At 42.0% G+C, this 57,671-nt stretch carries 53 protein-coding genes and 4 pseudogenes (1 of these 57 running past the window's edge); 19 read left to right on the plus strand and 38 right to left on the minus strand.

Annotated elements, in window-relative coordinates:
* Positions 1–265: 265 nt before the first annotated feature.
* The 4 genes and pseudogenes from VB775_RS26365 to VB775_RS05040 all read right to left on the minus strand — a co-directional run bounded on the left by VB775_RS26365 (position 266) and on the right by VB775_RS05040 (position 4,201).
* Positions 266–685, minus strand: a pseudogene (locus tag VB775_RS26365) (hypothetical protein).
* Complete coding sequence (locus VB775_RS05030; RefSeq protein ID WP_281005571.1) at positions 678–935, minus strand: hypothetical protein; 258 nt, start codon at positions 933–935, stop codon at positions 678–680. The pseudogene VB775_RS26365 and the gene VB775_RS05030 overlap by 8 nt, the downstream one beginning before the upstream one ends.
* 277 nt (positions 936–1,212) lie before the next feature.
* Positions 1,213–2,820 carry a histidine kinase dimerization/phosphoacceptor domain -containing protein gene (locus tag VB775_RS05035; RefSeq protein ID WP_281005572.1) on the minus strand — a complete coding sequence of 536 codons (1,608 nt, stop codon included), beginning with the start codon at positions 2,818–2,820 and terminating at the stop codon, positions 1,213–1,215.
* Complete coding sequence (locus VB775_RS05040; RefSeq protein WP_281005573.1) at positions 2,813–4,201, minus strand: TldD/PmbA family protein; 1,389 nt, start codon at positions 4,199–4,201, stop codon at positions 2,813–2,815. Before VB775_RS05040 ends, VB775_RS05035 begins: the two co-directional genes overlap by 8 nt.
* A 315-nt stretch (positions 4,202–4,516) precedes the next feature.
* Between VB775_RS05040 and VB775_RS05045 the strand changes: the two genes are divergently transcribed.
* A complete protein-coding gene (locus VB775_RS05045) occupies positions 4,517–5,068 on the plus strand; it encodes an Npun_F5560 family protein (RefSeq protein WP_190581311.1) in 552 nt (183 codons plus the stop codon).
* Positions 5,069–5,226: 158 nt separating this feature from the next.
* Here the strand turns inward: VB775_RS05045 and VB775_RS05050 are convergent, their stop codons facing one another.
* The 6 genes from VB775_RS05050 to VB775_RS05075 all read right to left on the minus strand — a co-directional run bounded on the left by VB775_RS05050 (position 5,227) and on the right by VB775_RS05075 (position 10,821).
* Positions 5,227–6,492 (minus strand): O-antigen ligase family protein, encoded by a 1,266-nt coding sequence (locus VB775_RS05050; protein WP_281005574.1) that lies wholly within the window; start codon positions 6,490–6,492, stop codon positions 5,227–5,229.
* 454 nt (positions 6,493–6,946) lie between these two features.
* Entirely contained in the window at positions 6,947–8,581 is a 1,635-nt protein-coding gene (gene groL, locus VB775_RS05055) for a chaperonin GroEL (RefSeq protein ID WP_281005575.1), read from the minus strand.
* Positions 8,582–8,751: 170 nt separating this feature from the next.
* Complete coding sequence (groES, locus tag VB775_RS05060) at positions 8,752–9,063, minus strand: co-chaperone GroES (protein ID WP_009629538.1); 312 nt, start codon at positions 9,061–9,063, stop codon at positions 8,752–8,754.
* A 161-nt stretch (positions 9,064–9,224) separates the two neighbouring features.
* Entirely contained in the window at positions 9,225–9,335 is a 111-nt protein-coding gene (locus VB775_RS05065; RefSeq protein WP_094535417.1) for a PetM family cytochrome b6-f complex subunit 7, read from the minus strand.
* A gap of 359 nt (positions 9,336–9,694) precedes the next feature.
* Positions 9,695–10,300 carry a hypothetical protein gene (locus VB775_RS05070; protein ID WP_281005577.1) on the minus strand — a complete coding sequence of 202 codons (606 nt, stop codon included), beginning with the start codon at positions 10,298–10,300 and terminating at the stop codon, positions 9,695–9,697.
* Between the two features lie 221 nt (positions 10,301–10,521).
* The gene (locus VB775_RS05075) at positions 10,522–10,821 is read right to left on the minus strand and encodes a hypothetical protein (protein WP_281005578.1); all 300 of its coding nucleotides are present in this window, start codon (positions 10,819–10,821) and stop codon (positions 10,522–10,524) included.
* 28 nt (positions 10,822–10,849) lie between these two features.
* Here VB775_RS05075 and VB775_RS05080 point away from each other — a divergent pair, with 28 nt between their 5' ends.
* The 3 genes from VB775_RS05080 (at position 10,850) to VB775_RS05090 (ending at position 12,988) form a co-directional block, all read left to right on the plus strand.
* Positions 10,850–11,170 (plus strand): hypothetical protein, encoded by a 321-nt coding sequence (locus tag VB775_RS05080; protein WP_281005579.1) that lies wholly within the window; start codon positions 10,850–10,852, stop codon positions 11,168–11,170.
* A 718-nt stretch (positions 11,171–11,888) separates the two neighbouring features.
* Positions 11,889–12,719: a 1,4-dihydroxy-2-naphthoyl-CoA synthase gene (menB, locus tag VB775_RS05085; protein WP_281005580.1), complete on the plus strand. Its 831-nt coding sequence runs from the start codon at positions 11,889–11,891 to the stop codon at positions 12,717–12,719.
* 137 nt (positions 12,720–12,856) lie between these two features.
* Positions 12,857–12,988, plus strand: coding sequence for a hypothetical protein (locus VB775_RS05090; RefSeq protein WP_254923758.1), 132 nt, complete (start codon positions 12,857–12,859; stop codon positions 12,986–12,988).
* Here VB775_RS05090 and ribBA read toward each other — a convergent pair.
* Positions 12,939–14,639 (minus strand): bifunctional 3,4-dihydroxy-2-butanone-4-phosphate synthase/GTP cyclohydrolase II, encoded by a 1,701-nt coding sequence (gene ribBA / locus VB775_RS05095; RefSeq protein ID WP_281005581.1) that lies wholly within the window; start codon positions 14,637–14,639, stop codon positions 12,939–12,941. The genes VB775_RS05090 and ribBA overlap by 50 nt on opposite strands.
* Before the next feature lie 847 nt (positions 14,640–15,486).
* Between ribBA and VB775_RS05100 the strand changes: the two genes are divergently transcribed.
* Complete coding sequence (locus tag VB775_RS05100) at positions 15,487–16,716, plus strand: S-layer homology domain-containing protein (protein WP_281005582.1); 1,230 nt, start codon at positions 15,487–15,489, stop codon at positions 16,714–16,716.
* Positions 16,717–17,051: 335 nt separating this feature from the next.
* Here VB775_RS05100 and VB775_RS05105 read toward each other — a convergent pair whose 3' ends face one another.
* The gene (locus tag VB775_RS05105) at positions 17,052–18,131 is read right to left on the minus strand and encodes an Mrp/NBP35 family ATP-binding protein (protein WP_281005583.1); all 1,080 of its coding nucleotides are present in this window, start codon (positions 18,129–18,131) and stop codon (positions 17,052–17,054) included.
* Positions 18,132–18,454: 323 nt separating this feature from the next.
* Between VB775_RS05105 and VB775_RS05110 the strand changes: the two genes are divergently transcribed.
* Entirely contained in the window at positions 18,455–18,778 is a 324-nt protein-coding gene (locus tag VB775_RS05110; protein ID WP_281005584.1) for an STAS domain-containing protein, read from the plus strand.
* A gap of 360 nt (positions 18,779–19,138) precedes the next feature.
* Here the strand turns inward: VB775_RS05110 and VB775_RS05115 are convergent, their stop codons facing one another.
* From VB775_RS05115 to VB775_RS05135, 6 genes and pseudogenes are all read right to left on the minus strand, one after another.
* Complete coding sequence (locus VB775_RS05115) at positions 19,139–20,293, minus strand: PP2C family protein-serine/threonine phosphatase (protein WP_281005585.1); 1,155 nt, start codon at positions 20,291–20,293, stop codon at positions 19,139–19,141.
* A gap of 33 nt (positions 20,294–20,326) precedes the next feature.
* Positions 20,327–20,875 (minus strand): photosystem II reaction center PsbP, encoded by a 549-nt coding sequence (gene psbP / locus VB775_RS05120; RefSeq protein ID WP_281005586.1) that lies wholly within the window; start codon positions 20,873–20,875, stop codon positions 20,327–20,329.
* A gap of 294 nt (positions 20,876–21,169) precedes the next feature.
* Entirely contained in the window at positions 21,170–22,654 is a 1,485-nt protein-coding gene (gene gatB / locus VB775_RS05125; protein ID WP_281005587.1) for an Asp-tRNA(Asn)/Glu-tRNA(Gln) amidotransferase subunit GatB, read from the minus strand.
* A 440-nt stretch (positions 22,655–23,094) separates the two neighbouring features.
* Positions 23,095–23,991 carry a class II fructose-bisphosphate aldolase gene (locus VB775_RS05130; protein ID WP_281005588.1) on the minus strand — a complete coding sequence of 299 codons (897 nt, stop codon included), beginning with the start codon at positions 23,989–23,991 and terminating at the stop codon, positions 23,095–23,097.
* A gap of 217 nt (positions 23,992–24,208) precedes the next feature.
* Positions 24,209–24,321, minus strand: a pseudogene (locus tag VB775_RS26370) (DNA cytosine methyltransferase); the annotation flags it as partial.
* A 94-nt stretch (positions 24,322–24,415) separates the two neighbouring features.
* Positions 24,416–25,036 carry a type I restriction enzyme HsdR N-terminal domain-containing protein gene (locus tag VB775_RS05135; RefSeq protein ID WP_281005589.1) on the minus strand — a complete coding sequence of 207 codons (621 nt, stop codon included), beginning with the start codon at positions 25,034–25,036 and terminating at the stop codon, positions 24,416–24,418.
* Positions 25,037–25,072: 36 nt separating this feature from the next.
* Between VB775_RS05135 and VB775_RS05140 the strand changes: the two genes are divergently transcribed.
* Positions 25,073–25,243, plus strand: coding sequence for a hypothetical protein (locus tag VB775_RS05140; protein ID WP_281005590.1), 171 nt, complete (start codon positions 25,073–25,075; stop codon positions 25,241–25,243).
* On the opposite strand, the pseudogene VB775_RS26375 reads toward VB775_RS05140, so the two are convergent.
* The 9 genes and pseudogenes from VB775_RS26375 to gltB form a co-directional block, all read right to left on the minus strand.
* A pseudogene (locus VB775_RS26375) lies at positions 25,197–25,384 on the minus strand (Txe/YoeB family addiction module toxin). The gene VB775_RS05140 and the pseudogene VB775_RS26375 overlap by 47 nt on opposite strands.
* 90 nt (positions 25,385–25,474) lie before the next feature.
* A complete protein-coding gene (locus VB775_RS05145; RefSeq protein ID WP_281005591.1) occupies positions 25,475–25,639 on the minus strand; it encodes a hypothetical protein in 165 nt (54 codons plus the stop codon).
* Entirely contained in the window at positions 25,614–26,150 is a 537-nt protein-coding gene (locus tag VB775_RS05150; protein ID WP_407072989.1) for an HNH endonuclease, read from the minus strand. The genes VB775_RS05145 and VB775_RS05150 overlap by 26 nt, the downstream gene beginning before the upstream one ends.
* Before the next feature lie 76 nt (positions 26,151–26,226).
* A complete protein-coding gene (locus VB775_RS05155; RefSeq protein WP_281005593.1) occupies positions 26,227–27,234 on the minus strand; it encodes a DNA cytosine methyltransferase in 1,008 nt (335 codons plus the stop codon).
* 307 nt (positions 27,235–27,541) lie between these two features.
* Entirely contained in the window at positions 27,542–27,955 is a 414-nt protein-coding gene (locus VB775_RS05160) for a type II toxin-antitoxin system VapC family toxin (protein ID WP_281009406.1), read from the minus strand.
* Positions 27,952–28,224 (minus strand): hypothetical protein, encoded by a 273-nt coding sequence (locus VB775_RS05165; RefSeq protein WP_281005594.1) that lies wholly within the window; start codon positions 28,222–28,224, stop codon positions 27,952–27,954. Before VB775_RS05165 ends, VB775_RS05160 begins: the two co-directional genes overlap by 4 nt.
* A gap of 103 nt (positions 28,225–28,327) precedes the next feature.
* Complete coding sequence (brnA, locus tag VB775_RS05170; RefSeq protein ID WP_281005595.1) at positions 28,328–28,471, minus strand: type II toxin-antitoxin system BrnA family antitoxin; 144 nt, start codon at positions 28,469–28,471, stop codon at positions 28,328–28,330.
* Positions 28,472–28,569: 98 nt separating this feature from the next.
* Positions 28,570–29,139, minus strand: coding sequence for a DUF3782 domain-containing protein (locus tag VB775_RS05175; protein ID WP_281005596.1), 570 nt, complete (start codon positions 29,137–29,139; stop codon positions 28,570–28,572).
* An 85-nt stretch (positions 29,140–29,224) separates the two neighbouring features.
* The gene (gene gltB, locus VB775_RS05180) at positions 29,225–33,811 is read right to left on the minus strand and encodes a glutamate synthase large subunit (protein WP_281009407.1); all 4,587 of its coding nucleotides are present in this window, start codon (positions 33,809–33,811) and stop codon (positions 29,225–29,227) included.
* A 738-nt stretch (positions 33,812–34,549) separates the two neighbouring features.
* On the opposite strand from gltB, the gene VB775_RS05185 reads away from it, so the two are divergent.
* Positions 34,550–34,921: a DUF2809 domain-containing protein gene (locus VB775_RS05185; protein WP_281005597.1), complete on the plus strand. Its 372-nt coding sequence runs from the start codon at positions 34,550–34,552 to the stop codon at positions 34,919–34,921.
* Between the two features lie 269 nt (positions 34,922–35,190).
* Here VB775_RS05185 and VB775_RS05190 read toward each other — a convergent pair whose 3' ends face one another.
* From VB775_RS05190 to VB775_RS05200, 4 genes and pseudogenes are all read right to left on the minus strand, one after another.
* Positions 35,191–35,967, minus strand: coding sequence for a photosystem II S4 domain protein (locus VB775_RS05190; protein WP_281005598.1), 777 nt, complete (start codon positions 35,965–35,967; stop codon positions 35,191–35,193).
* On the minus strand, positions 35,967–36,965 hold the full coding sequence (locus VB775_RS05195) for a PRC-barrel domain-containing protein (protein WP_281005599.1): 999 nt from the start codon (positions 36,963–36,965) through the stop codon (positions 35,967–35,969). Before VB775_RS05195 ends, VB775_RS05190 begins: the two co-directional genes overlap by 1 nt.
* 375 nt (positions 36,966–37,340) lie before the next feature.
* Positions 37,341–37,541: pseudogene (locus tag VB775_RS26380) on the minus strand (hypothetical protein); the annotation flags it as partial.
* A complete protein-coding gene (locus VB775_RS05200; protein WP_281005600.1) occupies positions 37,540–37,851 on the minus strand; it encodes a DUF433 domain-containing protein in 312 nt (103 codons plus the stop codon). The pseudogene VB775_RS26380 and the gene VB775_RS05200, both read right to left, overlap by 2 nt.
* A gap of 277 nt (positions 37,852–38,128) precedes the next feature.
* On the opposite strand from VB775_RS05200, the gene VB775_RS05205 reads away from it, so the two are divergent.
* Entirely contained in the window at positions 38,129–39,310 is a 1,182-nt protein-coding gene (locus VB775_RS05205) for an AAA family ATPase (protein ID WP_281005601.1), read from the plus strand.
* Positions 39,310–40,011 carry a DUF4276 family protein gene (locus VB775_RS05210; RefSeq protein WP_281005602.1) on the plus strand — a complete coding sequence of 234 codons (702 nt, stop codon included), beginning with the start codon at positions 39,310–39,312 and terminating at the stop codon, positions 40,009–40,011. The genes VB775_RS05205 and VB775_RS05210 overlap by 1 nt, the downstream gene beginning before the upstream one ends.
* A 123-nt stretch (positions 40,012–40,134) precedes the next feature.
* Here VB775_RS05210 and VB775_RS05215 read toward each other — a convergent pair whose 3' ends face one another.
* The 6 genes from VB775_RS05215 to VB775_RS05240 all read right to left on the minus strand — a co-directional run bounded on the left by VB775_RS05215 (position 40,135) and on the right by VB775_RS05240 (position 46,332).
* Positions 40,135–41,775, minus strand: a complete 1,641-nt coding sequence (locus VB775_RS05215) for a B12-binding domain-containing radical SAM protein (RefSeq protein WP_407072990.1) — start codon at positions 41,773–41,775, stop codon at positions 40,135–40,137.
* Positions 41,776–41,871: 96 nt separating this feature from the next.
* Complete coding sequence (locus VB775_RS05220; protein WP_281005603.1) at positions 41,872–42,339, minus strand: DUF3598 family protein; 468 nt, start codon at positions 42,337–42,339, stop codon at positions 41,872–41,874.
* A gap of 78 nt (positions 42,340–42,417) precedes the next feature.
* Positions 42,418–43,488: an FAD-dependent monooxygenase gene (locus VB775_RS05225; RefSeq protein WP_281005604.1), complete on the minus strand. Its 1,071-nt coding sequence runs from the start codon at positions 43,486–43,488 to the stop codon at positions 42,418–42,420.
* A 213-nt stretch (positions 43,489–43,701) separates the two neighbouring features.
* Positions 43,702–44,325, minus strand: coding sequence for a Vat family streptogramin A O-acetyltransferase (locus VB775_RS05230; protein ID WP_281005605.1), 624 nt, complete (start codon positions 44,323–44,325; stop codon positions 43,702–43,704).
* A gap of 40 nt (positions 44,326–44,365) precedes the next feature.
* Positions 44,366–45,082 carry a lipoyl(octanoyl) transferase LipB gene (lipB, locus tag VB775_RS05235; RefSeq protein ID WP_281005606.1) on the minus strand — a complete coding sequence of 239 codons (717 nt, stop codon included), beginning with the start codon at positions 45,080–45,082 and terminating at the stop codon, positions 44,366–44,368.
* 233 nt (positions 45,083–45,315) lie between these two features.
* Complete coding sequence (locus VB775_RS05240; RefSeq protein WP_281005607.1) at positions 45,316–46,332, minus strand: FecR domain-containing protein; 1,017 nt, start codon at positions 46,330–46,332, stop codon at positions 45,316–45,318.
* Between the two features lie 98 nt (positions 46,333–46,430).
* Between VB775_RS05240 and VB775_RS05245 the strand changes: the two genes are divergently transcribed.
* Positions 46,431–47,207: an energy-coupling factor ABC transporter ATP-binding protein gene (locus VB775_RS05245; protein WP_281005608.1), complete on the plus strand. Its 777-nt coding sequence runs from the start codon at positions 46,431–46,433 to the stop codon at positions 47,205–47,207.
* Positions 47,208–47,355: 148 nt separating this feature from the next.
* Here the strand turns inward: VB775_RS05245 and VB775_RS05250 are convergent, their stop codons facing one another.
* The gene (locus VB775_RS05250; protein ID WP_281005609.1) at positions 47,356–48,363 is read right to left on the minus strand and encodes a response regulator; all 1,008 of its coding nucleotides are present in this window, start codon (positions 48,361–48,363) and stop codon (positions 47,356–47,358) included.
* Between the two features lie 787 nt (positions 48,364–49,150).
* On the opposite strand from VB775_RS05250, the gene VB775_RS05255 reads away from it, so the two are divergent.
* The 8 genes from VB775_RS05255 to VB775_RS05290 form a co-directional block, all read left to right on the plus strand.
* The gene (locus tag VB775_RS05255; protein WP_281005610.1) at positions 49,151–49,897 is read left to right on the plus strand and encodes a carbon dioxide-concentrating mechanism protein; all 747 of its coding nucleotides are present in this window, start codon (positions 49,151–49,153) and stop codon (positions 49,895–49,897) included.
* Positions 49,898–50,789: 892 nt separating this feature from the next.
* Complete coding sequence (locus VB775_RS05260; protein WP_094532067.1) at positions 50,790–51,098, plus strand: carbon dioxide-concentrating mechanism protein CcmK; 309 nt, start codon at positions 50,790–50,792, stop codon at positions 51,096–51,098.
* 104 nt (positions 51,099–51,202) lie between these two features.
* Positions 51,203–51,544 (plus strand): carbon dioxide-concentrating mechanism protein CcmK, encoded by a 342-nt coding sequence (locus VB775_RS05265; RefSeq protein WP_190578735.1) that lies wholly within the window; start codon positions 51,203–51,205, stop codon positions 51,542–51,544.
* A 114-nt stretch (positions 51,545–51,658) separates the two neighbouring features.
* Positions 51,659–51,967, plus strand: a complete 309-nt coding sequence (locus tag VB775_RS05270) for a EutN/CcmL family microcompartment protein (protein WP_094532071.1) — start codon at positions 51,659–51,661, stop codon at positions 51,965–51,967.
* Between the two features lie 168 nt (positions 51,968–52,135).
* Entirely contained in the window at positions 52,136–54,172 is a 2,037-nt protein-coding gene (locus VB775_RS05275) for a ribulose bisphosphate carboxylase small subunit (RefSeq protein WP_281005611.1), read from the plus strand.
* A 215-nt stretch (positions 54,173–54,387) separates the two neighbouring features.
* On the plus strand, positions 54,388–55,242 hold the full coding sequence (locus VB775_RS05280; protein WP_281005613.1) for a hypothetical protein: 855 nt from the start codon (positions 54,388–54,390) through the stop codon (positions 55,240–55,242).
* Positions 55,243–56,043: 801 nt separating this feature from the next.
* Complete coding sequence (locus VB775_RS05285; RefSeq protein WP_281005614.1) at positions 56,044–56,220, plus strand: hypothetical protein; 177 nt, start codon at positions 56,044–56,046, stop codon at positions 56,218–56,220.
* 150 nt (positions 56,221–56,370) lie between these two features.
* On the plus strand, positions 56,371–57,671 hold the 5' portion of the coding sequence (locus VB775_RS05290; protein WP_281005615.1) for a ribonuclease catalytic domain-containing protein. The gene runs 781 nt beyond the window's last position; the window shows 1,301 of its 2,082 coding nt (coding positions 1–1,301); it begins with the start codon at positions 56,371–56,373; its stop codon lies beyond the right edge, outside the window.

Genomic DNA, 57,671 nt, shown 5'->3' on the forward strand with positions numbered 1-57,671 from the left:
ATATTTACAAGCATTTATGTGTGAGAATATTAGCTACTTACATTGGTTTAGGAGGATAGTGATTTTAAGCTGAAATCACTATTTTGATAGGTGTAGTGTATCCATTTTTGGTGTTTCTTCACTTTTGATTCAACACTTCTGGTCTTAAACTATTTAACTACGACTAAATTTATTTGTCAATAGTCATTTGATAAATAAATTTACCGAATTATTATTTTATTATGATTCACTAATTTACAGCTTTTTAATGTGCTGGGCGATCTCATTACTTTGATACTGGATTAACCTCAAAGAATAACTCATGGCGATAGAAACAAACATTGAACTCAGTAAAAAAGTTCACATGTCCAAGAATTACAGGTGAATCGTTTGATTGAGTCCAAGCAAAAGCGAATAAGGTGCTTGAGAAATTTCCAACAGTACCAGACAAAACTAAACCTTTTGCTTCACTGCGAGAAAGATTGTCACTTAATGGAATTATTACTGTTTGCTCTTCCCAAATTGCTCCTAACTATAAGCCAATATCATAAGGTAATACGTTTACACTTGCCCCAGTGTCCAATAAAGCCACCACTTCTACAGATTGACTGCCATTAGTAAGCCGCAAAGGTAAATAGGGCATAACGACCGATCGCCCAGAGCTATCAACTTTCTCTGTAAAATTAAAACGCTCTCCATTAAGCATTTGCTTTTACCTTCGCATCTCTCAACAGATCTGACAATGCTGTGACCGCTTGAGTATCTGCTTGAGGCGACCATACGACTGCATGAGTTGAGGCTAATTGATTGAGTAGATTTTGTTCTGGATTAACCCGTGGTGTTTCCAAATTACAACCTTCTTCTTTAGCTACAGCCAGCAAAAGAAAATGGATTAACCGTAGTTTATCCTCATGGGTTAATTGGCTAACAGTTGGTAAAAGCTCAGTGAGAGGCATAATTACGAGTAGGTTAGGTTGATCTTAGATAATGCTGGTGATTGTTTCTGTGTTTTACCTAAGTTATTTAGATTGTACGATATCTAGCCAAGCGATCGCTATGCACGAAGACCTGACGCTCTATAACATCCAAAGATTGTCCTAATTACAAGATTGCGATCGCCGAAAGCTTGCATATAGCGGTTTTCAAATGAGCGTGGTGCGAGCGTCACATTCGTAAAACCAGCCAAAGAAGTGCGATCGCTTTGGTCAGTATTTTATAATTGCCAATTCATGATCATGAATTTTCCTGAAAAGTAAAATGGAAACTTGTACCTATAGAACAGGATAAATCTAAATTAGCTCTCAATTGTTGTGCTAAAATCCTCACTAACCTGAGTCCAAGAGAAGTAGTTCCATTAAAGTCAACATTTTTAGGGATTCCTATACCATTATCTCGAATCACCAAATGTAAATTGCGCGATTCAGTAGATTCGTATAAACTCACCTCAATCACCCCTGTCATACTATTTGGGAATGCGTACTTGAACGCATTCGTCAATAACTCATTGACGATTAATCCCATCGAAATTGCTGTATCAATATTAAGTAAAGTTGGCTTAAGATCTAGCTTTAATTCAACTTGGCTAGCATTAAAACTTGTAGAACTATAAAGATTGACAACTAAACGTTGGAGATATTCACAAAAATCAACCTTGTCCACATCCTGAGATTGATATAACTGCTCATGAATCAGGGACATTGTATGAATCCGCCGTTGACTGTCTGAAATTGCTTTTAGAGCTTCAGTGTCACTAATATAGCGAGCTTGCATTGACAGTAAACTATCAACTACGCTCAGATTATTTTTAACTCGATGGTGAACTTCTCTTAATAAAACCTCTTTCTCGGCGAGTGAAGAATGGAGCTTAGTTTCTGCTTCTTTCAGTTCTGTAATATCAGAGGCTGCTCCAATTATTTGCTTAACCGTGCCATCAGAATTCCGTAAAAATACGGTTTCTTGGCTGTAAAACCATTTCCATCTACCATGAACATCGCGCATCCGATATTCCACAAAGAATAAATCTTCTGATTTTTGATAGCGTACATGATCATGGTGTTCCCTTACTTTCACGAAGTCATCAGGATGCACGATGTTTTGCAGCATAGACTCGCCCATAGACTGAATCTCTGATAAGGAGTAGCCAAGAATATGAGTAATTGCCTGATTGCAATAAATATTCTGTTTTTCTTCTACATCATAAATATAGAGAATATTTGGAATTGTATCGTTAATTCGTTGTATAAACTGCTGGCTCTCTTTAAGAGCTTGTTCTGCTTGCTTGCGAGTTAGCGCGATCGCAATATAAGTAACTATTGTCTGTGTTAATTGGACTTCTTCTTCAGTGAACTGTCTGGGTGCATCAAAATACGCGGCAATATCACCTAAATGCCTATGTTCGTAATCTAATGGAAATACGGCGATCGCGCCAATACCCTCGTCTTGACAGATACTCTGTAATTTGCGATCGCTAGGCAGGATCGCGCAGTAAGGAAAAAACCGAAATCTTGATTCGACTTGATGCGATGCATCTTCAAAAAAAACCTCGATCGCTTGTTTGTATGTTTGGCTAAGCCCTATGGATTCTTGATAAGTTAAATTATGATGAGAATTCGTGATGATCACCGCAGCTCTTGAAGTTCGTAGTGCATGACAGATTCCATTTAAGGCAACCTGATAAATTTCATTAACTGTTTGAGCTGCATTCAAAGCCGATACAAAGTCGTACATTAGCCTTAATCGATTAAGCTGCAAATTCAAACGATCTTCAGTTTTTTGTTGATCGGCAATTGTTTGTACTAATTGAAAGTTAACTTCTTTTAGTTCTGTTTTGAATCTAGCCACAGGTTTCACCTCCGACGATCGCATTCTTAATTCTTAAGCTTGGCGAACCACAACCAACTGCTAGCCCACTTTGTCCGCCTTTTCCGCAACCGCCCGACTCATCCCACAGAAAGTCATTGCCGATCGCCTCAATGTCCTGTAACGTCTCAAAGGCATTTCCTGAAAGAGTTACATCCTTGACAGGCTCAGCGATTTTGCCATTGCGAATCATCCATGCTTCCCCTGCGGTAAAGGTAAACATCTCGCCATTGGTCATGCCGCCTTGCCAGTTTTTGGCATACACACCCACAGGAATATCATTAAATAAGTCCGCCACAGGGGTTTTGCCACGACCAATCCAAGTATTAGTCATCCTCACTATGGGCGGATAGTGATAATCCAAACATCTAGCGTTTCCAGTTACTTGCTCACCCAACTTTCCTGCTGTCTCCCGCGAATGCAACCTACCAACTAATACACCATCGGCGATTAATTGAGTTGTTGTCGCAGGCACACCTTCATCATCATAAAGATAACTACCCCGATGCTCAGCCACTGCTGCACCATCAAAAATTTGTAAGTCTTTCGAGCCAAATCTTCTACCAATGCTCATCGTTTCTAACATATCGGGATTTTCGTAGAGCATATCTGCTTCTGAGAGATGTCCAAATGCTTCATGCACAAACAACCCTGCCAAAATTGGATCGATTACTACTGTATAAGTATTGCCTTGTACCGTCGGTAAGCCTAGGGCTGCAACAGCGCGTTGAGATGCACCAATCACCTGCTGTTCCAAATTTAGCAAATCCGCATAAGCACGCCTTGAGCCAAAGGTTTCTCTACCAGTTTGGACAGTATCACCATCTCTCGCGATCGCCGAACATCTTAACTCCCAATCAGCCCATTCCTGCTCGATCATTGCACCTTCTGATGTGGCAAATATCATTTGCTGTGTGCAGTCGCCATAGCGGACAGAGGTGCTAACTACCCGATCAGAAACCGATCGCAAAATATCTGTGTAGTGAGCGCATAAATTCTTTTTATCAATAAGTGCTATCTGATGGGGATTTTCCTGAATCAGTGATACTTTTGCTTGCACAGGTTCTACATCAGCTAAAACAGTTTCTTCATTACCCACCCATTTGGCGGCGGCGATCGCCTCTTGAAGTTTAGCTTCCAAATTATCCAAATTATTAAAACTCGCAAATCCCCAACCACCTCGATGGCAAGCTCTCACCTGTCCACCAATCGAGATACCCGTACTCAGAGTTTCAACTCTGCCACTGCGTAAAAAGATATCTGCTCCCTGCGATCGCTCTAGCCGAATCGCAAAAAAATCGACATGTGGTTTATATTTCTGCACTAAGCTCGAAATTTGATCTTTAACTTGCCATATGTCCATATATAAAGCTCACAGAAATGCCCTTGATGCATCTTACTGGAAATTATCACAATAAAAATATCATTTTAGTGGATAAATAATAGTTTCTACAGAAATATTCATTATTTTTGTCGGAGCCTAAAACCCAAATATGGTGGGGCGGCGCTTTGCACCGCCCCACCATATTTGGGTTTTAATTGGTTCTAACACAAGTGGCGATGAAAACCCTGAAATTGATTTCACGATAAGAATTGCAGAAATCAAAAAATGTAAATTGCCAACTGAGTACTTATGTGATATATATCTTAGCCTAAATTCCCTTAATGAATTGCACCTATGAATGCCACCGTAAATGCCATCGCGAATCCCTCCGAAAACATGACAGCCAATCTTCAGAAGGAAATCAATTTACTTAAGGTTGACTTAGAACAAAAGGATTTGCTAGTCCAACAGCTTTCTGAAGAGCTTTTTCGTCTGGTCAAAGGAAATACTGCCTTTCTGCCCAATGCTGAGGTGCATGAGCAGCATTCAGAAGAAATGCGTTGTTTGGCAGAAAAACTAGCGCTAGTCGAAAATCAATTAGCCTTGTCACAAGCACTCATCCAAGATCGCGATCGCGAAGCTTTAGAATTGCGTCACACTATCCAAGAAATGAGCGATCGCAATCGGATGCTTGAGCAAGTTGTACAGGAGTTGCCAAATATTTATCGGGCTAAGTTTGCTGAGCGGATTGTTCCCATCAAACAAAAGATTGAAGCTCTCCAAAAAGAAAATCGCCAATTGCATATTGAGCTACAAAGCCTGAGTTTCCGCCTTTCAGGTCGTACACGTCGTCCTACCACTCAACAACGCCTTGAGCTACCCAGAGTTATGCCTGCCTTGGGTTAATTTCAAACTGTCTCCTAGAAAGGGTTCGCGGCGCGAACCCTTTCTAGGAGACAAAACAGTAAAAGCCTCGCTTTGCGAGGCTTTTACTGTTTTGTCTTTTAAAATTTTGTAGATTATTCCGAACTCACGTTAACTAAAGGCGGCGCAAAGCGCCGCCTTTACTTGTTATGTCTGGTTAAGGCATACATCCCACCTAGCAAAAGCCATAACACCATACTCAGACGTGGTTCATAGAGTACTAAATCTAACCAACCTGACATCAAAAAGAGCATCACCCCAATCGTAACTACGACGATCATTCCTTCTGAGTCTTTGATTAGTGCTGATTTAAGTGATGTCCAGATTGTCCAGCCGATGATGCAGATAAATCCTAGCAGCGCAGGAATTCCTGCACCAACAGCGATCGCCAAAAACAAATTATGCTCATGGGGTAACCCGCGCAAGTCGTAGCCCATAGACTGCGCCACAAGTGGAAAATTGCGTAGCCCCCAACCCTGAATTGGATGCTGAGAAATCAGAGAAAGCGCAAATTGCCATACATTCAGGCGATCGGCTGTGGAAGCATACGCGCCTAAACTTGGATCAACTGTACTAGCTAAGCGATTGACAAATCCTTCTGGTAATAGCGATCGCACAGCTTCACCACCTAAACCAAATTTCTGTCCAAATACACCCCATGTAATCACAAGCGAGATAATTCCAAATCCTGCTACTAGCAGCCATTGACGGTAATACATTGCTAACGCTACAGCACCTAATATGGCGAGTCCCCAAGCATTGCGTGAACCAGTCAGAATTAGCACACAGGTTCCTAATGCAAGGGCTATAGCCGCGATAGCTTGTTGAGATTTGGAGATACTTTTAACTTTGCCAAGGGCAAAATGTAAGGCGATCGGGAGGATCATTAACAAGTAAGCAGCCGTTTCATTGAAATGACCAAAAAATGACTGGATGCGGCGATCGGGACTAAATCCCATCGGAATCGGATAGCTATCAAAAATCACCTTTGGGAATATCCAATCGGGGCGATCGATAACTGCCTGTAAAACGCCAAAACCACTCACCATTAGGGAACTCAGTACCAGTAACCATAGAAAATGAATAAGCTGAGTTGGGGTACGAATTATATAGCTAGTAATGGCAGTCAAGAAAAAATATGGTAAGAAATTCGCTAATCCACCTGCGGCTGTGGGGATATTGAAAGCGATGATAGTGGTGAAAATCATCCATAACGACAGCCCGAAATAAGCTTGATTAACTGGTGTGGCGATCGCTTTCCATCCATAGCGAAACAGAACTCTCAAAGCCAGTAATGAAGCAAAAACTGGCATAAAAACATTGCTAATCACCATAAAAATAGCAACGCTTTGTAGCCAATTCCACTCTAAACTCAATTCATCGTCTTCAGTCGTTTTCCAGAGCATCCATTCACCTTACAGATTATGTAACTTACGTTACGTGGAAATTTCTAAGACCCTCACCCCTAGCCCCTCTCCCAAAGGGCGAGGGGAACAAGAATTTTCTGGATTTTGCTCTCCCTCTCCTCTCTGGGAGAGGGGGCTGGGGGGTGAGGGCAATTTTCATTCCACGTAACATCAGTTATGTAATACCAATTCACGAAAGTGTGGTAACACTTTTGTGAATTAAAAACCAAACCCAGTAAGGGTTTTAAAAACACTAAATGGCTATGTCATTTAGTGTTTTGGTATAAATGTTACAGCGCTTTGCGCTCAAACCCAAAACTTTCAAAAGTGTTGCAAAGCAACACTTTTGAAAGTTTTGGGTTTGGTTTATTTGGGATAAAAATCCAAAAGAGAAGGGAGCGCACAGCGCTCCCTTCTCTTTTGGCGATCAAGATTCGCTTAGCAAATCCTTTGATTAATAATCGAAGTCGCCGCCAGCGCCCATTGCACCGCCGCCGCCAGCACCCTTATCTTCAGGCTTGTCAACGACAATACATTCGGTAGTGAGGATCATGCCAGCGATCGAAGCTGCATTTTGTAATGCCGAGCGAGTCACCTTAGCAGGATCAACGATACCAGCAACAAACATGTCTTCAAATTCACCAGTCATCGCATTGAAGCCAATGTTGAAGTCTTTTTCACGGACATTCTCCGCAATTACTGCGCCGTTGAAACCAGCATTAGCAGCAATCCGCTTAACAGGAGCAGATAGAGCCTTAGAAACAATGATTGCACCAGTCAGTTCTTCGCCAGTTAGGTTAGCAGTTGCCCAAGTGTGAAGATCAGGAGCTAGGTGAACATAGGTTGTACCACCACCAGGAACGATACCTTCTTCAACAGCAGCTTTAGTTGCGTTGATAGCATCTTCAAGGCGAAGCTTACGATCCTTCATTTCAGTTTCAGTTGCCGCACCGACTTTGATTACGGCTACGCCACCAGAGAGCTTAGCCAAGCGCTCTTGCAATTTCTCTTTATCGTAGGAAGATTCGGTTTCTTCGATTTGACGACGGATTTGCTCAACGCGAGTCTTAACTGCGGCTTCATTACCATCAGCAACAATTGTAGTGCTGTCTTTGGTGATGATCACGCGGCGGGCTTTACCGAGTTGATCGAGTTTAACTGCATCAAGGCGAAGTCCAGCATCTTCAGTAATCACTTGTGCGCCTGTGAGGGTCGCCAAATCTTCGAGCATCGCTTTGCGGCGATCGCCAAATCCAGGAGACTTGATTGCTGCAACGTTAAGAACACCACGCAGACGGTTCACAACGAGAGTGGCAAGAGCTTCTTTTTCAATATCTTCAGCGATGATGATCAGAGGACGACCAGAGCGAGCGACTTGTTCAAGTACAGGAACGAGTTCTTGGACTAGAGCAATTTTCTTGTCGGTGATCAAGAGAACTGGTTCTTCAAAGGAAGCTTCCATGCGCTCAGCATCGGTGACAAAGTAAGGAGAGATATAGCCCTTATCAAAGCGCATACCTTCAGTAATTTCCAATTCGGTAAACATAGACTTACCTTCTTCGAGGGAAATCACACCTTCTTTCCCAACTTTGTCCATCGCTTGAGCGATCATTGCGCCGACTTCTTCGTCGTTACCAGCCGAAATGGTTCCAACTTGAGCGATCGCCTTAGAGTCTTCAATAGGCTTAGCATGGTCTTTGATTTTGCCAACCAAGAAAGCAGTTGCTTTGTCGATACCGCGCTTGAGAGCGATCGAGTTAGCTCCAGCCGCAACGTTACGCAAACCTTCTTTAACGATCGCATGGGCAAGAACTGTAGCAGTAGTAGTTCCATCGCCAGCCGCATCGTTAGTTTTGGAAGCAGCTTGACGAATCAAAGCTACGCCAGTATTTTCAACGTTATCTTCTAGTTCAATTTCCTTAGCGATGGTTACACCATCGTTAACGATTTGAGGAGAACCAAATTTCTTCTCAAGAACTACGTTACGACCTTTTGGTCCTAGGGTCACAGCTACGGCTTCAGCCAAGATGTCCATACCACGCTCTAGGGCGCGACGTGCATCTTCGTTGTAAATTATTTTTTTAGACATAGTATTTTGGTGTTTTAAATTTGGAATGGGTGATTTTTGATTTAGCTTTTAGCTTTTAGCTTTTAGCTTTTAGCTTTTAGCTTTTAGCTTTTAGAGATTCACAAGTTAGCTAGAAAGTTATGTTCTTTCCCAAAATAGCTAACAGCTAATAGCTAACAGCTAACAGCTAATTAAGAAACGATCGCTAAAATATCTTTTTCTGCTAGCAGCACATACTCATCTGTGCCAAGTTTGATATCAGTGCCAGCGTACTTGGAGTACAAAACCTTGTCTCCAACTTTAACTTCGAGGGCTTGGCGCTCACCTTTGTCATCGAGTTTGCCAGGTCCTACGGCGGCGATTTCGCCAACTTGAGGCTTTTCTTTTGCGGTTTCAGGCAAGAAAATTCCGCCTGCGGTTTTTTCTTCTTTAGCGCTTACTTTGATAAATACGCGATCGGCTAAAGGTTTTACAGTAGTTACGTTTAATGTCGTTGTTGCCATTGGTATTCACTCAGTTGACTAACATTTCTTGTTGTTGTCTAGAGTGGTTTAGCACTCTAGGTGACTGAGTGCTAATTTAACCGAAATGGTTGCAACGGCTATAGTGTGGTTTACCGAACTGATTAAACAAGAAGCGGCGCTAAGCGCCGCTTCTTGAAATATTAGGCTTCTTCTTGTTCTTCGCCTTGTAGCTTTAGTAAGAAGTATCCGAAGGCGATACCGACAGGAATTAATACCATCGATAAAACCATTGCGTTACCAATTTCTCCCATGATTTTCTCTTTTAAATAAATAATATTGCTTTATATTGCTTTAGGAATTTTACCGTAAAACACAGGTCATACACAGAGCGTAAGTACTTGTACAAAATAAATTTCCCAAGCTCGTAATACCAAAACATAAAATGGCTACGCCATTTTATGTTTTGAAAACCCTTACTAGGTTTGGTTTTCAATTTACGAAAGTGTTGCCACACTTTCGTAAATTGGGATAAAGTTTCGTCTCGTAGGGGCGCAACTTTATCGTCAGTTCGACAAAAGCAGAAAATGGTAAGAATCGCTAAGCAATTCTTACCATTTTCCGCCATTTGCGGCGTGCCTCGCACGCCGCAAATGGCTATATCGAACTCACGTTAAATTATCACCTCAACATCGATCGCATCGGCATAGTCTTCATCGTCCTGCTCAACTTGACTATCCTTAGATTTATTAGATTTATGCGAGCTTGGGGTATTTTGATAATCCCCCATGATTTCAGATTCGTCTAGCCAAACTGGGCGAATCTCGTAGTGAACTCGCAAATTACTTGGAGCGCTGCGTTCAGCTTCCCGCACAAATCGATTAGCTTCCCATTCTGCTTGAAATGTATTGATTAATTTGAGCGTTTTTAGGCGCTGTCTTTCTAGATATGTCCATACTTCCCAAGCGTTGTATTCAGGTTCTTTGGGTGGGTCAATAATTTCTTCAGGTTCGGCAGATACTTCAACGTGATCAGCGGAATCTGGAGATTTTGGGTTGTTGTCACTAACTGGTTCGTCACTAATAGGCTCATTACTCTGATCACCAAATTCTGAAGATGATGACTTTACTTTTTGAACAAAGTCTTCGTCATTATGAGACTTACTAGCAACATCCTGTGATGTGGAAATTTCTTCAACATCCAGTGATCGCGATAGGCTTTTGATCTCTTTAGCTCGAACCTGTTTAACTGAAGATAAATCATCAGCGATCGTTTTCACTTCGATCGCTGTCTGAGATTGATCAACCCATCCTTTGAAAGTTACTTCTTCGCCGTTGATGATAAGGCGATCGCCTACTTCTAACGCAAATCCTGCTAATGAGTTAAATAATGGCTTCGCCTTTGGTGCTGAACTAAAGCCACTAGCACTATGATCATTTTGGTCGGAATTTTCTTCGTTGGGAGCCGATACATTTGCCTGACTAAATGTCCCTTTGTCAATCAGGCTCTGGACTCCCCCAATTGCATCCTCAATTCGCTAATTTGAGAATGTAACGGAGCTAGACAATTCTCCACATATGTCAAAAGTTCGGGGTGCAATATAAATGGAGCCTTCTCTGGTGATGTCTCTGGTGATGTCTCTGGTGATATTTCTGGCTTTTGCTCAAACTCTCGGCTGACCACGGCTAAAATCCAATCAGCGATCGCCTGTTGTTTGGCATCAGCTTGTGTCTTAATTTGGCTCAATAAAGGCAAAGGAAAACGAAGATTTACCTGTTTTGTCCTATGAGAAGTCGCCATTATTTGCCCTTGCTTAAAGTTTTTGAATATGTTTGCGAACTTAATTATAGCAATCGTCGCTACCCAAACCCATATAGTGATTTTCATCGAGCCTGTGGCATGGAGAAAATCGCAAAACCTTACAATCTCAAAACCTTACAATATTAAAGAAAAAGCATCGCAATTATTGCGATGCTTTTTCTTTAGCTTTATAGACATTTCGATAGCCAACAGTTATTTGAATTGTAGAGGGGATTTCCCCAAAGAAAGCGCAACCATTACCCACAAAGCTAAGCTAGAGCAGGCAAAAGCGGAAATAACTCCTAAGAAAAAGCTATTCCATACAATAACCATTTTGCTTTTCTCCTGAATGCAGATTCTAGCCGTACTACCATAACATCTATAGCTTAGTATCTTATAAGCTGTAGATGTGATATCTGACAAAATTTAACAATTCATCAAAGACGATAAAGAAAAAAATTTGTTCCAGATTTTGTATGTCTTATACCAAAGCACAAAAAGGCTTAGTAAGTAGCTAGGCTTAAGTAAACTGAAAGCTGTCACGCCAGCTACGCGGGCGTGACAGCTTTCTAGGTTTTAATTATGGTGAGCTACTTATAGCAACGCAAGAGATAGATAGGACAAATCAAAACCAAAAAGATGAGTGGCGGCGCAAAGCGCCGCCACTCATCTTTTTGGTTTTATGTCCTAAGCAAAACTTACATTGCTATAGAATCAGAAATTTGGGCTTGGAGACCAAGCCCCTACCGTTACAAAAATGTAGGGATTTGGAAACCAAATCCTCTTGCAAGAAGACATAGAACAAATTAAAATCCAAAATACAAGTAGCGGTGCGAAGCACCGCTACTTGTATTTTGGGTTTTATGTCCTAAGGAAAACCTTGGTTGCTGTCTTATACCAATTCACGAAAGAAAGGCAACACTTTTGTGGATTGAAAACCAAACCCAGTAAGGGTTTTAAAATCACAAAATGGCTTAGCCATTTTGTGATTTGGTGTTAGATGAAAAAAAATATGTCGGTTAAAGCTGATGATAAAATGAGTTTCTGTACTTTTCTATCTCAAAACCATGACCGATTGGCAGATCGCCGCCGAATTTGAAGACATTCTCTATCACAAAGCCGATGGAATGGCAAAAATCACAATTAATCGTCCCCAAGTTCGTAATGCTTTTCGTCCAAAAACAATTACGGAAATGATTGCGGCTTTTGCAGATGCGCGAGAAGATGTGGAGACTGGGGTAGTTTTGCTAACGGGTGCAGGACCTGCTCCCGATGGTAAATATGCCTTTTGTGCAGGGGGTGATCAAAAAGTACGTGGTGATGGTGGCTATATTTCTGAGTCTGGTGTACCACGATTGAATGTGCTTGATTTGCAGCGATTAATTCGCACCATGCCTCAGCCAGTGATTGCATTGGTTGCTGGTTATGCGATCGGTGGAGGTCATGTGCTGCATGTAGTCTGCGATCTAACGATCGCCGCTGATAATGCTATTTTTGGTCAGACTGGTCCAATGGTGGGTAGTTTTGACGGAGGTTTTGGGGCTTCTTATTTGGCGCGATTAGTTGGGCAGAAGAAAGCCCGCGAAATTTGGTATCTCTGTCGTCAATATGATGCTCAAGAAGCTTTAGACATGGGCTTAGTGAATAAGGTTGTGCCAGTGGAGCAATTAGAAACTGAAGGCATTCAGTGGGCGCAAGAGATTTTAGATAAGAGTCCTCTGGCCATTCGTTGCCTTAAATCTGCTTTTAATGCTGATTGTGATGGTCAGGCGGGTATTCAAGAACTAGCGGGTAATGCGACTCTGTTGTTTTACATGACAGAGGAAGCGCAAGAAGGTAAGCAAGCATTTCTCGAAAAGCGCAAACCCAATTTTCGGCAATATCCCAAATTGCCATAAAAATTAGTCACGACAAATCAAAACCAAAAATAGAAGGGCGGCGCTCCGAGCCGCCCTTCTATTTTTGGTTTGCAGATAGGAAGATCGCGATACACTTGATAAATTATGATTAATTAGCAAAAAATCAACCAAGTTTTATGTCGGAAGCTATTCTTCTCAATACTTTTTTCTGGGCTGCCATTGTGCTAATGGCGATCGCTACTAGTGGCATCGGTTATCTTACTTATCTAGAATGGCAAGATCGTCGCCGTCGCGGAGGAAAAAGTTAAACCACTCGTACATGCGATCGCCTTTCCAAGGGGTATTCCAAGCAAGCCCAAGATTGATTGTCTCCACAAAACTTTCAGGTAGTTCAGCATCATTGAGCACCACACAAAACTTAAAGGTCGTGATCTGTTCCCATTGTTTTAAATGCTTGAATACACGCACGATCGCTTGCCGATAGGGATGATTGGGTTGCTCATACCAGTCATCGGAAATCTCATTGGAGCGATCAAAACCTAAATGGACAATCGAGAGCTTACTGGAAATATCTTTGGCTAGTAAAACAGGGTCTTGTGTATCGGCATTGGCAAATAAACTCGCAAACTCTGTAGATGTTTCTTCTTGCATGAGCAGATCATTTGTTGCCGCAACTTCTCGCAACTGCGCCAGCCATTCAGGAGATTTATGTTCTGTCCACCGAATACCCAGAGTGATTAGCTTTGTTTGCAAAAGCAAATGTCCCAGCTTTTCAGCTTTAGTTTCCAGATAGCGCCAATTATGCTCATTGGTTTCAATTAGCAAGGGTAAGCGTCCGACCACTTCAATATCAAAACCTTTAAGCCCTGCCAACTTGCGAGGATTATTGGTGATTAGACGCATTTTTTTAATGCCAAGATCATGTAAAATTTGCGCTCCAACTCCGTAGGTACGCAGATCCGCCCCAAATCCTAGCTTTTCGTTAGCTTCGACCGTATCTAAGCCTCCATCTTGGAGACAGTATGCCTTGATTTTATTAATTAAACCGATGCCGCGTCCCTCTTGTCGCAAGTAAACGACTACGCCCCAATTAGCAAACTCGATCATTTTTAAGGCGCTTTGCAACTGTCCCCGACAATCACAACGCAGTGATCCAAGTGCATCACCTGTCAGACATTCAGAATGTACTCTTACTAAAACTTCATTGTCAGGAAATTCCCGTAGATCGCCTTTGACGATCGCTAGATGCTCAGTATTGTCAATAGTGTTGCGATAGGCATAGACCCGAAAGTTACCGAATAACGATGGCAACTTGGCGATCGCTTCTCGTTGTACAAAGCGATCGTGGGCTAAACGATAACTAATCAGATCGGCAATGCTAATTAATTTTAGGTTATGCAATTTAGCATATTCAATTAACTCAGGCAGTCGCGCCATTGAGCCATCATCATTTTGAATTTCGCAAATCACGCCTGCGGGATATAGTCCCGACATTTGAGCAAGATCTACAGCCGCCTCGGTATGCCCCGCCCGCTTCAGTACTCCTCCATCTTTAGCCCTGAGAGGAAAAACATGCCCAGGACGACGAAGATCATTAGGGCGAGTATTTGGATTAATTGCCGCTTGAATTGTGCGTGAACGATCTTCTGCTGAAATTCCTGTTGATGTTCCTTCTACGGCATCAATACTAACGGTAAAGGCAGTTTGTTGACTATCGGTATTGCGATCGACCATCAATGGTAAATCTAAACGATCAAGGCGATCGCCTGTCATAGCTAGGCAGATAAGTCCGCGAGCTTTTACTGCCATAAAATTTACCATCTCAGGTGTGGCAAACTGAGCTGCCCCGATTAGATCGCCTTCATTTTCTCGGTTTTCATCATCGACAACGACAATGAGCCGACCAGATTTGAGGTCGTTAAGGGCATCGGGAATAGAGTCAAATTGAAACTTAGTCAAGGCTTACTGTCAGGCATTCAAGCTATTTATATCCATCATATAGCAATCTCTATATTGCTCACCTCAGAAAAACATGGATAGTGCTATGGCTACAGCAAGAAGTGAGGAGCGGCGCGATGCGCCGCTCCTCACTTCTTGGTAATACTAAATTCACAAAAATGTGACCGAAGTACCTGTACAAAATAAATTACCAAAACCCGTAAAGTTTCGCCCCGCAGGAGCGAAACTTTACGGGTTTTTCTTTACAATTCATTATGCCTAACTATTTATAGTGTTTTTCAAGAAAGCGAGTTACAAATGTTTGTTTCCCCGCCGAAGGTGGGGAAACAAACCCGTACTTCACTAGACTGATAAACGCTATATTGTGAATTAAAAAGCAAACTGAGTAAAGTTTTAAATATAAAACAGCTACCTCATTTTGTACTTTGGTCTAACTCCTATCAATACAGATATAAAGCATCACTTTTTGACATATTTAATAACTATCTGAATTTATATAGCGCTCTTAAATGAGTTGTAAGATTTTGAGTTTTGTGAGAGTTTACCCCGAAGGGGCGAACTCTCACAACCTATTTAGGATTGCTATGCAATTTTTTATTTGATGCTTTAAAAGTTTGCCTAATAAAATGTTTGAGTTGGTTGATTTACTTAATTAACTTGATGAATCAAACCTATATTTACCGAACCTTAATGTTTGAGTTGGTTGACTTATTGAATTAAAAAATATAAATAATCAAGGGCTTGCAATCATTTCAGCATTAGATTTAAAAATCTTTTAGGAACATTTAGTTTAGATATACAGTCGTTTATCGCATATGCATAAATGTGTATAGGAGAAAAACTCAAAATGACAAATCAAACTAAACGTTCTAGCACTGCATTACTTGTTGCTGTTAGCTTTATTGGTAGCTCTGCAATTCCTTTGATCAGCGCAACCTCTGCTTTTGCTCAGACCACGTTTAATGATGTGCCTACAGGATATTGGGCGCAGACTTTTATTCAAGAGTTAGCTTCAAGAGACATTATTAAAGGCTTTCCAGATGGGGGATTTCGTCCAAATGATCCAGTAACTAGAGCACAATTTGCCGCGATGCTTAGCAAAGCTGTAAACAAAGCACCTATTCGTGGTGGAGTGACCTTTGTTGACGTTGCATCAAGTTATTGGGCAGCTTCAGCTATTCAAACTTCATACATAACAGGTTTTCTGTCTGGATACCCAGGTAATGTTTTTGAACCTAACCAAAATATTCCTCGCGTACAGGTTTTAGTCTCCCTTGCTAATGGCTTGAATTATTCAGCTAGTCAAGCACCTGAAACAATTTTACAAACTTATGCTGATGCTTCTGGCATTCCGAACTATGCGAGAAATAGCGTAGCAGCAGCGACTGAGAACCGCTTGGTTGTTAATTATCCCAATGTCCAGTTCTTAAATCCTAATCAAACTGCAACTAGAGCCGAGGTTGCCGCATTTATCTATCAATCGTTAGTGCGTTCAGGTCAAGCAAATGCGATCGCTTCACCTTATATTGTGGGACAAAACACAACTACTCCCCCTGTTCAAAATCAAGTCAGGATTCCCGCAGGCAATACGATCGCAGTTCAGTATTCCAAAGATAAGATTTTGCTCGGTCCTAACGAAAAAGTACCTCTTGTGCTAAATGTGGCGCAAAATATTGCTAATTCCCAAGGCACAATTTTGATACCTGCTGGTACTCAAGTTGTCGGTGAATTGAGGACTGTATCAGGTGGCGCTCAGTTCTTTACTAGCGAACTTGTGTTTGCCAATGGTCAGAGACGAGCCATCAATGCAACTTCTAAAGTTGTAACCACGACCGAGAGAGTAGATAAGGGTGTTAGCGTTGGTGGTCTGCTCCAAAATGCTGCGCTTGGCGCGGCGGCAGCAGCAGCAATCTCTGCGGTAACAGGCGATCGCGCGATCGCTACTGAAGAAATTCTCGGCGGCGTTGGAGTTGGCGCATTGATAGGTCTATTCCTAGGTCGCGACAGTGTAACGCTTGCTTCTGTCAATCCTAATACCGATTTAGCAGTAACTTTAAATTCCGATCTTCTACTCTAGTTTCTAATACCACGTCAGTTCGATGAAAGCTAAAAATGGGAAGAATCGCTAAGCGATTCTTCCCATTTTTAGCCATTTGCGTCGTGCTTCGCACGACGCAAATGGCTATATCGAACTCACGTTAATACCAATTCACAAAAGTGTTGTTACTCTTTTGTGAATCAAAAACCAAAAAGATGAGTGGCGGCGCTTCGCGCCGCCACTCATCTTTTTGGTTTTATGTCCTAAGCAAAACTTACATTGCTATACATAAAAGTATCTGTGAAAGTTTTGCCGAGTAAAACTTTCACAGATACTTTTAATTATGGTTATGGCGCTTTGCGCTATAACCATAATTAATTAGCTTGAACTTTAGCCGCGATCGCCTTGGCAATCTCCCTTAAAGCCTTAGCCGAAGCAGACTCAGGATGACCTAACACAATTGGGACACCGCGATCGCCACCTTCGCGCAGACCAATTTCTAGCGGCACACAACCAAGTAAATCCACACCTAGCTCATCGGAAGTTTTTTTGCCACCACCAGAGCCAAAAATATCGTATTGGCGATCGGGAAGATCGGGCGGAATGAAATAACTCATATTCTCGACAATACCCAAGACAGGAATCCCCATGTTTTGAAACATTTTTAAACCCTTGCGCGAGTCTAAGAGGGAAACAGTCTGTGGGGTCGTTACGATAACCGCTCCTGCAAGAGGCACAGACTGCGTGAGCGTCAACTGCGCGTCTCCCGTTCCAGGAGGCATATCCACAATTAAATAATCAAGTTCGCCCCAGTTTGCTTGATACAAAAACTGACGAATCACACCATTAAGCATTGGACCACGCCAAACCACAGGCTGATCCTTGGCAATCAGAAATGCCATCGAGATCATTTTTACGCCATAGTTAAAGGCTGGCTCCACCACATCTGCGCCATTTTCCGCCTTTACTACTTTGACTTGAGCCGCCTCCATGCCCAGCATTACAGGTACATTTGGCCCGTAAATATCTGCATCGAGAATGCCCACCTTTGCGCCCATATCCGCCAGAGCCACAGCAACATTTACTGCTACTGAGGTTTTACCCACACCGCCTTTGCCACTGGAAATGGCAAGGACATACTTCACACCCTCAATGCCTTGCAAAGCGTTAGTCGGTGGTGCAGGTGTTGCCACAACGGGGCTATCGGCAATTACCTTCACCCAAACATCGGTGACAGAGGCGATCGCCTTAATTGCGTCTTTACATTCTTGGATTAAAGGATCACGCTTGGGACTATTGGGATCGTTCAGCAACAAAGTGAAACTGACCACCCCATTGGACTTAATGGCGATATCGCGCACCATATTTAGGTCGATAATGCTTTTTTGGTGATCGGGATCGACAATAGGATTTAATAGGTTTTTGATCGCTTGCAAATCGGGTAAATCAGCCATAGATTTATAGAGTTAAAAATTAAAAAAATTGCTTAATAGTGCCAAGATTTCATTAAAGCCCAAATAAGAGCAAAAATAATCGATAAAGATTTATGCTTAAGAAATCATTTAAGAATTACTCTCTGCGGTCAAAAGCTCTAAGAGATCCCCCTCAATCCCCCTTTTTAAGGGGAAGAATTTAATCTTCCCCCTTTTTTAAGGGGGCTGGGGGGATCTAGACAATTCTTAAATGATTTCTAAGAAGAAACTTCCTCTTAAGACTTGATAGCTAATCATTATTTCTGCAATTCTCAAACTAAATCTTTAAAGACAAGAAAAAATCAATGAGTAATCAAGTAAAAGTTATACAGCCTTCAGGAAGGTTGGATGTCACAACTGCGGCTGATTTTCGTCGCCAAGTTAACGATATCGCTTCAGTCCCAAATCCTCCCAAATATTTACTAGTTGATCTGCAAGAGATTACTTTTATGGATAGTTCTGGATTAGGTGCATTAGTGTCAGCTCTCAAGGCAATCCGTAACAGTGATGGGGATATGGTGATTTGTGGTGCTAACGATCAAGTTCAAATGCTATTTGAACTTACTAGCATGACCAAGATTTTTAAAATCTATCCAACCGTTGACGAATTTAACGCAACCTTAAATTAAATATATTTATATAGCAATGTAAGTTTTGCTTAGGACATAAAACCAAAAAGATGAATGGCGGCGCTTCGCGCCGCCATTCATCTTTTTGGTTTTGATTTGTTCTATCTATCTCTTGCGTAGCTATATCAGCCGACACTTGTGTTAACGTGAGTTCGATATAGCCATTTGCGTCGTGCTTCGCACGACGCAAATGGCGAAAAATGGTAAGAATCGCTTAGCGATTCTTACCATTTTTCACAGTCGTCGAACTGACGTTGTGTTAGGACGCAATCAAAACCCAAGGGAAGAAAGGCGGCGCTTCGCGCCGCCTTTCTTCTCAATATAAGAAAGTAGGTGGGCGCATAGCGCCCACCTACTTTCTTATATGTGAAACTCGACTTCTAATAGCGATAAGTCATCTTCAAAAGGACGATTATTAGCAGCATCTTTAACACAGGTTAATATATGCTCAATGCGTGAATGACGATCGCTGGGAATCCTGATAAATGTATCAATCAAAGCATTAAATCCCCAAATATTGTCATTCTCTTGAGGAATCTCATAAACTCCATCGCTAAATAAATATAACCTACTACTAGTATCAATCTCGCAAACCTGCTCTTGATAATCAATATCAGACATCATGCCAATTGGTAGTCCCGCAGTTTTTAGTAACTTGATTTTAGGGATTTCTTCATTAGAAATTAGTACCGCAGGAGGATGCCCACCACTGGCATAAACCAGTGTATGGTTGCGTTTATCATATACGCCATACCAGATCGTAAAGTACATTTCATTATGTACAGACATCTGAAAAGTATTATTTAGATCGCTTAATACTTCACTAGGCTTATAAAAATTAGTTGTATCTTGCGATGTTCTACTACGTCTTAAGCTACGTGTACGCATCAGATTTAAAACTGACACTGATAAAAGGGCTGATCCGACTCCATGCCCAGATACATCTAGTAAGTAAAGGGCTAGATGATCACTATCTAGCCAAAAATAGTCAAAGCTATCACCGCCAAGCTGTGTCGATGGCAAAAAACTAGACTGAATCGACACATCACCTTCGAGTGGAGCAGGCAAAAGCGATCGCACATATTGCGATGCTTGAGCTAACTCTTGTTCGATTAATCGTTTTTGCTTCTGGATTTCTTCAGTGGCCTGATAGAGTCTTAGCCCTGCTCTTACCCTTGCGCGTAACTCATTAATGCGTGGTGGCTTACCTAAAAAGTCATCTGCACCCATTTCTAAACCGCGTACTAAGTCGCCTTCTTGGTCACGCGCCGTCAGCAAAATTAGATAGATATTAGCTAAGTCAGGGTTGCTCTTAATTTGACGACATACCTCTAAGCCGTCAATAATTGGCATCATCCAATCACAAATAATTAAAGATGGATGCAGTTCCCTTGCTTTAGCTAAGCCCTCTTGACCATCCTTAGCCACAATCACGTCATAGCCTTGACTCTTGAGAAACCTCTGAAGAGTCATTCTGATCGTAGGATCATCATCAATGACGAGAATTTGCAGCATATTTTCCAAGCTTACAAAGATAGATAATTGTTGCTATTCGTCGATGGTGAAAGATTTGGCAACTCTAGCGAACAAATCTTTCACTTTTTCCCAACGCTTTTCGGAGCTAGAAATACTAAGCGTATAAAGATTGCCACGATTTGTAGATACAGTTACAAGGTCATGGCGGGGTTCGCCCTGCAAACGCTGAACGGCATATTCAAAAATATAATAGTTGCGATCGCCTGATTCTTTCTGAGTCGCACTAAGCAACTTAGCCTGACGACCAGAACCTTCTGGGGCAACGACACGCTGTTGTACTCGCAAACCGATCGCTTCAGGTTCACCGATCTCTTCAAGGGTTTTCACTGTTTCGAGCTTACTAATCGCAACCGACACGTTTTCTGAAGGCTCAATAATGTCGTGAAACAAAATATCGATCGCCGAATTACCTTTAGTTTCTGTCCAGCCATTGGGATATAAAAATCTATAGCCATCTTTACTATCTGCAAATGGGACAAGTCCACTGGTGGGTGTACTAGCACAACTGGTAAGAAACAGAGCAAATACTACAAGTAAGAGGGAAACAGCGCGTTTAAGCATGATTAAAGGGATTAAATAAAATAAAATCTAATAAATTACAAAAATTTCAACAAAAAGTATTGGAATATCCTATCAAGAACAGTCAGAACAACCTAGTAAGAACTACTTTATAAAACTTACCAATACTACAATACAGTACCTTAGACTTTCTACCGATCTCATACTCCCAAAAAATGAGAGGTGTCGCTTTGTGCCACCTCTCATTTTTTGTTTTCTACAAGGGAGTTTTAAAAGTGTTGCAAAGCAACACTTTTAAAACTCCCTTGGTTTGAATTACAGCGCAAAGCGCTGCAATTACTCCGAGGCACTTAACTTATCAGCAATCAATTTATTGGTTGATTGGGGTTCGGCACGTCCTTGAGTTTTCTTCATTGTTTGTCCGACAAAGAAACCTAATAGCTTAGTTTTACCAGCTTTGTATTGTTCTACTTCTTTGGGATTAGCAGCAATAATCTCATCGATGATTTTCTCCAATTCTGCACCAGCGAGTACAGTTAAGCCTTTAGATGCCACAAGATCTTTTACTGAGCCACCTTTGACGATCAGTTCAGGTAAGATGTCCTTCGCAATTTTGCTGCTGATTGTACCGTCGGCAATTAGAACGATCATTTCACCTAATATCATAGGTGTAAGGGCAATATCAGCGATCTTGAGTTTGTTCTCATTGAGATAGGCAGTAATGTCGCCCATCACCCAGTTAAAGACTTGCTTGGGTTCTGCACCCGTGAGGATCGTCGCATCAAAGAACTCGGCAATACTGCGATCGTCGGCAATCAGCGCCGCATCGTAGGGAGTCAGTCCAAATTCATCACGATAGCGTTGACGATGAGATGCTGGTAGCGTAGGAAGCTCAGAACGATAGCGAGCTAATGTCGTTAGGGGAACCTCGATCGCCATAAGATCAGGCTCAGGGAAATAGCGATAATCACTAGCTCCTTCCTTGGAACGCATACTGATTGTGCGTTGAGTATTTTCTTCCCAAAGGCGAGTTTCTTGTTTAATGGTTTCATTGCCAGTTTCAAGAGCTTCTATTTGACGATTAATTTCAAAATCGATCGCTCTTTGAATGGCATTAAAGGAGTTCATGTTTTTGATTTCTACCTTTGTGCCAAATTTCTCTTGACCGACTGGGCGCACGGAGATATTCACGTCACAACGGAGGGAGCCTTCTTGCATATTGCCATCGCAAACACCGAGATAGCGCATAATCCGCCGTAGTTCTTGAGCATAGGCGGCGGCTTCTACCCCCGATCGCATATCTGGTTCGGATACAATTTCGCACAAAGGTACACCTGTGCGGTTGTAGTCTACTAGGGAGTGACTAGAACCCGATAGGCGATCGCTACCACCATGCACCAATTTACCTGCATCCTCTTCCATATGCAGACGAGTAATGCCGATGCGCTTAGTACTACCATCTTCTAATTGAATTTCGAGCCAGCCATGCTCGGCGATCGGTAGATCGTATTGCGATACTTGGTAGTTTTTGGGAAGGTCGGGATAAAAATATTGTTTGCGATCGAATTTACTGTGCGGCGCAATTTGACAATTTAGAGCTAGTCCAGCTTTGACGGCATATTCCAAAACTTTTTCGTTAAGAACGGGCAGTACCCCCGGCATTCCCAGACAGACAGGACAAACATTGGTGTTGGGGGTGGAGCCAAACTGGGTTGAGCAGTTACAAAAGATTTTGGAGTTTGTGGTCAACTGGCAGTGGGTTTCTAAACCAATGACGGCTTCGTATTGTGTCTTGGTTTTAGTCGGGGCGGTTGCAGTCATAACGTATGCGTTTAGGCGAAGTATTGGAGAAGATATTACAGGGCTTTGCGCTCAAACCCAAACCAAGGAAATTATTGAAAGTGTTGCTTCGCAACACTTTCAATAATTTCCTTGTGGTTCGTTTGTAGGGCAATTGCTGTAGGTAGCAAATCTAGTATAAATCCTAGCACTATGGGATGAACGCCTTGTGCGATTTACAGGGCTTTGCGCTCAGACCCAAACCAAGAGATTTCCTGAAAGTGCTGCTTTGCAGCACTTTCAAAAAATCTCTTGTGGTTCGTTTAATCGGTAATTGCTTTAGAGCGTGTTTGATAAGTCTCTTATTTAGCGTAAATTTCTGCTTTTACCCCCCTTAATCCCCCCTTGCAAAGGGGGGAAACCCAGATTCTCCCCCTTTACAAGGGGGAGTTAGAGGGGGTAAAAACTTCTCAAACACTCTCTTAACCATAGGCTTGGCTAGATAACATTGCAGCGTAGGGTGTGTCGTGTAAATGTGCTTTACCTAATGAACCAAAGAGATTGAGCTTTTCGATAATTACTTCTTGCATGGCTGCGATCGCTTCCCCTGCGATCTCTAACAAATCCTTGGGACTATCACCACAGATTTCTAATTTCAGGGCTTGCATATAGGCTTGGCGGACTTCTGTATTTACGTTAAATTTGCAAACCCCCAATTGAATCGATCGCTGGATCATTTCCGCAGGTAAGCCCGATGCTCCATGCAAAACTAAGGGAATATCGACTAGATTACGGATTTTTTCGAGACGGTCAAAATCGAGACGGGGTGGACTTTTATATTCACCATGTACGTTACCAATGGTGACCGCGATCGCATCGACTTTGGTTTGCTGCACAAATTCCAAAGCTTGAATCGGATCAGTCATTTTGGCTTCTTTTTCGGCGATCGTCAGTCCATCTTCAGTTCCGCTAATTCTACCAATCTCTGCTTCGACAACAGCATGGAATTTGTGGGAGAGAGCGGTCATGTCTCTGGTAAATTTTAAATTCTCTTTGTAGGACATTGGTGAGCCATCCGCCATAATTGACCGCACACCAGCATCTAGCGCTAAGCGAATATCGCTAGCGGAAGTGCTGTGATCGAGGTGAATGGAGATTGGTACTTTGGCAAATTTGGCGGCTTCGATGCACAATTTGACTAGGGGAAGTTTGCCATAGATGAGGGCGCTAGGGTGTAGTTGCAACATGGCAGGGCTACGGCTAATTTCGGCTGCATTGACTACGGCTTTTACGCCTTCTAAGTTGTAAATATTAAAGGCTCCGATCGCATAGGAGTTACGACGGGCGGTTTCTAGAAGTTCTTTAGTCGAACTTAGCATGGTGGCTTGGGTTTAAAACGTTTAATCGGTAAGTCGTGGCTTGCTGATCATAATCCTTTTTAGACTTGTTTGCGATTGGGTATATTCTTTGAGACAGGTACGCACGATCTGGCGACAACGTTCTAATCAATGATAGATATCTGATGCGTATGGTTGCAAAAAAGCGATGAAGTTTATTGCTAGCCATTGGGGAATATCGCCAAAATTAGATTTATTATGTCATCTGTGCATATTTATCCCACTCAGAAGAAAATACACATTCACCGCCTATGCTCTGGCAAGTCTAAATCCGCCAATGCCAGCAAATAAATCCACAAAAACAAAACTCATTACTGTTTATAAATCTCTACGGCTGTTCACTATACACGCTATCGATTTATCAATATGATCGCCCAATCAACTACAAAAAACGCGATCGCCAAGCTTACATACATATTTTCGAGCCTAGATGTTTTAGTATTTGTAATACTTCGTAAAGCTCATTATTAGGGTTTACCAAAGAAAATAACCGTGAATTGGCATACTCATTTTGTGAAGTTTTCAAAAATAAAAATTCATTCCCATTGGTAATCATGCCAAATGTTGATTGCACGGTTTCCGAATTACTCAACATATAAGCTAAAGCTTGTGGAATCGCTCTTGTTACAGCAAAATCGCTTCGTTTTGATTCAATGACTAATAACCAAAGCTGATTTTTTACTACCAATACATCGATTCGACCTCGAATTATTGCTTCTTCATCTTTCATTTCTAAGGCAATAGATGTTTCTGTCTCAATCCGAAATGGTTTGTGATAAATGCCAGCCAGATCTAACAATGGTGCAAGTACTACCATCTTGACTGTATTTTCTAACATTGGTGGATCTTCCATCAATTCTAGAAAATTAGATCTCACCCGATCTAATAAATGGTGCTCTTCTTCATTTAAAGGAATAAAACCATCCAACCATTCAGTAAAAAAAGTAGGATCTTGAGACATCTGAAGCCCAAAATTTTGCTTTAATTCTCTTAACGTTACATCTTTTGCGGCGATCGCCTGAACCATGATGAATTCTAGGTAGAAGTAATAATCTTAATAGTAGTGCAAAAACAAAATATCCAACGCGATCGCTTACGCTTAATCAATCCATCAAAAACGCGATCGCCCAATCATCTCCTTCATAAAAACGCGATCGCCCAATTCCCCCTCTCAACAACGCGTTCGCCTAATAGTGATAACGAGCTTGAAGAAACTCAATGCGATCATCTTTAAAGCGATAAACCAGTCGATGTTCTTGAGTTAATCTTCTTGACCACGTGTTTTCGCCAACATATTTGAGAGATTCAGGATGCCAATTCCCTTAAATGGATTATCAAGAATAGATTCAACTAATTCCTTCGCTCGAATAGCAATTTTACGATCTGTATTTACCTAATACAACGCCAGTTCAACAAAAGCGATCGTCTCAAATATCTATACCTTTCACGAACAAGCGATCGCCCCTCAACAAACCAACAACATCAAACAGCGATCGCCCCTAATCTCAATCAAAAAGCGATCGCCTAAAATATCCACACTCTGACCACACAAGCGATCGCCTCTCAACAAACCAACAACATCAAACAGCGATCGCATAATCAACTTACTTTTTCCATTCGATATGTCCATTAATATTAAAATCTTCAAAAGTCTTAAGAATTTCTATGCAAAACTCTTGCAATTCCTGATTGTTTTCTTTTTTAGAAAGTTCGTAGAGACGGATAAACATTTTTTTCCCTGTCTCAGTTTGCTTAAGGTTTTTCTTGAGAAAGTTATGCTGACTACACAAAGTTTGACCATTCTCAGTCGTAGCTAATCCACCCATATCTTTAGGTTTGATATGATCAACGTGTAATTCGACTCCATTCTCTCGACCTGCTCCACAAATTACACATCTGTATCCATCGCGTTCTAAAATTTCTTTTTTCTGAGCAATTGTAAAATCTTGTTGTTGCTTATTTTGAGCATATTTAGGATCGTATTTATAAACTCCCTTTGCTATTTTCTGTAAAAAACCTCTCTGATATAAAGATCTAACTCCCCTATCAGGATCTCTAAATATTTTCCCAGTACGCTCTAGATATGTTGAAGTTACCCAATCAACAACATCTTTAGTATGTATTTCAATATCAGGATACATTTCAAAGTATTCCTTAATAATATTGATCTGAGCTAAACTTTGCTCTTTCTCTTTGGATTTATTATTTTCATCATTATTAGGCACTTAGTAATCTCCTTTTTGGATTGAAACTATCTGAAATAACTTTATACTTTCCTAACGAATTGATTAAGTTTATAACAACTTGTCGAACAACTGGAACTACAACCGAGTTGCCAAACTGTCTATACATTTGTGTTCTGGAAACAGGAATGATAAAGCTTAGAGGGTATCCCATGATTGATTTACATTCATTTTCACTAAGCAGTCTAATTCCAGTTTCTCCATCCTTAACAAAAGTCCCCGTTAATCTCTGAATTTTATGATATGTGGAGCATAGTGTTTTGACCTGAATCTTAGAATCTCGATTAATTAATTCTGGTTTCCCATCATCTAGTTTAAATAGATATGAATCTTGTAAGTGCTTAGATATTGAATAACCGATTATATTTTCTTCTACATACGAGCCTATATATTCTTTGTGTTTAATAGGCGAAGGAAATGTAAAACTAGGTACATCTTTGGAAACTTCTTCAGATATACCTACTATAAATATTCTTTTTCTAACCTGCGGTACACCATAGTCTTTGGCATCTAAAACACTCCAAAAGACATGATATCTAACATCAGGTTGACTAAAAAAAAGATATTGTCCATTGATAGATACGGATAAGGTGTCTAATATGATTTTTAGAGTCTTTCCGCCATCATGGGTTACTAGTCCTTCAACATTTTCTAAAATAAAAGCCTTAGGCTTTTTCTCTTTTAAAATCTTAACCACATCATAAAATAGAGTTCCCTGTGTCGGATGTTCAAATCCTTCTCGTTTGCCAATTGAACTAAATGGTTGACAGGGAAACCCAGCAGTTAATATATCAATATCTGGAATTGCAGATGCTTCAATTTTTGTAATATCTCCAAATGGAAGATCCCCAAAATTAGCTTTATATGTCATCTGCGCATATTTATCCCACTCAGAGGAAAATACACACTCGCCTCCTATGCTCTCTAGAGCTATTCTAAATCCCCCAATACCGGCAAATAAATCTGCAAAAACAAAACTCATTGCTATTTTTAAATCTCTACCACTACTTACTATACACGCTATTAATTTGTCAAATCAAAGTTTAGCGCTCATATTATACAGCTTAGGGTAAGGTATTGCCGAAATGGTGGCGGCTCAAATATTTAATGCCAGAAGTGAAAACAGTCTGTCTATTTATCAGTAGCGAAATTAGGACTTTTGTTTACTGGCAGTTCCAACTTTGAATCAAGCATTATGTTTCAGTCTGCAATACATTACATACAACTATAACAAACTAGACCTACCATGCTATAGGGTTAAAATCATCATCATTGGCGATCGCCGTGTTCTAAGGCAATATCTCAAAATAATCACAATGCCTAGGTCGCATAATCGAAAAATCACGGCGATCCAAAGTTAAAACGCGGGTGATTCTTAATCTTTCAGCGATCGCCACAATTACCGCATCAACAAAATCAAGTTGACTATCAGCATACTGCTCTAAAATTTGATTAACTCGTTCCAAATCTTTTGCTGTCATCGATTCTATTTGAACCCCACTAACAACCAAATTAGCAATAAATTTCCGCATCGCCTGATGTCCTAACCTTGAAGCAATCAAATAACAAACTTCAGGCAAAACGACACTAGGCAGCAGTAATGGCTCATTGATACTTTGCACTACAGACAGAACGCGATCGTGATTACGATCTGTTAAATCCGTTAGAGCAAACAGAAAGCTAGTATCAAGTACAACAGTTATCCTTGTTCATCTGCATGAAGACTCCAACCACGAATCGGATTTACTTCACTTGCTAAAATCTCTTCATCCCTCTCCGAAACATCTTTTTCATTGGAAGCACCCAATCCAGCAATTGACAGTAAAAAACTGTTATGAGGTTGTGCTGTTTTTGTTTCAACAGCCTTGTAGCGAAGATAGCCAATAAAACTAACAAGCTCAGAGAAAGCATCCTCTGGCAAGTTATCAATTACTTCAATAATCTGTTGCCGCGTTGGAGTTAGGGTATTCATAAGCAAACATGAAAAAGATGCTCATTACATTTTAGCTGCAAGATGTGGTAAACCACTTGCAAGATCTTCATCTAAAACCACGATATTCAGTCTTTTAGCTTCACTACTCTAATCTTTCAGCAAGCCAAAACTTTATTACAGATTGACGATCTACGTCTAACCTTACCGACTCTCTATCAAGGGCAGCAATCATCCACTGTGGTAAATTGACAGAAACAGACTGAGTTTCTAAAGCAGGACGTTTCAAAGTAGATAGATCAAATAAATCTAAGACATCGCCAATTCAAACTTTTTATCCAACTCTTCAGCTTTCATATAGCTTTACCTCATTGTTGCGCGATCGCCCTACCATGAAGCAGGTTTAAAATCGTCATCATTGGCGATCGCCACACCATCACCCGAAGGCTTAATCACAAACAAACCTTGACGATAAGCATAACGATCTATCCCTTCATTAATCTCAATCCCTGCCACAGCACCATAGGCTTTAAAGTTGCGATAATGGGGAAATGAATCTTTAAATCGTATTAGCTTCTCAACAAACTCATCCACATCATCCTTTGATAAACGTGACTTACATTCCACTAGGACTAACTCAGTGTCATCGACAGCTAGTATGTCAATTTCCATTGCAAATCCTTGACGCTTAGTTCTAGCGCGAGGATAGACTTCCTTTACATCAATTCCCTTCTCTTGAAATAGTCGTAATACCGCAGGTTCAACTAACTCTTCAACAAAACGTCCCCATCTTGTCGTCAGTGCTTCAACGGCTTTAGTAGTTCGATCCACTGTTTTTTTTAGTTCTGCCATACTGCGATCGGCTTCAGCTTTAGACTCAGCCATACGGCGATCATATTGCTCTTGAGATGCTTGGAATAACTTGTAAATGTCATCAATAGTTGTAGGGTTACTCATAAACTGCTTATTTGCTTAATCAAGTTTTTAACATCTAAATTATCACATAAAAAACAAGGGGCTTAAGCCCCTTGCCTCTTGTTATCTAGCTACCACCGATACGGGCGACATCGCGAGAATTGGCTTCAAAAGCAGCATTGAGTGCATCATCACCACTCAAACCATCTTCCAATGCTTCCTTAATTGCTTGCAAGACCCGTTTGTAATCCTTGGGCATTACCTTCACGAACTTAGGCGCGATCGCATTCCAATCAGCGAGAACCTTCGCACCCTTAGCGCTCTCCGTATAGTCAACGTGTTGTTGAATCAACTGCTTCAGATCCTTGATTTCTTCGGGATCTTCGAGAGATTCTAAGCCGACCATTGAGGTATTGCAACGGGTTGCGAAGTCGCCTGACTCATCGAGAATGTAGGCAACACCGCCACTCATACCCGCCGCAAAGTTCCGTCCTGTTAATCCGAGAACGACAACCTTACCACCAGTCATATATTCGCAGCCGTGATCGCCGATGCCTTCGACTACGGCATTTACGCCAGAGTTGCGAACTCCAAAGCGTTCGCCAGCGATGCCGCGAATGTAGACTTCGCCACTGGTTGCGCCGTAGAGAGCGACGTTGCCAGCGATCACGTTCTCTTCAGCGACAAAGGTAGAAGCTTTGTGAGGATAGAGAATGATCTTACCGCCGCTAAGTCCTTTACCGAGGTAGTCATTGGTATCACCTTCGAGTTCCATCGTCACACCAGAGGGAACGAACGCGCCAAAGCTTTGACCAGCCGTACCTTGGAAATGTAGATGCACGGTGTCATCGGGCAGTCCTTCCCAATGACGCTTGGTGATTTCGTTGCCGAGGATAGTTCCGACAGCGCGATTGATGTTCTTAATGGGAATAGTCTCTTGAACGGGTTCGCCATCAACGATCGCTGCTTGACATAAATCTAGCAACACAGTCATATCAAGGGATTTGTCTAATCCATGATCCTGTGGAATTTGGCAATAGCGCCCGACATCTTCACCAACTTCTGGTTGATAGAGAATCTTCGAGAAGTCTAAGCCTTTGGCTTTCCAATGTTCGACCGCTTGCTTCGCTTCGAGAACTTCAGTACGACCAACCATTTCATCGAGGGTACGGAAACCGAGTTTCGCCATCAGTTCACGGACTTCCATCGCGATGAAGGTCATGAAGTTGACAGTGTGTGCGGGATCGCCTGTGAATTTCTCGCGCAGTTGCGGGTCTTGAGTTGCCACGCCAACAGGACAGGTGTTGAGATGGCAGACGCGCATCATGATGCAGCCAAGGGTAACGAGGGGAGCAGTGGCAAAGCCAAACTCTTCTGCACCAAGTAAAGCGGCGATGACGACATCACGACCTGTTTTCATTTGTCCATCGGTTTCGACAACGATGCGGCTGCGGAGGTTGTTGAGAACGAGGGTTTGGTGGGTTTCGGCGAGTCCAAGCTCCCAAGGTAAGCCAGCGTGCTTGATCGAGGTTTGAGGTGATGCACCCGTGCCGCCATCGTAGCCAGAGATGAGGACGACATCAGCATGGGCTTTAGAAACCCCTGCGGCGATCGTGCCTACGCCCACTTCCGATACGAGCTTGACGCTGATACGGGCGGCGCGGTTAGCATTCTTGAGATCATGAATCAACTCGGCGAGATCTTCGATGGAGTAGATGTCATGGTGAGGTGGTGGTGAAATCAAGCCAACACCGGGGGTGGAGTGACGGACTTTGGCAATCCAAGGATAGACTTTCTTTCCAGGGAGTTGACCGCCTTCTCCCGGTTTCGCACCTTGAGCCATTTTGATTTGAATCTCTTTGGCTTGGGAGAGATAGAGACTAGTTACGCCGAAACGTCCAGAGGCAACCTGTTTGATGGCGCTATTTTTGGAATCGCCCTGCTCGTTTGTCCATGTGTAGCGATCGGGATCTTCACCGCCTTCGCCTGTGTTGGACTTACCGCCGATGCGATTCATGGCGATCGCCAAAGCCTCATGAGCTTCTTGCGAAATAGAACCATAGCTCATCGCGCCAGTTTTAAAGCGGCTTAAGATGGATTCAATTGGTTCTACTTCATCTATGGAAATAGATTCGCGAGCTTTGAAATCAAGCAAGCCACGCAGGGTGAAATGCTGTTGATTCTGTTCGTTGACAAGTGCCGAATATTTCTTGAACAGTTCATAGTTACCATCGCGTACTGCTTTTTGCAATGCGTGAATAGTTTCAGGGCTGAACAAGTGGGCTTCACCATCCTTGCGCCATTGATAATCACCACCGACATCGAGAGTATTGCCACTCGCAGGGCGATCGGGGAAGGCGTGGGTATGACGAGCGATCGCTTCTTTAGCGATTACTTCTAAATTAGCACCTTCGATGCGGGAGGCTGTCCAAGTAAAGTATTTCTTGATCACATCCTGATTGAGTCCGACAGCTTCAAAAATCTGAGCGCCGCGATAGCTTTGGATTGTGGAAATACCAATTTTGGAAGCAACTTTGGTTACGCCTTTAGTAGCTGACTTGATGAAGTTCTTGCAAGCGGTTTTGAACTCGACATTTACCAAGAGACGTTGATCGATCATGTCTTTGATCGTTTCAAACGCTAGGTAAGGATTAATTGCACCGCAACCATAGCCGATTAATAATGCAAAGTGGTGGACTTCCCTAGGTTCGCCAGATTCGAGGACTAGCCCGACTCTAGTACGAGTTCCTGTGCGGATGAGATGGTGATGCAATCCTGACACAGCCAATAATGCAGGAATTGGGGCATTGTCAGGATTCACGCCGCGATCGCTAAGTATCAAAATATTCACACCATCAGCGATCGCTTGATCTGCCTTTGTACAAATCTCAGTAATTGCTGCTTCTAATCCAGATACCCCAGACTTAGGAGCAAACAAAGTGGAAAGTGTAACTGATTTAAAACCACCTTCGTTAATATGCTTGAGTTTGGCAAATTCAGCATCACTAAGGATGGGAGTCTTTAGCTCAATCAAGTGACAGCTTTCTGGTTCAGGCTTGAGCAAATTCCGTTCAGCACCAATGGTAGTTTCCGCAGAAGTAATAATCTCTTCCCGAATAGAATCAATGGGGGGATTAGTTACCTGTGCGAATAGCTGTTGGAAATAATCGTAGAGTAGTTTCGGACGATTGGAAAGAACTGCTAAAGGAGTGTCAGCACCCATCGCACCCACAGCTTCCACACCATCCCGCGCCATTGGGGTTAGCAGCAAACGCAAATCCTCAAAGGAATAGCCAAAAGCCATTTGCTTCTGGGTTAAAGCTGTAGCTTCTGGTTCATTAGCAACGCCATCCTTGAGACTGGCAATTTCCACCATATGCTGATTAATCCATTCGCGATATGGATGTTCAGTGGCGATTTGATGCTTGATTTCTTCATCAGCAACAATCCGCCCTTCTTCCATATTTACAAGGAACATCCGCCCTGGTTGCAAACGACCTTTCGATTCAATCATTTCAGGTGAGATATCTAATACCCCTGCTTCCGAAGCGAAGATGACTAGATCATCCTTGGTGACGTAGTAGCGCGAAGGACGTAAACCATTGCGATCTAAGACTGCGCCGATCATTGTGCCATCGGTGAAGGCGATGGATGCGGGACCATCCCAAGGTTCCATCAAACAGGAATGGTATTCATAAAAGGCTTTCTTCTCGTCGCTCATGGACTCATGGGCTGTCCAAGGCTCAGGAATCATCATCATCACCGCATGAGGCAGCGATCGCCCTGCGAGTACGAGCAATTCCAAAGCGTTATCAAAAATTGTTGAGTCACTGCCCTCAATGTTAATAACTGGCTTGATCTTGGAAATATCATCGCCAAACAAATCCGACTCAAACATCGACTGACGGGCAATCATCCAGTTAGTATTGCCGCGCAAAGTGTTGATTTCGCCATTGTGGGCAATGTAGCGGTAGGGGTGCGATCGCTCCCAACTGGGGAAAGTATTCGTACTAAAGCGTGAGTGAACCAGAGCTAGAGCGCTCTCCATATCGGGATCGCGCAGATCGGGGTAATACATTCCCACTTGCGCGGTCATCAACATTCCTTTATAAACAATCGTGCGGCAGGAGAGGCTAGAAGGATACCAGTAAGAATCAATATTTGAGGTGCGAATTGCCGTATGGGCAAGTTTACGCAGCACAAATAGTTTGCGATCGAAGGCGAGGTCATCGGCTAGATCAGGCGATCGCTGGATAAATACTTGCTGCATGAAAGGTTCACTGGATTGGGCGGTAGCCCCCAGTGAGGAATTATCAGTTGGTACGTCGCGCCAACCTAAAACCGTTAAGCCTTCGGCTTCAACTAATTGCGTAAAAGCTTGTCGGCCGTTTCTACGGGTTGCAGGATCGGGAGAAGCATAGACCATCCCTACACCGTACTGTCCTACTTCTGGCAAGGTGATATTTGCGGCGGCGGCTACTTTTACCAAGAATTTATGGGGGATTTGCATCAAAATCCCTGCACCGTCACCTGTATTTGTTTCGCAACCGCACGCGCCGCGATGCTCCAAATTTTCCAGAATTGTTAAACCCTGCTCAACAATCGCATGGGATTTTTTCCCTGACTTATGAACGATAAACCCGACTCCACAAGCATCGTGTTCAAATTGTGGATCGTACAAACCTTGTTTTACTGGCAATGCGTTGCTATTCATCATGGACTGAAAAGGATGGTATTTAAACGTTTATATTAGCTTGGACGTAATTGAGAAGTTACGACGGCTACATTGGATTGTACTAATAAATCTATGTCCTAGGTATGAGGTATTCAGGAATTAATCAAATCAGTTAGTCATAATCACTATTTTTGTTAGATTTGTTACAAAATTTTCGTGATCTGGTAAATGTGTAAGGGTTATAAGATTTTATAAAGAACCGATTATTTAGTGAAGTAGCTTCGCCACACCACTAAATAATCGGTTCTTTGATCTATGTATGCATTTGTAAACGTAAAGTCTTCGTAATGAAACCAATTTGGGTGTTTCCAGCGCCGAAGGTGCTGGAAACACCCAAATTGGTTTTTTGAAAGTCTACCGTTGGTGAGATTTCAAAAAATCGATTTTTATAATGAGAATTGCTGCTTGAAAACCCTTACTAGATTTAGTTTTTAATTCACAAAAGCTTTGCCTTCATTTTGTGATTTGGTATAAAGCCTAAGCATTATTAGCGCGGCATTTCGCCCTGCGCCACTAATGCTTAGGTAGCTCTTGGATGAAATACAGAGTAAATTAGCGTGAGTTCGATATAGCCATTAGCGGCGTGCTTCGCACGCCGCTAATGGCGAAAGATGGTAAGAATCGCTAAGCGATTCTTACCATCTTTCGCTTTCGTCAAACTGACGTTAAATTAGGAGCAGCAAAGATTTTTTGATGTTAATGTCCTAGTTCCATAACATGTTGACCAATCAGTTTACCTTTAATCGTAAGTACTTCTACTTGACAGTTTTACTCTTTTTAATAGAAGTTTATATCGCTATTTTTATCAAAGATCAGTTTATCCGTCCTTTTATTGGAGACGTGTTAGTAGTAATTCTGATTTACTGCTTTGTTAAATCCTTTTGGAAGGTTAGCGCTAAGGTGACCGCAATATCTGTTTTTGGGTTTGCCTGTGCGATCGAAGGATTGCAGTATCTAAATTTTGTCGATCGCCTAGGATTATCACAGAACAAACTTGTAGCAACTATTTTAGGAACAACCTTTGATTGGAAAGATATCTTCGCCTATGCTCTTGGAACTGCGATCATCCTAGTATGGGAAAGCCGCTAAAGGTTTGAGCGCAACATGTCTAGCTATAGCAATGTAAGTTTTGCTTAGGACATAAAACCAAAAAAGATGAGTGGCGGCGCGAAGCGCCGCCACTCATCTTTTTTGGTTTTGATTTGTCCTATCTATCTCTTGCGTTGCTATACTCACTCTGAGAGTGTTTTAAATTTTTTGTCCTTTAGGGACTTACACAAAATAGCTGAACCCAAAAACAAAGTGGCGGGCTAAGCCCGCCACTTTGTTTTTGGGTTTTATAGGGATCATTTTTCCCTTTAAACCGATCGCGTCATTTGCACTCGATAGCGTTCCTTTTTGGTAATCATGATCTCACCAATAGTAACTCTGCCTTTGCCACGAATGGCGATTAGGTCGCCAGTTTTGAGTTGATAGTTAGGCTGAGAAACTGTTTTCCAATTGACGCGCACATCTTCGCCGTTAATCAGATCCACCATTTTGCTACGTGACATCCCAAAACCGAAAGAAGCAATCGCATCTAGTCTTAAGGATGCTTCCGTGGAAGTAAGTTCTTTGGTGACAGGAATGCGAATTTTTAACTCTTCCCACGCGATCGCATTGACCTTGACGGGAACTGTTCGCACTTGATTAAAATGGATTTGCAAATATTCCATGAGTTCTGGAACAACGATCGCCTGTGCGCCTTTTTCGCCTAAGACATTGACATCACCTACCTTTTGACGCTCGATACCCGTACCAAGGAGCGCACCCAAAAAATCACGATGGGTTGCGGTGTCAAATAGGAAGTTTCCAGAAATTGATATGGGTGTAAGACTGACCATTGACTGATCGAGGGGCAATTCAGAACGGGCGATCGCTAATCTTTGGCGTTCGGCTTGTTCATAGCCACCCCATGCTAGGCAATGGATTTCGGTCATTTTGCCGAATACTTGTAGCGCTTCCGTAATTTCGGGCGGTGATAGAAAATCACTGCATACGACATCCCATGTTTGGATAGCGCGATCGCCTAAATCCAGCAATCGGCTAAGGGTATCGCGATTTTCAACATGATTCAATAGGTCACGAGGTAGCATTAAATTTCGTCAAATTCCTCTTCGGGAATGCGTTGTTTGGACTTGTCAGGAATTTTGGTTTCGCCCCAAGCATCACGGATCTGCTGTTGGGTTTCGTTACGAAAATTAGTTTTAGGTGATTCTAAATAATCGTCTTCAAAATCATCATACTCATCATCGTAGTTATCGATGGGGGCAGGTGGTGGGGCGATCGGGCGCGATGGCTCAGGACGAACTTCGGCTCTGGCTTGGCGACGTTGTTGCTGTGGGGGATTTACAGGTATGCGCTCCTCAGCCCAGTTATCGCCATCGTCCCATGATTGTTCTTGACGATAGACAGGACGTTGTTGCTGCGGTGGTGGTGAATAGGTGCTTCTTGTGCCAGATGACAGGGCATTGTCGCGAATGGTGGTGGATGGTGGCATGTAGTCATCCTCGAAGTCATCTTCCCAAGGTGCTTTACCTAGTCCTAGACGCTCTAGCAAGCCTTTGCTAAGTTGGGTCATCCGATCTTCCATGCCCTCGGTGACAATAATGCGATCACGTCCTACAGCAATGATTTCATTGACATCAAGCTCGTAGGTACTAATCAGGCTGGCAGGAATAATTGGGTTACCGATGGAGGCAACGATTAAGAAAAGTAAATCACCCGTCTCTGGGTCAAATTTAAAATCGCGTACTTTACCAAGCAATTCACCTGATTCTGTGACTACTTCGTTGTTAATCAGGGTGGTGTAGCGCTCAGTAATTAAAATATCTTCGAGTACCGACTCGTCATCTACCAAGATGGCATCTGGGCCTAGTAGGTCAATATTGTCAAGGGACATGAAAAATGTGTCACCTATGCCGATCGGTGTGCCTGGTACAAATCTTTCAGCGACGGTCATGCCGACGACCCGCCTCTGATCGACATCTAGCCAGATTTGGGTGACGATGCCAAGCCGCACGGCTGAGCGCTTGCTAAAGACTTGCAAACCCAATACGGCGGCACGTTGACGAAGATTTTCCGATTGCATCATGGCGGTGACGTGGCTCTAAAAGATTCCCAAACAATCCCCAACGAGTGGGGCATGAACTAAACAGGACGGTAAATACCTAGCCCTGATCTTAGCAGACTAGATCCCCGTCGGTATCTTAACGTTTGTTCGGTCGATTGTTCGGGCGATCGCCTATTGTGTCAATCAGGCTCTAGTCATTGAATTTAGTGGTATGAAAAACATAGAAACTGTGTGAAAGTAAGCTTTAAATTCTTTGTTATGACATTACAAGAACTACAAAAATAAGTATTGCAATTGCCAATTAGCGATCGCTGGCAGTTGGTGCAAACTCTCCTAGAGTCTCTAAACCGCGAGTCTCAACCAATTGTAAAACGTACTCTATTTCTGCCAAACATTTCACTTGAAAGGAATATATTCAACCGCATTAATCCATTCGTCAGGCTCCGAAGCTTGAGCGATCAATTCTAGATCTTTTACGAATTGCCCAATTGTGCCACCGAGTTGATGTCCAAAGATTAACCCTGCAAACTGTTTGCCTTCTGTTTGCCAAGTCTCAGCTAGAACTTTAAAGCGAATGTCTTGGGCAAAGAGAACTTTAGAGAACTCCTTGAGCTTTCATCCTGATGTAAAAAGGCGATCGCATAGATTGGCTAGTACTTTTTTGGACTTGCTCCCATTCTTCTTTGATTTCTTGGTCAATTTCTTTCTGATGATCGAAGTAATAACCCATTGCTGCATGGGCTTCTGCGGGTGTTAGGTAAAGGTGTTGACAGCATATTTCTTCGACTGACCAACCATAGGCGAGGTAATCCATGACGATTTGCGCTACTCGAATGCGTGGTAAGCGTTGCAGTCTGGCGGGTTGGTTGTCGCTTTTTTCGATATGTGGATAACTTAGAGCTAACATGATATTTTGCTTTTTTCTGGCTAAGTTGCCATATTTTTACAGTATAGTCTTTACTGAGGTTGATAAGATTTTCTTAAATGATGAGCTAATCATAGTTTCTCTATTTCAAACCATTCAAACCATCAAAAACTTTAATAAAGTGTTTCCAAATAGAATGATCTATAAATTATTAGATGGTAGATATTAGCTTGGTAAAATTTAGTAGATAGTATCTAATCCTTTACCAACATAATTTTAAGTCTGTATCTAAGAAGAAATTTTAATGAGATAATGTTATATGAAACTAGATTTAATGTATTACTGCCAAAATGATGATTTACCTGATAAGTGGATTCTAGAAGGATGTCGATTAGGAAATATCAACTTAATTGTTGGTAAAAATGCATCAGGCAAGACAAAAACTCTTAGAGCAATCAATCTTATAGCGTCATTACTATCTGGTGAAGTAGATGGTACTAAAATGATTCTTCTTTCAAGAGAATCAAGAGAGTGGACACTTATCTTTGATTCCCATGATGACACACAAAAGAGAACTTACGTCTTAAAATTTAAAAATGGAAAAGTTGTTGAAGAAAGCTTTACAATTGGCTCAAAGAAATATTTAGATCGCAATCAATCTGGGGAAGGAAGAGTATGGGCTGAGAAGTTGCAAGAAGAAATCGATTTTCAGACTCCTATTTATGAAGTAGCTGCCCTAAAGCGGCGTGATTCTATTCAGCATCCTTTTTTTGAAGAACTTTATGTTTGGGCAAGTTCCTTACGTTACTATCAGTTTGGGACAGAGTTAGGCAAAAGAAAACTCATGCTTAATACCAAAGATATTAACTCTATCAGAGAAAATATTGATTTTAAGAATACTGGTCATGTGGTTAATATTTTTGTTTTAGGCAAAGAAGAGTTAGGAGACAACTTTATTGACGCAATAAAATTAGATATGGGATTAATAGGATACAAAATATCCGAGATTGGTACTAAATCCCCCATTTCCGAAGAACCAGTCCAAGAGGGTGACCTTCAATGTTTATATATTCAGGAAGTTGATTTGTTTGAAAAAACAGAACAAAGATATATGTCTCAAGGTCTTTTTAGGGCATTGTCTCTAATAATTCAAATTAACTATTCACTTCTTGCTGAAAAGCCTAGTTGTATATTGATTGATGATATTGGTGAAGGTCTAGATTTTGAGAGAGCTTCAGCTATGATTAAAGTACTCATTAGCAAAGCAGAATCTGGTTTAGTGCAATTAATAATGACCACTAATGATCGCTTTATTATGAATGGTGTTCCTCTTGAGTACTGGTCAGTAATTGAGCGCAAATCTGGCTTAGCAAGACTTCATAACACTTATAATTCAAAGCAAGTTTTTGACGACTTCAAGTTTACGGGGTTGAACAATTTTGATTTTTTCTCTTCTCAGTTTTATCTTGACGGATTTGGTGAAGAGGAGATAGAAAATTAGTGAAAAGACTTGCGATTTTTGTAGAGGGACAAACAGAGAAAATTTTTGTTAGAAAATTACTTGAAGAGATTGCTGGTAAAAGCAATATTGCTATTGCCGAGCAAGATATGCAAGGTAAACAGAATAGTAGATTTACAGCATTAACTATGAGTGATCCTGTTACTGCACAAACCAAATATTACGTTCTAATATGTAATTCTGGCAGTGATAATAGTGTTGTTTCTGATATTCGTGATCAGTATGTTAGCTTGGTAAGCTCTGGTTACAGTAAAATAATTGGATTAAGAGATGTTTATCCAATTCCAATTACAGGTAAGGGTATTTTAGAGCGAAGGTTACTTACAGTATTACCAAGAGGAAGTGTTGCTTCACATATAGTACTTGCTGTAATGGAAGTAGAAGCATGGTTCTTGGCAGAGTGGAAGCACTTTGTGAAGATTGACATAAACCTTACCATATCGTTAATTCAGTCAAGTTTAGGGTTTAATCCTAAACTTGACAATATGGAGAGTAGAAATCATCCTGCCGAAGATTTACATCAAGTTTATCAGCTTGTAGGTAAATCTTATAGAAAGAAAGAGAATCAGGTAAATAGAGTAGTTTCAAATTTAGATTACGAATTCTTATACTTAGAGCTTGCGGCTATTGTCCCAAGTCTTGGGAAATTTATTAGTTATATTGATGACTTTATGAAGCTTTAGTTACGATCGCATTGTTTGAAGCTTTTTCCAAGCAGCCTCATTATCAGTTTTTACTTTCTAGCTCCACACTACATTTATTCTCAAAGCGATCGCAAGTCCACACTAGCGACTCAGCAAAACTTTTCAGTTAGTAAAAGAAGATTCGCGATGCTTGATCAACGTCTCCACAGGCAACGCACTCCGCAGATGTTGCCAAGGTAAAACTTGATTCACATCCCAATCCTCATGCACATACCAAGCAAGGGGCGGCAACTGTCCCCGCAATTCCTTAAAGGCGCGTTTGTAAGAGCCATCACTCGGCACATCCCCATCGCTATAGCTGCAAGCCAAAATTAATAACTTAGTCAAACGGCGATCGCCTCTCGAAATAAGCGCTTGCACCAGTGAATCTTTGTAACTCTCAGGACGAAAATCTATCCCTTTCGGTAATAGCTTCTTACGGAAATACTGCATTTTCTTCTCAGCGGTCGTGCTGACACCTTGCCACTGCCAAGGCGTATGAGATTTCGGAACAAAGGTACTGCAACCAAAGGTGATTTTTAATTTTGGTGCAATCTTACGCAGGGAAACTAGCATCTCAATCGTTTGCTCGATATCGTCATCATTTTCCATCGGCACACCTGCCATCCCATAGAGCTTTAAAGACTTCAAACCACCAGCCTGAGCATTGATCGCCGCTTGCTTAATTTCATCATTGTGCAACTTCTTATTAATGATTTCCCGCAAACGTTCAGAACCACTTTCGATCGCAATAGTAACAGACCGACTATCACGAGTAGAGAGAATTCTTGCTAATTTCTCTGTCAGTGTATTGGTACGCACCGATGCAAGACTGAGGCGCACATCATCAAACTGCGGCTGAGCGAGATGATCTAGTAAAGTATCAAATTCAGGATGTTGGGTAATCGAAGCACCGAGCAAACCTAAACGTTTGGTTACAGTTAGTCCTTTAGCGATCGCAGGCATCAGACTTGACTCTAAACTCGCAGTCCGAAAGGGAAGCGTGAGATAACTAGCTAAACAGAAGCGGCACATCTCTGGGCAACTCCGCACCACTTCCACCATAAAAATGCTTTCCCATGCTGCTTTTTCGGTCACAACCGTAGAAGCTGAGAGCGTATTGCCTTTGTAGGTTTGTTTATGGATGATTGCGGGAATCTCGGAATCAATGGGTTGAATGGAAGTAATTGCACCATCATCGGATTCGTAGGTAACTGCATAGAACTGCGGAACATAAATTCCATCTAGTTTTGCTAAATGGCGCAATTTTACTTCACGGCTAGCATGACGTACTTCTTGATAAGCATTGAGGAAGTTCCCAATTAATTCTTCGCCATCACCGAGTAAAACAATATCAAACCATGCTGCGAAGGGTTCAGGATTGGCGGTGAGGACTGGTCCCCCACCGAATACTAATGGATGCTCATCAATGCGATCGCAAGTATCAATGGGAATCTCAAATTTTTTTAATGCGGCAAGAATATTGACATAATCCAGTTCCCACGAAAATGAAAAGCCTAAGATCTCAATCTGGCGGGGTAAATCCTCATGGGCATCGGTAAACCAACGACTGACATTAACTTGCGATCGCGTGGCTAGGTTTGCCCAAACTCCTTGATAGCCTAAGCTGGTAATTCCTACGGTGTAGGTATTTGGAAAAGCAAAGACAATATTTACTGCATCATGGTCTGGTGTAGTGGGGTCAAACAGTAAATATTCAGACTGAAAATAGGATTGATTCAAGGTTTCGGCAATAGATCGCAATATCGCTATTATGCCAGTAATTTTTGATCGCTGAACCAATAGCCATTTTGAAAAGTGTTGCAAAGCAACACTTTTCAAAATGGCTATTGGTTCTAGTTAAGCAATCCGCATTTCCTCAATAAAGGAAATCCCATCAAAAACTCCATCCTTAAAGGCTTGGGTGCTACGAACGCGATGATTTTCGCTTAGTAAAGTCATTGTTTCTATAAACGTAATGAGCGCACCATCTTGAGTCTTATTTGCCCGAAAACAAACTAAATCCTGACCAGCATCCCATGCGATCGCCGAAAAATCACTATAACTACTTGAACACATTTTCAAAATTCGATCCTCAAATTGCCCTTCAAAATCAAGCTGAAGGCGCGAACCATCGGCGTATTCATACTTGTTCACCTGTTGATACTGATTACCTGCGATCGCGATCGTAAAGCTGCCGACAAAGCTCCGCGAAAAATGTCCCTGCTGATCAGTTTTAATATACTCACCCTTCCAAGTGCCAATATGACGGGTAAATATTTCAGGAACTTGTTCTAAATTTGGAGTAATTTCAGAGGTTGTAATCATTTAATTTGTTTTTTCTAAACAACTTTGCATTTATGGTTTGAGAGAGTGCGCCCCGAAGGGGCGCACTCTCTCTATTTGTTAACGACGACCAATTTTTCGACTTACTTCGCGACTTGTGCGTTGATATTCATGGACAATTGGTAATCTCTCGGTCTGGTATTTTTCGAGCGCCTCGTCAATACTGGCGCTCGATTTGAGATACTGCGTTAGCAACAAGCCATCTTCCCATCCTGAAGTCATACCTCTAGCGCGAGTAGAACTCTTCGCGTGAGCCGCATCACCAATTAAAAGAACGCGCCCATCATATAACTGAGGTAAGGGATCGATATCGTAGGAGTAACGACAAATCATCGTTTCTGGATGTGTTGATTCAATTACCTTTCGGGCATCTTCTGGAAGTTTCGCTAATTCTTGAGCAGGAATATTTGTATTAATCGGCTGTAGCATTCCCTTCTCAGCATCCGTTTGTTCAGTTTCAATAAAGAATCCCCAATGGGTATGAGTAGCATCAATATGAAAAAAATTGGCATAAATGCCGCGACCCCGCACATAAACAAAAAAGTTACCTTCGGGACAGAAGCTATGATCTTCAACAATTCCGCGCCAAACGAGATCCCCTAAATAGTGAAGCTCAACATTGGGAACGACAGACTGACGCACCTTAGATAGAATCCCATCCGCACCAATAATTAAATCTCCTTCCCATTGACTACCATCTTTAAAATGGGCGATCGCACTACGACCAGTTTGAGAGATTGTAGCTAATTGAGCATTAAATTGAATCCGATCGGTTGGTAAAGTATCGAGAATTGCTTCTAAAATTGCCTTGCGATGGACGAGCATTCCTGGCAGTTCATCTTCCGCATAGGTAACAGATTCTGAATTGATGAATCCCCCCTTAAGATTACGGAACTCAAACAATTTAACAGGATTACCAGCTTCAATAATTTTTTGAGTGATTTTGGGGTTGCCCTCATGCAGAGCTTTCATTCCCGATTGGACGATTAGAATGCCGCATCCATCGGTACGGACTACTGGGGCTTTCTCAAACAAGGTAACTTGAAATCCTTCTTGAATAAGTAGACTGGCAAGATAAGCCCCTGATGTTCCTGCGCCGATAATACCTATCTTGCTGTTGGTAGAAATCATTTGAGCCTCTTTGACGTTTAATTTGGCGTTGTTTTGATCATAATCAATATTTCTTTATCTATCAGCTTTTTGTATTTTATGTAACATTGCCATAACTCTAACTTAGAAACTATGTAAGAGTTACTTTCTATTGAAAAAAGCTCCAAGAGATCCCCCCAATCCCCCTTTTTAAGGGGAGGGGTGGGGGGATCTAGACAATTCTTAAATGGGTTCTTAAGCGCATGTTTGCAAGGCGGATATCTCCGCACTCACAATTCGATCTAGATTTCTAGTTATCTTCTCCATTTCCCAATTCCACCAAGCAATTTCGAGTAACTGCGCGATCGCTTGATCTTCAAATCTTTTACGAATCAATGTAGCAGGATTGCCACCAACGATCGCATAGGGTGGCACATCCTTAGTAACCACAGATTTGGAGGCAATTATCGCGCCGTCGCCTATTTTTACGCCTGCCATAATCACAGATTCATAGCCAATCCAGACATCATTCCCAATCACAGTATCGCCTTTGTAAGGGAATTCCAGATTTTGCGGTTTCCATTCATTCCAAAAGATTTGAAATGGATAGGTAGAGATACCAGACATACTATGATTTGCGCCGTTCATGATGAATTTCACGCCACGAGCGATCGCGCAAAATTTACCGATGATCAGCTTGTCGCCAATAAAGTCAAAGTGATACAGGACATTACGTTCAAAGTTTTCTGAATCTTCTGGATCATCGTAATAGGTGTAGTCGCCAATGATGATATTCGGGTTAGTAACTGTGTTCTGAATAAAACAGACTTGTGGAAATCCTGCCATTGGATGGGGATTTGTGCGATCGGGATAGTTCATAGATGCCACTCATACTGAATCTCAAAATGGCATAGCCATTTTATGGATTTAAAACCTTTACTGGGCTTATTTTTTGAAGGGAATCAACAGGGATTTGCATGTTTAAATCAAATATTTTGCCAAAGCTTTGGGCGATCGCTTCCTTTATTTTTACAAACTTAATATCTGGTACAAACTGATCAAGATTACAAACTTGGCAATTGGTAATTCCACAAGGCACTATGCGATCAAATCCTGATAAGTCCATATTTATATTCAACGCAAATCCATGCATGGTGATCCATTGACTAACCTTAATGCCAACTTGAGCGATTTTTTGATTTTGACCTGAGTTATTAATCCATACACCAGTTAAGCCTTGAATGCGTTGCGAAGCCACGCCAAAATTAGCTAATACTTGAATGATTACTTCCTCAAGTTGGCGCAAGTACCAATGCAAATCGCGTTGATGATAGTCAAGGTTTAAGATGGGATAGGCTACCAATTGCCCGATCGCATGATGGGTGACTTCACCGCCGCGCTCGATGCGATGGCATTCGATATGAGGATCATCAGGACTAAATTTTAAAAAATCTAAGCTCGATCCCTGACCAAGTGTATAAACAGCAGGATGTTCAATTAGCAATAAAACATCGGGTAAGTCTTTTCCTTCTCGTCTTGCTTGTTTGCGCTCCTCAACGAGTTCTTTCTGCCATTGCCATGCTGTTAGATATGGAATGGGGCGATCGCCTTGGTAAAGCAAACAAGTTCGATTCATATTAAAAGCTTGAATAACTATAGAAAAATAGGTAAGGGATGGGCGGCGCGAAGTGCCGCCCATCCCTTACCATGATAAATCATTTCCTTTTTAGGACCATAGCAATGTAAGTTTTGCTTAGGACATAAAACCAAAAAGATGAGTGGCGGCGCGAAGCGCCGCCACTCATCTTTTTGGTTTTGATTTTTCCTATCTATACTCTTGCGTTGCTATACCAGAAAAAGCGCAGTGAATTAAAACGGAAATCTTGGAATACGAATATTTGGTGTTGGTATCCTTGGGATTGAAATTGGGAAATTTGCACCTGGAAATAGACCATTAAAAACTGAACGAACCTTATCAATTCCGGGGATTTGATTGGTAAAGCCCTGAAATAGATTTCCTTGGAGTAGTCTGACAAACTCATTCTCCGTCAGTTGCTGAATTATTCCCAAAGTACCTTCCTGACTAACTTCAACCTTTTCACCAGCTTTGAGGACAACTTCATCTGATTGATCGGCAGGCTGTGAATCCTGTTCAATTTTGAGTGTCGGTTTGTCATTGGCTGGCTTTCCATTAAGAGGATCTACAGATTGCCCTCCCTGTTGAGGATTCGTTGTTGGTAATACTGGTCTTGTCGGTACAGTTGGTGTTGTAAATTGCTTTACCTTGGGCGCTATAGCTGGAGAAATGATATTGGGCTTCGGCTTGCTTGGTGTTGTTGGTTTAGTTGTTGGTTTAGTTGTTGGCTCGTCATCTTCATCAATGAGGGGAATTGCATTGCGCTTGACCACAACTTCACCCTCTAATACTGTGACCTGTTGATTACCTGACTCATCTACTTCTAGCAGATAAGTTGTTCCGCGTACACCTGTCGTAATCGATGCTGAGCAAGCATTAACTGCACCATTAATTAAAATTGTTCCCTTCCTCAGTCGGGCGCATTGCCCAATATTTAGAACTGAATTAGCGGATAACCGAGCAACTGCACCAGTATTAAACAAAAGTGCAGTCCTAGAATTACCAGTGCGGACTTGCTGTTTCTGTTTTGCTACATCCTTGAGAGATGCTCGCTTATTTTGAATAAAAACTTGATTTCCATCAAGAATTTCCTGCACAGTAGCTTGAGTTGATTGTGCAGATACAGGGGCAATCTGTGGAGCCGCTAGCGCAAAAATGCATACACCTGTCAAGAAAAAGGCAAGTCGCTTTCGGTGAGGCTGTCTAACAACTCCCTGTATAGAATTTGGTAAATGGTTCCATAAGTACATATGTGATTGATCTCCCTAATTGAGCTTGAGACAGGGTTTAATAAATTGAAGGTTGCGTCCCAATTTCTCGATCTCTAATCGCAAAAGACAGTTACATTATGCAAAAGGTTTCATTAACGTCTGAGTTAGTTACCAATAATAGTTTGATTTCAACCGATCAGGTGAGTTACCAAACTAAATTTCGCACACTTTTGACGAATGTTTCAGTAGCGATCGCCCAAGGGAGCAAAACTGCGCTAATTGGCGCAACGGGTTCGGGAAAAACGACATTTTTACGCTTACTCAATCGTTTGACCGATCCATCGGTGGGGACTATTTTTCTCGACGGCAAAAATATTCAAGAAATTCCCATTCAGACTTTACGGCGAAGGGTGATGCTGGTTCCACAGGAACCGAGCTTGTTGGGGATGACTGTGCATGAAGCGCTTAGCTATCCACTCAAGCTGCAAAATTTACCCCAAAGTGAAATTGATGGGCGATCGCAAAAATGGATTGACAAATTGCAAATTGATCGCAAGTTACTCAATCGCTCAGAACTAGAGCTATCCCTCGGTCAAAGACAATGGATAGCGATCGCCAGAGCTTTAATTATGGAGACAGAGGTAATCTTGCTAGATGAACCGACTTCGGCATTAGATCGAGGTTTATCGCATTTGCTATTAGATACCCTAACTGAGATAACTCAATCACCCCAGCCTGTAACCGTAGTCATGATCAACCATCAACTTGATCTAGTTCAAACATGGTGCGATCGCCTCATTTGCTTGCATAAGGGAGAATTAGTACAGGATGCTGAGGCAAGTCTAATCAATTGGCAAGAGATTGATGATTTGTTGAGACGCGATTCTAGTCCCCAGAAAAGCGATGAATTTTAATGCCAAGTTAAGCAATGGCTACGCTATTTCTTAGCCAAACGTGAGTTCGATATAGCCATTTGCGTCGAACATACGTTAAACAAAGGTTTGCTTAGCACAACCCAAAATACAAGTAGCGGCGCTTCGCGCCGCTACTTGTATTTTGGGTTTAACCAATTTGGTAGGTTTGGTTTCTACCTAGTTCTTTAGCTCGATACAATGCATAGTCAGCCGCTGTCACCAACACTGAAGGGTGGGAATCGACCATCGGAACCAAAGAAGTCACTCCCATACTTAACGTCACAAGCTCGCTAACAGCCGAATCCTCATGGGGTATGGCTAATTCTAGAAGCCCCTGCCGAATAATTTCGGCAATAGCCATAGAACCTTCGATGTCAGTATTTGGTAGCACTAGCACAAACTCTTCGCCACCATAACGCGCCGCCAAATCCGCAGGACGACGTACTGATTGCTTAATCAAAAGTGAAACCTTGCGTAGACAATCATCACCAACTACATGCCCATAGGTATCGTTATAGTTTTTAAAAAAATCAATGTCACACATGATCAAAGACAAGGGCAAATGCTCTCTAGCTAGTCTCTGCCACTCTTGATCTAAATATTCGTCAAAGCATCGTCGATTGGCAAGCTGCGTTAAACCATCTAAATTAACTAAGCGCCCTAATTTTTCATTAGCTTCTTGCAATAAAGTTTCCGCAATAATCCGACTATTAATTTCTTGTTTGAGTCGTTCATTTTGTTCTTGTAGCTGTTTTTGCAATCTTCTCAATGTGAGCTGATTTTCTACCCGAGCCAGTACTTCTGCTATTTGAAATGGCTTAGTGATGTAGTCAACCCCCCCAACAGCAAAAGCTTGTACTTTGTCTAAAACCTCGTCCCGCGCACTAATAAAAATGACAGGAATATCTCGAGTGCTATCAATCGACTTTAATTGCTCACAGACCTGAAACCCATTTATATTTGGCATATTAATATCCAACAACACCAAGTCAGGCATTTCAGTCTGTACGGTTGATAATGCTGTTAAGCCATCACTTACACCACTTACTTCATAACCCTTACGTGTCAACATACTTATTAGCAAATGTAAGTTGGGTGGCGTGTCGTCTATAACTAGCACGGAATCTTTTTTAGGCAAGGCTTCAGGCAGTTGCATGTTCCTATCTTTAGACCATTTTGAACGCAGTATGAGAATTTATCGCTCTATAGTATGGTTTTTGAGATACTAATTACTCCATATCTTGAAAATACATGAAAAGCTTATTGCCTAGATATAGCGAATTGTGAGAATTTGTCAGAAGCCCATATTTCAGACATGTTTCTCTCAAATACTTGAAAATCACCATAGATTATTTAGTTAAGCATGGTTTACCCATAATTGTTATAACAATTAAACTTTAGACTATCTATAGCTTAAAAATTGTATTGGAATATCTAGATTTTTTGCGGGAAATTTGTGTCAAATCAAAATGCTGGTTATTCAAACTGCTATGAAGAGGCGACCAACCCGTAAAGTGCTATCGCAATTCTGAATAAATTGGGACAGTTCGCTACTCTCTGAAATTTATTTTAATCTCTTCAGTTATTTTACTGATGTTACCGTAGAACAAAGATCGTCATCATGTTTCCATGTCACGTTAAAAGAGGATTTCGAGACCAAATCCCTAAATATTTGCAAAAGTAGTGGCTTGGTCTCCAAGTCCCAATTTCAGCGTTCTACGTAACATCAGTTATTTAGTCGTATAGCTGTAGTCAGTCTTGTTAATAGTGTGAAGTGGCGCTTCGCGCCACTTCACACTATTTGGGTTTTGATTTGTCCTGATACAGGTGGCTATAGCTATAGAACCCTAACATTGATGGCTATAGCTATATCAGTTAAGATACTTGGTAATGTTGAGTGTTCTCCCCTCCACATAAATTCTTTTAATCATTGTGTTTAGCTAATGTCTAGTAGTGCATCTCAAAGAATCGATCTCTCAGGAAGTGCTTTGGGAATGGTCTCAACTATTAGTTTCCCTGCGATCGTTGGAACTGCTGACATGATGCTCAAATCAGCAACGGTAAGACTGGTCGGTTATGAAAAAGTGGGCAATGGTTTTTGTACGGCGATTATCCGTGGTTCAATTACCGATGTTCGCATGGCTGTCGAAGCAGGAGCCGAAACTGCCAGAGAATTTGGGCAACTAGTCTCCACAATTGTGATTCCCCGTCCTTACCCCAATTTAGAAGCGATTCTGCCAATTAGTAGTCGCCTTAGTCAGTTAACAGATGGTCAATATAGCCGTCTGAGTAATCAAGCGATCGGTTTGCTGGAAACCAGAGGTTTTCCTGCGATGGTGGGAGCCGCCGATATGATGTTGAAATCAGCAGATGTAAATCTGGCAGGCTATGAAACTATTGGGGCAGGGTTATGCACAGCAATTATTCGTGGCAATGTCGCCGATGTGGCGATCGCGATCGAAGCAGGAATGTATGAAGCCGAACGTATTGGCGAGTTTCATACCCTGATGATTATTCCTCGTCCTCTTGACGATCTCGAAGAAACCTTGCCAACTTCAGAATATTGGATCGAAACACCAATACCTGTAAGCATCCCCATGATTTCCTTGCAAGAGCAAGAGCGAGAATTAGTACAATTACCTAACTTAGAGATTGCCGAAGTCGAAACTATTTCGATAGGCGATCTCTAAGATGATTTAGAAAAGCCAAAACAGTAAAAGCTTTGCAAAGCAAAGCTTTTACTGTTTTGGCTTTTGTAATTTTGTAGCTTATCCTGAACTCACGCTATACCAATTAACAAAATGTGAGTTCGATATAGCCATTTGCGGCGTGCGAAGCACGCCGCAAATGGCTATATCGAACTGACGTTAACAAAAGTGTTGCAACACTTTTGTTAATTAAAAACCAAACCTAGTAAGGTTTCTAAAAACACAAAATGGCTACGCCATTTTGTGTTTTGGTATTACTTAGGCATACAGAGCTATAACAATTATTGGGTTGAGAGCCTATTTTAAAAATGGGAAAGAAATATAGCAATCCTAAATGAGTTGTGAGAGTGCGACCCGAAGGGTCGCACTCTCACAACCCTCCAAATCTTACAAATCATTTAGGATCGCTATATATCTTGATGCTAATAAGCCAAGATTATATGCACTATTTAGATTTATCATGACGGCTTATATTGTCAAATGTACCGCCACTCGTTATCGTATATATAAAGATAGAGTTGAATATATTAATATTATTCATTCTCCCTGATTATTCAGATTTAGAATGGCTAAGTCTGTAGTAATAAATACTTATTTACTATTTTTTAATAACTAGGTTAAGTAAATTAATTGCAACAGTAAGTCAAAAATATCTCTGTAAATTAGCTGCGAAAGCTGACTACAAAAAATGTAGCTGCTGAAGCGCCGAGCGTCATCTCATTTTTATTTTGTATTAAAAATTTGAAATTTGATGTTTAAAGCGAACCGATCGTAGCTAAGATCAGTAGTTGCGCTTGTGCATCTACATCTTTTGATAGATACAACCTCAAGAACTTCAGTTTTTTAGAGAGTCGTAAGGACACTGACTTAAATTATGGCGATCGGTATTGGAATGATCGAGACCAGAGGCTTCCCCGCAGTTGTAGAAGCTGCTGATGCTATGGTCAAGGCTGCTCGCGTCACCCTTGTGGGTTACGAGAAAATCGGTAGTGGACGGGTAACTGTCATCATCAGAGGTGATATCTCTGAGGTGAAAGCTGCCATGGCTGCTGGTGTTGAAGGTGCAAATCGGGTTAATGGGGGCGAAGTTGTTTCGACTCATACCATTGCTCGACCACACGAAAACCTAGAGTACGTTCTGCCTATTCGCTATACGCGAGAAGTAGAGCAATTTGCTTTTTAAATTTACTTAGTAAAGATTGTCTCAAAAAGACTCTCTCAAAAAAGTATCAAAAGACTAAATTTTCATTAATTTCATTATCTGTTTTTTATAGGAGAACATTAATTATGGCGATCGCAGTTGGAATGATTGAAACCCTTGGTTTCCCTGCCGTTGTAGAAGCAGCAGATGCTATGGTCAAGGCAGCTCGCGTAACCTTAGTTGGCTACGAAAAGATCGGTAGTGGTCGTGTAACCGTTATCGTCCGTGGCGATGTATCCGAAGTACAAGCTTCAGTAGCAGCAGGTACTGAGTCCGTAAAGCGTGTAAACGGCGGACAAGTACTTTCCACACACATCATTGCGCGTCCTCACGAAAATCTTGAATACGTTCTACCTATTCGTTATACCGAAGAAGTCGATCAGTTCCGTGACAATGTGAACTCTATCCGTCCTATCAACCGTCCATAGTAAGGACTTAGCTAGCGCGATCAACCTTTATCCAAAGGTTGTTTTTGTTATTACTCAGACTTTGCCTAGCATCTATCCGTATTTCATTCATTCTGTAAACGTACTCATAACAATATGCAAATCGCTAAAGTTTGCGGTACGGTCGTCAGTACCTACAAAGAGTCCAATTTGTCTGGAACTAAGTTTCTGCTTTTGCAAGTTATTGATTTGCAAGGGCAGTTGCTTCCAGAGTACGAAGTGGCTGCTGATACAGTCGGTGCTGGGGTAGACGAATGGGTGCTATTTACCCGTGGTAGTGGTGCTAGACAAGTGACAAATAGCGAAAACCGTCCGATTGATGCCGCAGTTATTGCGATCATCGACACCGTGAGTCTGAGCGATCGCACTCTCTACAGCAAAAAATACAGTGAGAGAATGCTATAGAGGTATTTATTCGTAAGTATCTCTCGTTCAATTATTGATCAGCGCTAGTAAATATACAGTTCTCCGACGTTGTAGCTTAAGTTGTTATTTGGAGGAGCGCTTTTAAGTTCTTATACTCTCGATTTTGACAATCAGAATATAAGTAAAGCTTAGAAGTGCAGATTCACTATGGTAGTTCGTAGCTTTGCTGCCCCCCCTACACCTTGGTCTAGGAACTTGGCAGAACCCAAAATCGATCCATCCGCCTACGTTCATTCTTTTTCCAATTTAATTGGCGACGTTTATATCGGCGCTAATGTTTTGATTGCCCCTGGAACTTCGATTCGTGCAGATGAGGGTAATCCTTTTCATATTGGCAATAGTACGAACGTCCAAGATGGCGTTGTGATTCACGGTCTGGAAAAAGGTCGCGTGATTGGCGATGACGGTAAAGAATATTCTGTCTGGATTGGTGATAGTACCTCCATCACGCATATGGCTTTGATCCATGGGCCAGCCTATGTGGGGAATAATTGCTTTATTGGGTTCCGCTCGACGGTATTTAATGCGCGAGTCGGTGACGGCTGCATTATTTCCTTACATGCCCTTGTCCAAGATGTAGAAATTCCTGCGGGTAAATATGTTCCTTCTGGTGCAGTGATTACAACGCAGCAACAAGCCGATCTGCTACCGAATGTACGGGAATCAGACCAAAACTTTGCGAGTCATGTTGTCGGTATCAACGAGTCCTTAAGACAAGGTTATCGCTGTGCTGCTGATATTGCCTGCATTACACCGATTCGCCAACAACAAGAGAACTCGTCACAGCCAATCAGTGATGCTGCTGCCAGTTTTAATACACAGCTTAACAAGCAACATTCTAATCAAATTAATCAAAACCTTACAAATACACCAGCACAGAGGAATGAACCTATGAATGGGGATCTAGCACAGCAAATACGACAACTTTTAGCTCAGGGCTACCATGTAGCGGCTGAGTACGCCGATGAACGTCGATTTCGCACTGGATCTTGGCAGTCCTGTGCCATCCCACATACATCTGAAGCTTCAACCGTAATTGCGGCTGTCCAAAATGCTCTAGCTGAAAACGAAGGTGAATATGTGCGTTTGTTTGGAGTCGATCCTAAAGCTAAGCGCCGCCTTGCCGAGACAATTATTCAACGCCCCAGCGATAAGCCTGTGGTAATTAGCAATTCTGCTCCTAGTAACAATACTTACACTGCACCTAAAGCTTCATCTAATGGCGCAGCTAATGTGAGCAACAATGACATTTCTACCCAAGTTCGTCAACTTCTCGCTCAAGGATATCGCATTAGTACTGAGTATGCTGATGCCCGTCGGTTTCGTTCCGCAGCATGGATGACTGGCCCTGCGATCGATGCATCCAATGAATCTACAGTGATCGCGGCATTAAATAGTATTCTGGCTGAGCATGAAGGTGAATATGTGCGTTTGGTAGGAGTCGATCCTAAAGCGAAACGTCGTGTCGTAGAAACAATTATTCAACGTGCTGATAGTCAAGCGGTGAGAATTGGTCAGTCCAATGGTAATGGTGCAGCAGCCAGCTATAGCGCACCTCGTGCAACCAATGGCAATGGTGTGGCAAATGATGTATCAACTACCGTCGGTCAACTTTTGGCTCAAGGTCATCGCATTAGTGTTGAACATGCCGATGAGCGTCATTTCCGTACAACTTCTTGGCAGACTCTGCCCGCTATTACAGCTAGCAGTCCTGCGGCAGCGATCGCTGCTTTAGAGAACTACATTGCTGAATATAGCGATGAGTATGTGCGCCTTGTCGGAGTTGACACCAAGGCAAAACGCCGAGTTGTCGAACTGCTAGTACATCGCCCAGGGGGGCAGCCTGTAGCTGCAACTCGGACTGCGGTTAAGGTCAGCAACTCTAGCAATAGTTCCTATGGTGGCGGTAGTGTTGGTAATCTCAGTGCAGATATGCTGTCACGGATTCGTCAACTGTTGTCTCAGGGATATCGCATTGGCACTGAACATGCTGATGAGCGGCATTTCCGTACTAGTTCTTGGCATAGCTGTTCACCGATCGCCGCTTCAAACGAGTCTGAAGTAATTCGAGCCTTAGAAGCTTGTCTCGCTGAGCATGGTGACGAGTATGTGCGTTTGCTAGGTATTGACACCAAGGCAAAACGTCGCGTATTTGAAGGTATTATTCAACGTCCTGCAAAGTAACGTTTCTAGAGAACCTCGCAAAGCGAGGTTCTCTATTTAGAAAGTAATTAGCGAGTAATTGTTGTCAAGAATTTAGCAAAGCCCTTGATGAATTTATACCAAGTTAAGAAATGGCTACGCCATTTCTTAACTTGAAAACCCTTACTAGGTTTAGTTTTTAATTCACAAAAGTGTTGTCACATTCTCGTGAATTGGTATTAGAGAATATAAAAATCATGCAATCGAACTACTTACCACCTTTAGAACCGATCGGAGATTTTCGCTCCTACGTTTGTGGGGATGTAGTGATCGATGAGACGGCGGCGATCGCATCGGGCGTATTGATCCAAGCTGATCAGGGTGGACGAATTACGATCGCTGCAGGTGTATGCATTGGCATGGGTGCTGTTCTTCATGCCCAAGATGGACTTTTAGAAATTGGGGCTGGGGCAAATTTGGGGGCTGGGGTTCTAGTTTATGGAACTTGTAAAATTGGGGAAGGGGCTTGCATTGGTGCTTCGAGTTCAATTGTGCGTGCGGTAATTGGCAAAGGCGCGATCGTGCCACCTTGTTCTTTGATTAGTGGTTTAGAGCAAAGTGCAGTGGAGAAAGAGGCGAGTCCTGCGATCGCCCAAGAATTAGAAATTAGTAAGACTTATACGTCGCCCACAAACCACTCGTTTACACATACCTATTCATCGGCACAACCCTTAGCCAATAATCTTGGGCAGGCGATCGGCTTCAATCAAGCAAACTTAAATGGTGCTGATAGTATTGCTGGCAATGACAATATAGTTGAACGATCAACGACGGAAACCTATGTGCATACGAGCTTAACCGCAACACCAGAGAGTGTTATTGCTAACTCTGTAGAGCGCACAGTCACAGAAACACAGGTTGAGATTCCCACAGATGCGATCGCGGATCAGGGTTTAGAAACTGTTGATGTTTTGAGTGGACAAGCTAATCCAGCCGTAAATCCTCTAGAAGCCAATATCTCGACTCTAGCAACTGCGAATTCTGCACAAGCTAAGGCTCATGCTCAATCTCAAATTAATCGCTTCATCAAAAGGCTTTATCCACAAAACTAAATTACGGTAGCTATTCTCATGTTCTGTAGAAGCCGAGATTGGGGCTTGGAGACCAAGCCCCTACCGTAAAATGTAGGGATTTGGTTTCCAAATCCTCTTTCAAGATGACATTGAAATATCATGATTATCTATGTTCTAAGTAACACCAGTTATTAATTGAACGAATCAGAAGGAATTTTATACAACGCTTTCTAAGTACAGGACAAAAAATCAAAAATAGAACGCCAAAATCCCCTGAAATCGTTACTAAGTAAAGCTTTCGGGCTTATTGAGCCAAATCCTTACTGGGAGAGCATTTCAAGCTTTTTGTCCTGTACTTAGCAACGCTTTATAAAATTCTTTGCTTGGTTTTGAGCGCAAACCATGTAAATCACCCAGTTAGCGCTTTCTGATTTTTAATCAAACCTATACAGTAGAAACAAATGATAAATCACTTTGTTTCTGGGTTTGTATGGCTGATATAGCTATCGACCTGTATCAGGACAAATCAAAACCCAAATAGTGTGAGGCGGCGCTTCGCGCCGCCTCACACTATTTGGGTTTTATGTCCTAACAAGAAAGGCAACAGCTATAGTGCTAACTGTATGTGACTAAAATCACTCAGAACTTGATATCTAAATTACATTTTTACTTTTATATATCAATTATCATGAATGTAATTAAAGTGATATTTAGTCGATAAATCTGAAAATTATTATAGTCAAAGTCTATAAATGCACTTTAACTAAGGCTCTAGAAACAAAAAGAATCAAAGTTTAGTCATTGGGTTCGTTGGGAAAAGATTGTTGGAGGAATATGAAGATGAATAGCACTTTTAGCCTTAAATCTAGTATTGCCTTGCTAGTTTTGGGAACTGCTATGCTTGCAGCCCCCAAACAACCTACATCAACATTATTTGCACTTAGCGCTTACCAACCTGCGATCGCCGCCTCTGCGGTTGGTGCGATCGCCAGCACGATGCAATATGAAATTGTCTAACTTCAGTAAATTAAAGGAGTAGCTTTGCTACCCAAAAAACTAGAGGCGGTGCTTTGCACCGCCTCTAGTTTTTGGTTTTGTATAGCGACCGCTATATAAAACGGTAGAATATTAAAGAAAATTTTTGGCTTTGGTGGACAAGGGGCAATTTTGGAAAAAGGTACGCTAGTCGAAGTGAAATTGCATGGCGATCGCCGCCTTGTCGTAATTGATCGTCCTGAAGGTAAAAAACACTTTCAAGCGATCGATGAAAATGGCAATACCCACACCATCCATCCCCGCGAAATTAACTACACCATCAAAGCTAGTGGTGAAAATTCTAGTTTCACCCATCTGCAAATCCCCTCATTTTTGCAGAAAGTTGAAAAATTTCTCGACCCTTCTAGCCTAGAAGTCGCATGGGAAATTTTGATCGAAGATAACCAAGCTACAAATCCCAATGATCTGGCAAATCTTCTATTCTCAGAATTATCTGCGGTTACTTCCTACGCATCCTATTGCTTATTAAGTAATGACAAAATTTACTTTAAGCAAAAAGGCGATCTCTATGAGCCACGCTCAAGCTCACAAGTCTCCGAGTTAAAACATCAAGCTGATGCTGCGGCTCAAAGAGCTAAATTAATCGAAGAATTTCAGCAAAAGCTAACTGCCAAGCTTTCAGGTGGTGACGTAGCATGGACAACTAGCGATCGCAGTCGGTTAGATTGTCTAGAGCGGTATGCTCTTTATGGTGATGAAGCCTCAGACAAAGCTGCGGCTCAAGAGCTGTTAAGTTTTGCCAAACGTTCTAAAAATGAACAAGCTGCTTTCCAAATGCTCGTTGATCTCGGTATTTGGAGTGAGCATGAAAATCTTAATTTGCTGCGTAGCCAGATTCCGATTCGCTTTGCCAATGAATTGATTGCTGCCGCCCAAGAATGTTTCACTGCACCAATTCCTGACAACATGGGAGACTTGCGGCGCGATCTCACCCATCTACATGTTTATACGATTGACGATATTAGTACCACGGAAATTGATGATGGTCTGAGTATTGAGACGCTAGCGGATGGACGTAAACGCATTTGGATTCATATAGCTGATCCGACAAGATGGCTCGATCCTGAAAGTCCTCTGGATAAAGATGCTCGTAAGCGCGGAACAAGTGTCTACTTACCCACGGGCGTTATCCCCATGTTTCCGATTGAGCTAGCGGCTGGCCCCATGAGTTTGATTGAAAACAAAATCTGTCATGCGATGTCTTTTGCTGTCGATCTGGATGAAGTCGGCGCAGTTGCTAATTACGAAATTGTGGCAAGTTTGGTGAAGCCAAACTATCGCCTCACCTATGAAGATGTCGAAGAAATGCTACAACTCGGTGTGGAGGACGATCTCGATCGCCTTGCTGACTTTGCCCGTCTCCGCAAAAAATGGCGCGTTGATCAAGGTGCGATCGAAATTCATTTACCCGA

It is taken from the genome of Pseudanabaena sp. CCNP1317, from assembly GCF_034931345.1.
Taxonomy (GTDB): domain Bacteria; phylum Cyanobacteriota; class Cyanobacteriia; order Pseudanabaenales; family Pseudanabaenaceae; genus Pseudanabaena; species Pseudanabaena galeata.

Bases quoted from the DNA above. Each gene is read 5' to 3' on its own strand.
- VB775_RS05245 (WP_281005608.1), top strand. From the start codon at position 46,431: ATGCAAAAGGTTTCATTAACGTCTGAGTTAGTTACCAATAATAGTTTG.
- VB775_RS05195 (WP_281005599.1), bottom strand. From the start codon at position 36,965: ATGATGCAATCGGAAAATCTTCGTCAACGTGCCGCCGTATTGGGTTTG.
- VB775_RS05280 (WP_281005613.1), top strand. From the start codon at position 54,388: ATGCAATCGAACTACTTACCACCTTTAGAACCGATCGGAGATTTTCGC.
- VB775_RS05150 (WP_407072989.1), bottom strand. From the start codon at position 26,150: ATGTATCCTGATATTGAAATACATACTAAAGATGTTGTTGATTGGGTA.
- menB (WP_281005580.1), top strand. From the start codon at position 11,889: ATGACCGATTGGCAGATCGCCGCCGAATTTGAAGACATTCTCTATCAC.
- VB775_RS05250 (WP_281005609.1), bottom strand. From the start codon at position 48,363: ATGCAACTGCCTGAAGCCTTGCCTAAAAAAGATTCCGTGCTAGTTATA.
- VB775_RS05200 (WP_281005600.1), bottom strand. From the start codon at position 37,851: ATGTTAGCTCTAAGTTATCCACATATCGAAAAAAGCGACAACCAACCC.
- VB775_RS05230 (WP_281005605.1), bottom strand. From the start codon at position 44,325: ATGAACTATCCCGATCGCACAAATCCCCATCCAATGGCAGGATTTCCA.
- gltB (WP_281009407.1), bottom strand. From the start codon at position 33,811: ATGAATAGCAACGCATTGCCAGTAAAACAAGGTTTGTACGATCCACAA.
- VB775_RS05090 (WP_254923758.1), top strand. From the start codon at position 12,857: ATGTCGGAAGCTATTCTTCTCAATACTTTTTTCTGGGCTGCCATTGTG.
- VB775_RS05050 (WP_281005574.1), bottom strand. From the start codon at position 6,492: ATGCTCTGGAAAACGACTGAAGACGATGAATTGAGTTTAGAGTGGAAT.
- VB775_RS05100 (WP_281005582.1), top strand. From the start codon at position 15,487: ATGACAAATCAAACTAAACGTTCTAGCACTGCATTACTTGTTGCTGTT.
- VB775_RS05165 (WP_281005594.1), bottom strand. From the start codon at position 28,224: ATGAATACCCTAACTCCAACGCGGCAACAGATTATTGAAGTAATTGAT.
- VB775_RS05040 (WP_281005573.1), bottom strand. From the start codon at position 4,201: ATGGACATATGGCAAGTTAAAGATCAAATTTCGAGCTTAGTGCAGAAA.
- VB775_RS05240 (WP_281005607.1), bottom strand. From the start codon at position 46,332: ATGTACTTATGGAACCATTTACCAAATTCTATACAGGGAGTTGTTAGA.
- VB775_RS05045 (WP_190581311.1), top strand. From the start codon at position 4,517: ATGAATGCCACCGTAAATGCCATCGCGAATCCCTCCGAAAACATGACA.
- VB775_RS05270 (WP_094532071.1), top strand. From the start codon at position 51,659: ATGCAAATCGCTAAAGTTTGCGGTACGGTCGTCAGTACCTACAAAGAG.
- groL (WP_281005575.1), bottom strand. From the start codon at position 8,581: ATGTCTAAAAAAATAATTTACAACGAAGATGCACGTCGCGCCCTAGAG.
- VB775_RS05105 (WP_281005583.1), bottom strand. From the start codon at position 18,131: ATGGCTGATTTACCCGATTTGCAAGCGATCAAAAACCTATTAAATCCT.
- VB775_RS05155 (WP_281005593.1), bottom strand. From the start codon at position 27,234: ATGAGTTTTGTTTTTGCAGATTTATTTGCCGGTATTGGGGGATTTAGA.
- VB775_RS05130 (WP_281005588.1), bottom strand. From the start codon at position 23,991: ATGCTAAGTTCGACTAAAGAACTTCTAGAAACCGCCCGTCGTAACTCC.
- gatB (WP_281005587.1), bottom strand. From the start codon at position 22,654: ATGACTGCAACCGCCCCGACTAAAACCAAGACACAATACGAAGCCGTC.
- VB775_RS05145 (WP_281005591.1), bottom strand. From the start codon at position 25,639: ATGGACATATCGAATGGAAAAAGTAAGTTGATTATGCGATCGCTGTTT.
- VB775_RS05205 (WP_281005601.1), top strand. From the start codon at position 38,129: ATGAAACTAGATTTAATGTATTACTGCCAAAATGATGATTTACCTGAT.
- VB775_RS05175 (WP_281005596.1), bottom strand. From the start codon at position 29,139: ATGAGTAACCCTACAACTATTGATGACATTTACAAGTTATTCCAAGCA.
- VB775_RS05185 (WP_281005597.1), top strand. From the start codon at position 34,550: ATGTTGACCAATCAGTTTACCTTTAATCGTAAGTACTTCTACTTGACA.
- VB775_RS05260 (WP_094532067.1), top strand. From the start codon at position 50,790: ATGGCGATCGGTATTGGAATGATCGAGACCAGAGGCTTCCCCGCAGTT.
- VB775_RS05265 (WP_190578735.1), top strand. From the start codon at position 51,203: ATGGCGATCGCAGTTGGAATGATTGAAACCCTTGGTTTCCCTGCCGTT.
- VB775_RS05255 (WP_281005610.1), top strand. From the start codon at position 49,151: ATGTCTAGTAGTGCATCTCAAAGAATCGATCTCTCAGGAAGTGCTTTG.
- VB775_RS05190 (WP_281005598.1), bottom strand. From the start codon at position 35,967: ATGCTACCTCGTGACCTATTGAATCATGTTGAAAATCGCGATACCCTT.
- VB775_RS05065 (WP_094535417.1), bottom strand. From the start codon at position 9,335: ATGGGAGAAATTGGTAACGCAATGGTTTTATCGATGGTATTAATTCCT.
- VB775_RS05275 (WP_281005611.1), top strand. From the start codon at position 52,136: ATGGTAGTTCGTAGCTTTGCTGCCCCCCCTACACCTTGGTCTAGGAAC.
- VB775_RS05285 (WP_281005614.1), top strand. From the start codon at position 56,044: ATGAATAGCACTTTTAGCCTTAAATCTAGTATTGCCTTGCTAGTTTTG.
- groES (WP_009629538.1), bottom strand. From the start codon at position 9,063: ATGGCAACAACGACATTAAACGTAACTACTGTAAAACCTTTAGCCGAT.
- VB775_RS05080 (WP_281005579.1), top strand. From the start codon at position 10,850: ATGTTTGCGAACTTAATTATAGCAATCGTCGCTACCCAAACCCATATA.
- VB775_RS05110 (WP_281005584.1), top strand. From the start codon at position 18,455: ATGAGTAATCAAGTAAAAGTTATACAGCCTTCAGGAAGGTTGGATGTC.
- VB775_RS05135 (WP_281005589.1), bottom strand. From the start codon at position 25,036: ATGGTTCAGGCGATCGCCGCAAAAGATGTAACGTTAAGAGAATTAAAG.
- VB775_RS05115 (WP_281005585.1), bottom strand. From the start codon at position 20,293: ATGCTGCAAATTCTCGTCATTGATGATGATCCTACGATCAGAATGACT.
- VB775_RS05075 (WP_281005578.1), bottom strand. From the start codon at position 10,821: ATGGCGACTTCTCATAGGACAAAACAGGTAAATCTTCGTTTTCCTTTG.
- VB775_RS05220 (WP_281005603.1), bottom strand. From the start codon at position 42,339: ATGATTACAACCTCTGAAATTACTCCAAATTTAGAACAAGTTCCTGAA.
- VB775_RS05030 (WP_281005571.1), bottom strand. From the start codon at position 935: ATGCCTCTCACTGAGCTTTTACCAACTGTTAGCCAATTAACCCATGAG.
- lipB (WP_281005606.1), bottom strand. From the start codon at position 45,082: ATGAATCGAACTTGTTTGCTTTACCAAGGCGATCGCCCCATTCCATAT.
- VB775_RS05225 (WP_281005604.1), bottom strand. From the start codon at position 43,488: ATGATTTCTACCAACAGCAAGATAGGTATTATCGGCGCAGGAACATCA.
- psbP (WP_281005586.1), bottom strand. From the start codon at position 20,875: ATGCTTAAACGCGCTGTTTCCCTCTTACTTGTAGTATTTGCTCTGTTT.